This window comes from Streptomyces sp. NPDC001848, assembly GCF_042891915.1.
Taxonomy (GTDB): Bacteria; Actinomycetota; Actinomycetes; order Streptomycetales; family Streptomycetaceae; genus Streptomyces.
This window is the reverse complement of the sequence record NZ_JBIATP010000007.1, coordinates 241204-298874: the sequence shown is the minus strand read 5'-3', so window position 1 is coordinate 298874 and position 57671 is coordinate 241204. Positions and strand designations below refer to the sequence as shown.

The following is a 57671-nucleotide window of genomic DNA, read 5'->3' as shown; positions in this document are numbered from 1 at the left end:
CAATGGCCTGGAGGTCGGCACCCCGGATACGAAACAGGCGGCCATGGGGTGTTTTCCGAAGCTGGAGGACGTCCCGGAGATGGTGGTGGACTTCGTCCGGCGGGCGGTGGAGCTGCCCGAGGGCACCTTGCCGCTATACCGAGCGGTGAAGACGGCCAAGAACCACCGGGGGCTGGTGCGGCAGCGGGTGGGTGTGGTCTACGACCAGGCGGAGGCCCGGCGGGACTCACCGGGCCACCGGAACACGAAACTCCCGTTGTTCACGGCCCCTCAAGCCGAGCCGTACCCGCACATGTCGCTCGCTCTCCTGTGAGCGGGGTCAGTTGCGGGTGAGGGTGCGGCTGGCCGCCGCGGCTATGGCGATACCCAGCGTCCAGCCGAGCACTGTGAGCGCGGCGGTGACGACCGCGGGCGTACCGTGGTACTGCCAGACGTCCGTCTGCCCGAACCGGATCACCGGGACCAGGTGGTCGGCGGCGTAGAGCACCGGATTGAACACCGAGTGGTCCTCGGTGTTGATCCGCTCGGGCCGCACCGTACTGAAGTACGCACTACTTGCGATCAGCAGACCGAGGACCCAGCCGATCGCGCGCAGCGGCCGGTATCCGTAACCGACCAGCAGGTCGAGCAGGTACGCCGGGACGCGCCCCAGCCAGGGCAGCTCCTGGCGCTGCGCCCGCTGCTTGGCCAGCAGCACGGTCCTGGCCTCGCCGTCGTTGCCGAGCGATCGGTAGTAGTCGGCCAGTTGCTCGTAGGGCTGGGCACGGAAGCCGCCGACCTGGCTGTCATCGGAACGTCGCACCTGGCGGGTCAGCAGCCGCAGCCGTTCGGTGGCCTTGCTGTACTGGCTGAACGGGCCGTATACGAAGCCGTCCAGGTTCAGCCGGGCCGGCCATGCCTCGGGGGAGTCGTTCACCCCTGCGGTGGCGGTGGCGGCGTACAGGGTGAGCAGCGCGTCGGGGCTGTCCATGCCGTGGATGTCCAGGTGGCCGGTGATGCGTGCGCCGGTCAGGCGGATCTCGCCGGCGGTGTGGAAGCCACCGGTGAGGTGGAGGCTGCCCTCGACCGTCATCCCCCGCCCGTGCAGGGCGGGCCGGTTCCCCGCAGCAGTGAGCCGCGCTCCGCCGAGGTCCAGGTCGCCGATGAACTTCGCGCCGAGTAGCCGCACCGAGCCGGTGGACCGGAACGGCCGCGCCTGTCCGGCGCTTACGTCAGGACGGAAGGACGACTCACTGCGTACGGTGAGCGAGTCGCCGTACAGCGCGGCGCGGCCGTTGCCGTCGAGTTCGGCGCCCTCGAGCACCAGGGAGCTGCCGATCTCCGCCCCCGGAATGCGCAATTCGCCCAGGGTACGAAGCCGCCGTCCGAGCAGGCTTCGGCCGACCTGGATGCCGCCGGCGTTCAGTGACACGCCGTTCGGTGCTGGGTTGAGCAGTGCGGCGTCGGTGAAGGTGACCTGGCCGCCGACGTGTGCGTTGATCAGCCAGAAGGAGCCGTTCGCCGAGATCCGGTTGGCGAGCAGGCTGCCCTCGATCCGAATGCCGTCGGCGTGCAGCGCGCGGCTGTCTTCGCCGGTGATGACGGTGTCGCGCAGGTCGAGGGTGCCGCGCACTTGCGCCCCGAGCGCGCTGATCGTGGTCAGTCGGGAATACCGCAGGTCGATGGACTGGGTGCTGGCGTCGTCGAGATCGACCGGGTTGTCGAACCGGCAGCCGCGCAGCTGGAGCAGGGAGCAGACCTCCCCGTGGTCTATGCACAGCTGGCCGGTGATCCGCGCCCCGGTGATCCGGACCGCGGTGACGGCCCCGGGTGCTGCCGGGCAGGCGCCGAGGAGGAGGGCGGCTATCACCTCGCCGCGCACGCTGCGGTCGGTCGGCCACTGCTCGGCGTTGGCAGGGTCGTCCGCCTCGGCGTCGCCGACACCCAGGTCCACCAGTTCGCCGTGCGGGAAGGCCCGCCACACTCGGCGCTCGGCGGGGCTGAGGGAGCCGAGCCACTGAGGGGCGGACGTGCCGGTGCGGAAGGGCCTGCGTCTCATGGCCGTCATCTTGCCGCACGACGGGGGCGGTTGACGCGGCGGAAGGCTTCGGTGCAGGCGTTCTGCAACAACGTTTAGTCGGCGCCGGCATCGACGTCATGATTTGGCAAATGTGCAGCTTAGGCGGGGTCGAGCCCATTCGGGGGCGGCTCCGTCGCTGTATCCGCCGCCGGATCCGTGCTGGAGGTGCTGACGCCCGGTCATCTGTTGTCGTCCCTGCTTGTCCGCACCCTTGCTGGATCGGTGCTGGGATCGAGGTGACGGTGTGTCGGGCGAATAGGTGTGCCTTCGGCTACGGAATCCGTCGCGGACGGGGCGTCGCCTGCCCCCGAGACGCCGAAAGCCCCTTCCGCAGCGGCGCCCCATGTGCAGTGGTCACGGGTGCGCCGCACGCGGGCCCCCGCCGCCGCGTGCTCGTAGGGGGCACGGCCCCTGGCCTCGGATCGGGGGCCTTCACCGGCGTGGTGGTGGCGGCATCGAGGACGGTACGGAACGTGCCGGCGTCGGCGGCAGGCTGCCCTTCGTCCGCCGAGCGCGCATGCCGTGCCGGCCCTGCTGCTGCCGGTCACCGTCAGGCGTACGCGCCGCGGCGGCTCCGCGTCGTGTCGCGGAGCCGCCGCGGGCTCGGTGGGTCACCGATTACGGGATGGTGGCGCCCTCAGCGCTCAGCGCGGCCGTCACCGGCTGGAAGAAGGTCTCGCCGCCGGAGGAGCAGTCACCGCTGCCGCCGGAGGTCAGTCCGATCGCCGCGTCCCCGTCGAAGAGCGCGCCGCCGCTGTCGCCGGGCTCGGCGCAGACGTCGGTGTCGATCAGTCCGGAGACCGAGCCCTCCTGGTAGTTCACGGTGGCGTCCAGCCCGTTGACCGTGCCGCCGTAGACACCCGTGGTGCTGCCGCTGCGCTGGACCTGTTCGCCCACATAGGCGTCCGCGGCGTGGGTGATCTCCTGGGTGCCGCCGTCGTAGAGGTCGACGGCGCTCGGGTGGTCGCTGCCCGTGTCGTCGTACTGGACCAGGGCGTAGTCGGTGCCGGGGAAGTGGGAGTCGACGGTCTGGGCGATCTCGCCGCCGCCCTGCGAGTCGGACCAGCTTGAGGCGGCGTTGCCGCAGTGTCCGGCGGTGAGGAAGTAGGGCGAGCCGTTCACGGAGACGTTGAACCCGAGGGAGCAGCGTACGTCGCTGCCCCAGATGGCGTCGCCGCCCGCGATCAGCGGCTTGAACGCGGAGGCCGCCCGGCGTACGACGACCTTGTCGCCCAGCGTGCGGGTCAGGGCGTCGAGGCGAGCGCGGTTCGCCCCGGTGACGGTCGGGTCGACGGTCACCACGACCTTGTCCTGGCGGGGGTCGATCGCCCAGGCGGTGCCCGCGATCCGGGCCTGCCGGGTCAGGGTGGCCGTCACGGACCGGAGTTCGGCGGTGGAGTGCCGCACGGTTCTGGGGACCGCACCGGTGGCGCGGACCCGGGCGGCGGCGGACGGATCGGTGATGTTGACGACGAAGTGGTGGGCCGCGGTGTCGTAGTAGGAGCCGGCCGCGCGGTCGCCGAGTCGGGCGACGAGGGCGGCGGTGGCCTGGGCACGGGCGGCGGAGGGAGCGGCCGGGTCCGCGGTGGCCGCGCCGGCGGCGGGGAGCAGGAGCGCGCCCGCGGTGAGGGCGAGCACGCTCGCTCCGCTGAGGGCGCAGGTGGCAAGGGCTGTACGACGTCGTGTCATGTGGAGCCTCCAGTGGGGGTTGCCCGTCCGCTGGGGTGGTCGGGGCCGGAGGATGCACGGCAGCACGTCCCCGGGGGAAAGAGACGTGCTCATGCCAAGTGACGACGAGTATGGCGACGCCTTCCGTGCGCAACAAGGAAGGATTCAAGCCGCCTGCCCGGTACGGCAGGTGGCTGTCCTGCCAAGCCGCCGGCGCGCGTCCCCGCTCGTCAGGCGGGGGAGTCTCCCGCAGTGCCACGCATGGTGGGCATCGACGGGTCCGCCGCCCACGCTTCGTGCACGCGCGCGTGACCGACACACGACGTTGCCGTCCGGTATCCGGATCCGCCATCGCTGATTTAGAGCGTTCTTGGCCAACAGATGACCGGACGTGGGGCGCCGGGCTCAGTGGGGGCGTCCATCCGTTGGGTGCCGATGACCGACAGCAGCCGCTGTGCCTCCTCGGAGGACGTGCCGGGGACGGCGGTGTAGATCACGACCTGCTGGTCGCGGTCGGTGAGGTCGAGGGCGTCGCAGTTGACGGTGACCGGGCCGGCCATCGGATGGCGGAACGTCTTGCGGAGCGTGGGGGCCGTCTCCCCGTCGTGCGAGTCCCCACAGCCGGGAGAACTCCGCGCTGCCGGAGCGCCGTCAGCTTGTGCCACCGGGCTCGCCCTGTCGGCCGTGGCCCTGTTGCCGTCCCTCGCCGGTCAGGCCCGCCGCGACTTCCGCGGTCACCTGGCCCAGCGCATGCTCCTCGGCGTGTACGCCCCACTCGCCCTGGTGCCGGGCGCGCCGGTCACCCTCCTGCTGCGCGCCCTTCCGGCGCCCCGGGCCCGCCTCCTCACCGTGCTCCTGCACAGCCGCCCGGCGTGTCTCCCGGCCCATCCGGTCACGGCGTTGCTGCTGTCCACGGGCAGTCTGGCGGTCTTGTACTTTCGCCGCTCTGCACCACGGCCGTGGCCCAGCCGGCCGGGCACTGGCTGCTGCACGCGCACTTCCTGCTGCCGGGGTGCCTGTTCGCGTACGCCATCGCGGGCCCGGAGCCCGCTTCGACCCGCCTCGGGGGACGAGCCCGGCTGGTGTCCCTCGGCTGCGCCATCACCGTGCACGGGGTCAGCGATCGGTGAAGGGCGTCAGCAGGCTGCGCGATCACAGCCGCCGCACGCGGACCGCGCTCCCCTCCACCGTCACCAGGAAGATCAGTGCGCCCGGGTAGAGCCGGGCCGGCAGGCCGAGGACGACGCCGCACGTGGACGTGCGCGGCCCGGATGACGTGGAATCGTGTCATGACGGGGCGGGTCCGTGGTGGTAGACCGCACCGGCGCGCAGGCCGCCGGAGGTGGCGAACATCTGGGGGACGGTGACGAGCTCGTAGCCGCGGGCCCTCAGCGCGGCGATCAGGTGGGGGACGGCCGGCGGGGTGGTCGCGTACCGGTCATGCAGGACGACGATCGCGCCCGGCCGCACCCGGGCGAGGACGGCGCGGTCGATGTAGGCCGCGTTGTGGTGCTTCCAGTCCTGGGGGCTGAGGTTCCACAACACCACCGCCATCCCGGCGGCACCGGCCGCCTCGCGGACATGTGCGTCCATCGCCCCGAACGGCGGCCGGAAGAGCGTCGGCCGGTGGCCGGTGACGGAGGCGATCTGCCGTGCCGCGGTCTCTGTCTCGTGGCCGACTCGGGCCCGGGACAGCACGGTGAGGTGGGGGTGGGTGACGGTGTGGTCACCGATCGCGTCGCCGTCGCGGTATTCCCTGAGCACGTCCGCGCGGTACTGCAGTGCGTGCGGCCCGATGAGGAAGAACGTGCCGACGGCGTGCATGTGCTCGAGAGTGTCGAGGACGGCGTTCGTGTACTGCGTCGGGCCGTCGTCGAAGGTCAGGGCCACGCATCGACTGGTCCGGCAGTCGACCGAGTGCGGGTGCGGCGCGGCGGCTGTGGTCGTCGCCACGGTGCCGGGTGTGGACGCGGTGAGCGAGAGCGCGGTGGCGACGACAGCCACTGCCCTGCGGTGCCCCCGGTGCCACCTGGCAGTCATCGTGGTACCTCGCCGGACACGGCCGCGCGCGTGCAGGCGGCCTGACCCTTTCCATTCTGATCGGTCGCACGGTCCTGCGCGCGTCGGCGAACGGCTGGAAACGAGAAGAGGTGCAAGCGGTGCCCGCGGCCCCGGGGGACCGGCCGACCACTACGCGGTTCTGGCGACGATCGAGCGGTTGTGGCACCTCGGCCGCTTGGAGAACACGTGCTCATGCAGGACTTCCGGCTCGCTGGAGGACTACTTCGCCAACTGACGCCCCGTCTCGCCCCGCGCCTCGACCGGGGTGCAGGGCACGGACGATGCGAGCCGCCGGCCTCGTGTGCGGAGGGGGGCCACGTGTCGAGCAACCGGTTCTCGAAGTCTGACAGCGCAGCCATTCCGCATCCCGTCGTCCGGCGCAACGCCCCATTGCTGGATCCATGCCGGATCGGGCGCCGCAGTTGACGATCACCACAGGTGACAGCCGAGTCGTCGATGTTCCGCTTCAACGTGCGCATTCCGCTACGTCGCCGACCTGGTGAAACAGCAGTCAGGCGCGACCTCCGCGATCTGTGAACGCCGAGGTCAGAGGGGTTTGGCGCCGTCGGCGATCAGTCCTCTCCTCGCTACCGCGCCGACTTGGTGCCGACCGAGGCGTAGGCTGCGCGTTTGGCCGGGGCCGTCAGCAACGCCTTCCGTCGGGGTCGGCGGCGCGCTCGGCCCGGCCGTCCTCGGCGCCCTGCTGTCCCCCCGGCGCCATCCACACGCTGCCCCGCCCCCTCGTCGACGCCGACGTGATCGGTGCCCAGGCCCACGCCATCGTGTCCACGTGGAGGACGGGAACCTGGGCGCGGTTGCCGGAATGATCCTCGCCGCCACGGCCCGCCGGGTCCACGGCGGCCCGAGGGGCCCTCGTCGTGGCGGCGGTGTCGGCGCTGCCGGATGTGCTGATGAAACCGGTGGCTCACTCTTCAACGTCTAGGGGATGACACGGAGTTGCGCCCTCGGCAAGGTGGCGAATCCAACCTGGCCGAGTACTGAACCATCCGGTGTGATCCGTATTACAGTGAGTCTGTGCCGGTGAAGATTTTTCGGGGGCCCGGTGCAACACGGCCTTCTCCCCCGGGCGCCGCCGCGAGCAGGCCGGTCTCTCGCCGACGGTTGGATGGGACGCGACCGGTGCGGGAGGGCGAGCGTGGACGCGGATTTCATCCAGTCGGTGGCCCGGGTCGGAGACTTCATCGAGATCATCCTGATCACCGGGGACCGCTTCGAGGGCGTTCTCGAGGGGCTGACACTCGCACGGCTGAATTTGCGTAAGCCGGACGGGCAAGCTGTCGCCGTGGCACTGCAGACGGTCGCACTGGTGCAGCCGAAAGTCACCGCGCAGACAGTCTCTTCCGTGGTCGGCGCCTCCGAGTCGGGAGCCGAGACACTTCACGAGCAGGAGCCACCGGCTCAGGCCGAAACCGCTCCGGCGAATCGCGTCGCGGCGGCGCCGCGCGGACCGCAGTCCCCGGCGACCGCGGCCTTACGCAGGAACTCGGTGTCGCGCGCCGAGGCGCTGGCTGCCATCGCCCAACTGCCGGTCGCTCCGGTCGACATGGAGATCTACGTCAGTCCGGAGAACCGCAAGGACCTGCAGCGGATCCGGAACTCCTACGACAACGCCGAGAGGATCGGCGAACTCGACCCGCGCTTCGGTCGTATCGCTCGGTTGTATGCCAGTGCGAGACAGCTGTGGAACGTCGAACGGGCCAATCCCGAAATCACGCGCCTGGTCGGCGCCTTGGCGCTTCTCAAGGGTGACGCCGAGGCAGCGCACCTCTTCCTCACCCAGGCTGAGGCAGAGGATGTGCCGGCGCGACGGTTGATGGCGATCAGCGCGGCCCACCAGGAGGACGCAGAGACCGCCCGGTTCGGGCTGCTGCGCTACTTCCACGAGGTGGCCCCGGACGATGACCCCCAGGCCTGGGCAGCTCTGCTCGGCCTCCTCGACGCCTTCGGCGATCGCCAGTATCTGGGGGAACTCATCGACTCTGCCGGGCACGACGACAACGCGCGCGAGATGGTGCGTGCCGCGCTCGGTGGTGCCCCGCCGACGGCACAACCGGCCCCCCGGCCACCGGGTGCCGTACCCGCCCTGGCAGCGAGGCGTGCGGCGCCCGTGGAGCCCGTACAGCCAAGGCCCAAGGCACGCCACCTGACCGGCGACACACGGGGCAGAGCCGAGTCGGCGACGGTGCGCTCGGGCGGGCAACGGCGCTGGGAGAACCCCTACCAGCGCGCCAAGTACCTTGAGCACCATGAGAAGAACTTCGAGGCCGCAAAGGCCGCCTACCGTCAGGCGATCAAGCAGAACGTGAAACGGGAGAGCGCGGCCAAGGACTTGGCATGGCTGACTCGCCGGGTTGACGGTGCCGAAGCCGCCCTCCGCGTCATCGAGCAGGAATGCCAGGGCGTGATTCAGCCCGGTCACGCCCTCGACAACATCCTCATCGACTTCTACATCGGGGCCAAGCGCTACGCCGAGGCACTCGAGGTACTCGACCGCCAGTTCCAGCGCACCGACTTGACCAGCAGCAGGCGCTACCACCTCTGTCACCAGATCGCGTACGTGAAACTCGCCCATGGCCAGGACTCCACGGCCGAATGGGAGCAGCTGCTGAAACTGTCCCCGGACAACCCGAACGCACAGCGAGGCATGGCACTGGCACTCGTGCAGCGCGGCACGCCGGAGGATCTGGAGGAAGCCGAGAAACTGATCGGCTACCACACGGATGAGAAGTCCGTACGGATCCTGCGTCAGATCGCTTCCCTCCGGCAGAGCGGGGGCATCGGCACCGATTCCGGCTGGGTGGAGCGGCTGCTTGAGGAGGTTCCGCGGTTCGTCGATTCGACGCCCCCGCTCGTGACCTTCGTGATGCAGAACTACTCGGAGCTCGCCGCGCGGACGAAGGAAGAACGGGAACGGACCCAGCGGCCGGTCACCAAGAGCGACCTGAACGTCATCGCTGAGACGGCGCGTCAGATGAGCGGCAAGCAGCCGGTCAACAGCGCCCAGGCGTACATCTCGGCCGCGGTGCTCGCCAAGGAGCTGGGCGAGGAAGATGCCCAGCGGTATCTGTACCTGGGGCTGACCACGCTGGCCGGCATCGTCCTCGACCAGCAGGAGTACGAGTCGGCACAGGACCTTTACTGTGCGGCGCTGGCTGTGGCGGACGAGCGGGACGACGGTGAGCTCACCCCCGACGTCCGGTCGGCGCTGATCGGATACCTGCGTTCCCCGAACGGCCGCCGCGCCGCGCCGACCCGGCACCGGGAGCGCGAGGAGGCCACGTCTCTGCGCGACGAGGTCGCCCGCGTGCTGTGGGAGGGGATTCGCCAACACGAACCCAAGGTGATCTTCTCGCTGATTCCTCCCCTGTTCGCGGACACCAGCGTGGCCCGGGATCTGGTGCTGGACGCCATGTGCGCGAAGCCCGAACTGCTTGCCGCGGCGGCCAGACATCTGGGCCTGGCCGAGGGTCATGAGCGTTCCCGGCCGGACCAGCATGCGGTGCGTGAGGCGTGGCAGCTGGCGGGCGACAAGTGGACGCGGGATCGCCGACGACTCGAGCACAACCTGGTCGAACTGCAGCAGCTGTCGATGTCGGACAACGATCTGGAGTCGGCACTCGACCGCCTCGGGGACCGGGACGCACTGATGTCACCGTCCTTGAGCGAGGCCCTGGGACGGATCGAGGAGGCCCTGTCCGAGCTCAGGAGGTTCATCAACGAACGCTCCTTCGAGGAACGGGAGAACTGCCTGCGGCTCGCCGACCAGAAGGCCCGGGCGCTCAGCGCGGACATCCGACGGGGCCCGACCAGTCTGGCCGTCGGGCTCGTCGAGCCGGTCGCGGCGCGTATCAGGGCGCTCGTCGCCGAGACGCAGCGGAACCTGCTCGCCACGCAGCCGCCCCAACCCGAACTGAGCCTGGCGCTGGAGGAGAGCAGCGGGGGCCAGAACGGTGTGGTCACGGTGCAGATCAAGGTGGCGAACGCGCTGGGCATGGCACCGCTGGAGTCTCCGGAGCTGACCATCGGCGCCGACCGCGATCTGTTCCTCGTGGGCGAGCCGAAGGTGCAACTTCCGACCGCCGTCCGAGGCGGCGACCACCGGATCGAGCAGGTCAAGCTGCGCGTCACCGAGAAGGGCTTCGCTGCGGGCGCCTTCTCGCTGCCGGTGACGCTTCGGTACAGGCGGCGTTCCAGCGACGACTTCGCGACGTTCGAGGCCACTTTGCCGGTCCGGCTCGCACGCGAGGAGGAGTTCGAGCGGATCTTCGATCCGTTCCAGGACGGTGCCACCGGACGCCCGGTGATCGACCCGAAGATGTTCTTCGGTCGCGACGACCTGATCGAGCGAATCCGCACCCGGCTGCGGGAGGTGTCTTCACCCGGGGTGGGAGTGGCGATCTACGGCCAGAAGCGGGCCGGGAAGTCCTCCATCGCCCACCACCTGGCGCAGCGGCTGAAAGAAGACGGACTCCCGATCGTCAACGTGGGCAACATCGGAGACCTCTCCCCGGAGTCCGACGACCTGACCGGAACTCGTCTGCTGGCCCTGTTGATGTGGCGCATCCTGGAGGGCGCCCACGATGCGCTCGCACGGTTCGACGTGCCGGTCGGCGCCGCGGCGCCCTTGATTCCCGAGGGACTGACCCGCAAGGAGTTCCTCACCAGCGAGGAACCCGTGCATGACTGCGCCAAGTACATCGAGCGGCATCGCGAGGGGATCCAGGGCACTCCACCGCCCCTGATCGTACTGATCGACGAGTTCCAGTACATCGACCGGTGGATCCGGATGGGGCTGCTCTCACCGTCCTTCATGCAGGCGTTCAAGGCACTCATCGAGCGGCGCCTTTTCCATCTGGTGATCGTCGGCCAGGACGCGCTCGATCGCCTGATCCAGCAGGACCCCAACGTCTTTGGGGTGTTCCACAAGGAACGCGTGACGTACCTCGCCGAGCCCGACGCGCGTGCGCTGATCGAGAACCCGATCCGCATCGAGGAGGGGGACCGGACGACCAGCAGGTACCGCGAGCACGCGGTCAGCCAGATCATCGGCCTGACCGGCGGAAGCGCCTTCTACATTCAGCGTTTTTGTTCGCACCTGGTCGAGTACATGAACGCCGAGCGGGCGCCGGTGGTGACGGAGGCGGATGTCGAGCGGGTCCGCGACGAGTTCCTCGGCAGATTGACTCGCGAAGACTTCGACAACCTCGAGTCACCCGGCTACACCGACCCGGACGCCTTTACGAGCGAGCAGTACCAGCCCGTCCTGCTGGCCGTGGCCCGCGCCTCCCGCAACCAGCCGGCCACACTGCAGGCGATCCGGGAGGAGTACCGGGGTGAGCAGCTGGAGGAACTGCTCGACGACCTGGTCCTGCGCGACGTGGTACGCCGTGAGTCCGGCGCCTACCGGATCGTGGTCCGCCTCTACCAGGAATGGCTGCTCAAGTACCTCGGAGCCAGCTCGAAGGCAGGGACCCCGTGACGATGTCCGAGGCCGATGAGGCTCTTCAGGCCAATCCCTACCGCCAGGTCGGCCGGGTGGCCGAGGGCGACCGCTTCGTCGGCCGAGGCCGGCTGGTCCGCCTGATACAGAGCGCCTGGCAGGAGCCCGGCCGTCCGTCGAACGTGCGGGTGCTCGGATATCACCGCACGGGCAAGACCAGCCTGGTGCGGCGGGCGCTGCAGACGTCCTCCGTCCGGCGTGGTGACCTGATCACCGTGTGGCTCGACGTCGGCACTCACGATTCCGGGGCGGACCTGTTCCGGTCGATGACCCAGCGGGTGATGGACGAGTTCCGCGAGCGGGGCCGGCACGGCGGGACGGAGCTGACGGAGCAGCTGGCGGCGATCAACAGTGCAGTCCAGCGGGACGGGGAGTGGGGCGATCTGCGGGAAGCTGTGCGGGCCTTCTTCAAGGCGCTGTGCAGAGACGGGTACCACGTCCTCGCGGTGCTGGATGAGTTCGACCGGGCCACGACGACGTTCACCCGGCTGGCGGAGTTCCAGCTGCTGCGCATCCTGGCGAGCGATCCCATGTTCTCCTTGGGGCTGATCACCATCTCGCGACGGGACATCGAGTCCATCGAACACGACGCCGCCGGGGGTTCGATCCTGGGCGGCGTGGTGGCGACGCGCCGCTACGTCGGCATGTTCAACGATGAGGAGGCCGATCTGATGCTTGCCCGCGCCGCGGTCGTCGGCATCGGACTGGCCTCCGTACGCGAGGAGATCATCGCCCGTACCGGCCTTCACCCGTTCCTGCTGGAATTGCTGTGCAACCGGCTCGTCGACCTTCACCAAACCGTCGGTGAGCTGGATGTCAAGGCGGCCTACGAGCAGGAAGCTCCGACCTTCGACAGACAGTTCGCCCAGCTGTGGCAGAACATCGAGGCAGACAGCAAAGGGCGAGCCACGGCACTGCTGAGCAGGCTTGCCCTCGGCCGTGCCTTGGAGTCCGAGTCCGTGGAGTTGAGCCAGCTGAAGCAGATGGGTGTCGTGTCGTCCGGACCGGGATCACCCATCTTGTTCTCACGGGAGTTCGCCCGGTACATCCAGATGTGTGCGGTGGACCATTGAGGCTGCCCGGACATGTCCGCGCCGACACGGCCTAAGACATCCGGTGGTGGCCCTGCCGCAGCCACCGCAGCACCTCCTGCGCCGCCTCGCTGGTGGGTGCCGCTTCCAGCCGGGCGGCGGGCTGGTAATGCCCCTCGCGCTGAAGTTGGGTCACCACCTCCCGGACCGCTTCCATGTCTCCGGCTTCGGCCAGCCGCAGCCGCAGGTCCTGCGCCTCCTCGTAGCGGCCGGCGCGCAGCAGTTCGCGGATGCGCGGGCGGACGTGCTCACCGCACAACGCGGGCGGCCGCACGACGGCCGGTGCAGGTTGTGTCCTGATCACCGGCGTTTCGGTGTGCTCTTGCCAGCCCCTGTTCCGCGCCAGCACGAGATCCGAGCCGGATCCCGAGGTGGCCAGCTGCGGACGGGGACGGTTCTCGCTCCCGAGTCGATGGTTCAGGCTCTGGAAGAGGGTGCGGATGTCGAGTTCACGCGGCCCCCCGGGAAGGCCCTCACGCAGGATCTGCGTCAGAGCTCCGGTGAACGCGGTGCAGTCCTCACCGGCGGGAGAGAGAGCCTTGGCGGTAGCCGCGCAGGCGGCGAGTACGGCCGTGCCGTTGACCGCTGCGACCGCCGCGAGGTCGTCGGTTCCCATGGTGCCCTTCAAGGCCCTGCCGCTCCAGCAACAGTCCAGGATCACCACCTTCTGCGGCACTGCTGCGGCGCGCAGCAACTCGGCCCGTACGTGTTCATAGCGCAGAGCGAGGTGGGTACCAGCCGGTTCGCGACTCCTGGGCAGTGCCAGGTAGAGCTCGTCACCGCCGGTGAGAGGGTCGATGAGCCCGTGGCCGGCGTAGTAGAAGACCAGCGACGCCGTCGCTTCCTTGGCTGCCGTTTGCAGCGCACTGATGACAGCATCGGCGTCGTCGGGCTGGTGCAGGACCACGCAGTGCTCGGGAGGCAGGCCCCAGATCAGCGGTTCGCGGAGGAGATCCGCCAGCCGGCGCAGATTGTTCTCCACCGCCGGCAACTGCCTGTCCTCGGGCATCTTGTGATATCGGGACACGCCGACGAGCACGGCGCGGGATGCCGTGGCGTCCGGCAGTCGTAAGGCTGTCACGAGCTGGTGGGCGCCGTCCCGGAGGACGCTTCCGAGGATCCGGCCGTTCGGGTGAGCTGCCGCACGGCCTCGGTGCCGTCGCCCTCTACGACGATGACGACGCCTCCGTGGCCAACGCTCACGCTCGGCGTTGTTCCCGTGCTCTGTCGGACCTGTTGGCGATAGGTCGCGATCGAGACGACGAGGCTGCTGAGGGCGATGACATTCGGGATCACGAGGTTGAGGACGTCGAAACCGATTCCCATCTCGCCGCCGCCCGGATCCGTGGCCGCAGGGGTGGCCTCGGCCGCGTAGACACGAGCCTCAGGGTCCTCCAGAAGCCAGCGGTAGAGATCAGTGCCGACGCCGTGATCCGTCCTGATGGTCAGTTCCATGTCGCCCCCGACGGTGGTCAATTGCGCAGAGATCCACGCACTGCGCCAGAGTCTAGTGGTTCTCGGGTCGCACGAGTCCTGCGGAAATGAGATCTGGCGCGACGTCCTTGACGGGGGAGAAACGACCCGGTCGGAGGGGACCACTGCCTCCGGCGGTGGACTCGGCTCACTGTCCGCTTCCGGTTGGCCGGTACGTCTACCGGTGCGCTCGGGGCCGGCGAGCAGGGGACCGGCACTGCGAGCCGTGGCTGGGGCACCGCGGCTCATCGACCGACGTGCGGCAGTCACCGGTCCGGGCGGGGCCCGACGACCGGTGGTGCTGCTCGGTCGGCCCGCCCTCCCACCGTCAGTTCTCGGCGACGCGGATGATCGTGCGACCGGGGACGCGCTGTCGTGGGGAGAAGGCGGCGAGCGCCTCGGCCAGCGGCCGGACCGCGCCGACCCGTACCCGGAGCCGGCCGTCCCGCAGGCGCTGGGCGAGGTCGGCGAGGCGTGCGCGGTCGGGTTCCACGACGAAGAAGAGGGCCCGCCCGTCGTCGGGGCGCACGGTGGGCGGATGGGCGATGGTGACGAGCGTGCCGCCGGGGCGCACGAGCGCGGCCGAGCGGTCGAGAATGTCGCCGCCGATCACGTCGAACACGACGTCGACCTGGTCGGCGTCCTCCAGCCGGTCGGCCTCCAGGTCGAGGAACGCGTGCGCGCCCAGGTCGAGGATGGTGTTCCGGTCGGCGGAGCGGCCCGTGCCGACCACACGGGCTCCCGCTTCGTGAGCGAGTTGGACGGCCATCGAGCCGACCGCGCCGGCGGCGCCGTGGATCAGGACGGTCCGGCCGGCGGTGAGACGGGCGTGGTCGAACAGGCCCTGCCAGGCGGTCAGGCCGGAGATCGGCAGCGCGGCTGCCACCGTGTGGTCGACGTCGGCGGGAAGCGGCGCGAGGTTGCGGGCTTCCACGGCGACGTACTCGGCGAGCGAACCGTTGCGGGTCCAGTCGGTCAGCCCGAAGACGCGCTGGCCGACGGTGAGGCCGGTCGTTCCGTAGCCGAGTTCCGTCACCACCCCCGAGACCTCGTGCCCGGGCACGCTCGGGGTGCGGTCGCGACCGGCGCGGTCGGTCCAGGTTGCGGGCCAGTCGAGTTCGCCTCGGGTGAAGCCCGCGGCGTGCACGCGCACGATGACGTCGTTCTCGGCGGCGTGGGGATGGGGAAGGTCCTCGAGGGCCAGCCCCGTGACCCCGGCCTCGCGATCCCGGACAGTGATGGCTCGCACGAACATTCCTTTCATGGTGTGGGGTGGCAGATGCCGGACGCAGACACGTCAGATCTTCGGCGGGGAGCCGTCGCCGCCCGAGGATGAGCGACAGTTGCCGGCCGTCCTCGTCACTGCGGCCAGGGAGCGTCGAGGACGCGCTCGACCATGGACGTACGGCGGAATCCGGGAACGAAGTGTTCCAGGACGTCAGCATTGACCGTCCCGTAGGTGGTGTCCGGTCGGTCTTTGAGGCCGTCGACGAATTCCTGCAGGAACTCCTTCTTGAAATCACCGCGCGGATGAGCGGCGACGATCTCGTCCAGCTGGTCGCCGTCCAGTCCGTCCAGCCCCCAGCCGACCGCGTCGGTCAGCACGCCGTAGCTCGTGGCGGCGGTCTCCGGACCCATTCGACCGGGAATCCCCGGCGTCGTGTGCAGGGCGATCGCCGTCCAGACCTTGTCGGCGGCGGTCTTGGAGAACCCGCGGTCGAGCAGGAACTTCCGCGCGTGGTCGGCGCCGTCCAGCTCGAATCGCTGCGTGTGCGAGAACGGGATCAAAAGGCCGACGTCATGGAACATCGCCGAGATGTAGAGCAACTCGGGATCGGGCTGGAGGCCCAGCTCACGCGCGTGCAGGGAACCGAAGAGAAATACACGCCGGGAGTGGTGGAAGATCAGGGGTTTCGTTCTCTTGCGAAGAAAGTCCGTGGCCTCCGCGACAGCCGAGGTCTCGGGTATTTCCACCCCTGCGATGATGTCGGTCATGGTGTCCGCGCTTTCCGGTGCGATGTGTTACGAGTGGACCGTGCGTCCGTTCTCCACGGTGCCGACCATGCGGCCCCCGGCGCCGCCTCGGTCCGGCCATGAACCACTCGAATCCAGTCACCTCAGGATGGATCTGTGAGCTCCGACACGCATCGGGTAGCGATCCTCGTCTACGACGGGGTCAAACTGCTGGACGTCGCCGGCCCCGCCGAAGTGTTCGGGGAAGCGAATCTGCTCGGTGCCGACTACCGGATCGCCCTGGTGTCGACGACGGGTGCCGACGTGGCCTCCTCGATCGGGATGCGGATCGCCGTCGACGGCAGCGCCGCCACGCAGCCGGACCCCGACACGTTCCTGCTGCCGGGCGGAGACATCTATCCGAGAACCCCCGTCACGCGCGATCTGGTCGAAGGCGCCAGGGACCTTGCAGCCCGCTCCGGCCGGGTCGCCTCCGTGTGCTCCGGTGCGTTCGTCCTGGGCGCGACCGGCCTTCTGGACGGCAAACGGGTGACCACCCACTGGAAGATCGCGAGCGAACTCGCCGCCCGGCACCCGAAGACCCGCGTCGAACCCGACGCCATCTACGTGCGCGACGGCACCACGTACACCTCGGCGGGTGTCACCGCGGGCATCGACCTCGCGCTGGCTCTTGTCGAGGAGGACCACGGTCCCGACGTCAGCCGGGATGTGGCCCGCTCCCTGGTGGTCTACCTGCAGCGTGCGGGCGGCCAGTCACAGTTCTCCGCTCCCCTGCAGGGTCCGCCGCCCCGGTCGCCCGCCCTGCGCAGGGTCGTCGGCCTGGTCACGGCGGATCCCGCCGGCACCTACTCCGTGGCCGAACTGGCCGCGCGTCTCAACGTCAGTACGCGCCACCTCACGAGGCTGTTCCGGGAGGAACTGGGCACCACGCCGGCCCGGTACGTCGAGTCGATCCGGTTCGACATCGCGAAGTCGCTGCTCGACCAGGGCTGCACCGCGACGCAGGCGGCGTCCTTGGCCGGCTTCCCGAGTTACGAGAGTCTTCGCCGGGTCTTCGCGCGGGAGCTGTCCATCAGCCCTGCCGCCTTTCAGCGCAGGTTCGCCACCGCCCGCGGCGCCGAGTAGCGGCCCTGCGCCGGCCCGCGGGCGGCGGCGCCACCTCACCTCGGCGGTCGAGCGCGTCAGTGACATCCTCTGGGGCCGCGAACTCGGCGGGGGCCCGCTCCAGGTGAACTCAGTTGAACGGGTCGAGGGTCAGGTACGCCTGCTGCGGACTGCCGTCGTGGACGAGTGACTCCTGGTTGCCTACGTCGTCGAAAGCGAACGCGTAGGCCTTGCCGTCGGCCATCCGGGCGTGGATCTCGCGGGCGTAGTGGTTGGTCACGGTGTCCCGGTAGAAGTCCGCCGGGTTGGTGTCCGGCTGGTTGGGGCTGATCAGGAGGGTGGAGCGGTTGAAGCCGGCGCACAGGGTGCGCGAGATGGGCCCGCGGACCTGGTCGTTGGGTGCGTCGAGCAGCTTGTGGCAGTTGAAGATGCTGTCGGCGTCCGGCTTCTGGAAGGTGGTGACGACCGCGCCGGAGGCGTCCGTGAAGTTCATGACGTTGCCCGACACGCGGCCGTAGTACCTGGTGTTCGGCTGGTCGGCGAACGGCGTGACCGTGAGGCTCGTGGTCGCGTACTTCTGCCAGACGCGATTGACGTAGTCGTCCATCACGGAGGCCGGCACCGCGCCGGTCTCCAGGCCGTGCCCGGGGGACAGGGCACGCAGCACGGTGCCGTCGGAGCGGGTCTGGATGAGGTTGGCCCAGCCGCCCGGCTGCCCGCGCAAGGCGGTGAAGAAGCCGTTGTAGCCGCCGGGCTTGAGGTGCCCGGTGCCGGCCGTGGTGCCGTCGGCGCGCTTGACCCCGACCGCGTAGGGGGCGGAGAACATATCCACTTGTGTGCTGTTGATCCACAGGCCGGAGTCGTTCAGCGTGTACTCGGACCAGTTGAACAGGATGTCGTGGTTCGGGTCGCTCGGGTTCTGCACGGCCGGCTGGACCAGGCCGCCCGTGGCCAGCTTGAAGACCAACTTCTGGCCGTAGGAGAAGTAGATGCGGCCGGAGAACTTCGGGATCCGGATCGTCGTCGACTGCCCGGCGGCCGGTCCGGGGATGGACGCGTCGGGTGCGTCGACGGGGGGAGTGGCGCCGGCGGGCCAGGCGTGGAAGGTGCCGTTCGCGTCCGCCCAGCCCTGCTGCCCGGTGGACAGCTGGGTGCCGAGGTCGTAGAGGTACACCGGCCCGCTGCGGCCGGAGTTGTTGGTCACCTTCAGGGGGATGGTGTCGGGGACCGCCGCGGCGGCGGTCGAGGGCGCCTGGACCGAGAAGACCGCGGCGAGCAGTGCTGCCGCCGCGGCCGGGGCCAGGAGTCGGTGAACGAGCCTGCTGAGCACGCTCCACCTCCGTGGGGGGTTTGCCCGGGGAACCGAGATTGGTCCGTACCTTTTCTGAGAGCGCTCTCAACGTGGCATCAGGACGCGCCCATGTCAATAAGTTGAACCCGTGGCGTTCGCGCTTCCAGAAGCCGGCGGCCGCCTGAGCCGCCGAGCGATCCGGAGCACCGGCTCGGGAGCGAGGTTCGCCGGGCGAGCGCAGGGGCTACTGGTCGTCGGCTGGAGTGGCCCCGGCCACGGTGTTCGCCTTCTGGGTCGCGGCCCAGGAGGCGAGGAGTTGCAGGGCGTCGCGCCCGGGTGTGCCGGGGGCGGTGCTGTAGGCGGTGAGGGTCAGGCCGGGCTGGGTGGGCAGTTCCATGGCGTCGAAGCCGAGGGTGAGGACGCCGACGGCCGGGTGGTGGAAGGACTTGCGGCCGGTGTGGTGCAGGCACACATTGTGCTTGGCCCAGGCGGTCGGCGGGTACTGATGCCAGGACCGGCGGATGCAGCCGCACCGCGCCGTCCACGACGAGGCGTTCCAGGACCGCCTCCTGCGGGCGCCGGCCGAGGAGACGGGCACCGCACTCTGAGCGGTGCGGACAGTTGACCGCCGATCTCATGCACGACGTGCATCTCATGGACGACGTGCGGATCGGGCCCGGGAGGACCGTCCTCTCTCCCCGGTCGGGCGGGGCCCGCCGCTCCGTCAGCCTTTGTGATCCGTCTGTCCGGGTTTGTCGTCGGCGGACTTGCCGTGCGGCTTGTCACTCGGCTTGCCGGCGTGGCCGGTCTCCGCCGGCGACAACTGGGCGGCACACCAAGCAGCGACGTGGTCCTCGCCGCCGGCGGCTGTGAGGAACCGCTGCCAGGACGTCGAGTCGAGAGCCTTGCCCCGGCCCTTCACCGACGCGTACGCGCGGCAGTGGGCCTGGATGTCCTTGGCCGTGGGCGGACGGTCCGGCGGGGCGGATACGGCAGGCATGGTGGGGCCCGCCGTCTCCGGTGCGGGCCTTGAGGGTCGGGAAGCCGTCGGCGAGGGACGCCGTTGCGCGGGCGCCTCGTCCCGCGGACTGGTGGCGGAGTCGGGCGAGCCGATCGCCGCGATCGCCACACCGCCCAGGGTGAAGGTGGCGACGAACAGAGCGACGGTGGCTTTCACCCAACGGCCGGAAGGGCTGCGCCGCGCACGCCAGTCGTCCCGCCTCCGGGACCGCGCCGCCTGGTGAGCCCCCGCGTCGCGAGCAGTGCGGAAAGCGGCCACAGCTCGCCGCTCGGCAGCCGTGTCGCGGGCGTCGGCACGCAACGCGTGGCCGAGCGCCGCTTCCAGATCCGTGAGGCCGGCCGTGCTGTCCCCGTGGACCACTGGGCCGTCCGAGCCGGCGCGTCGGCGGGCGCATGCTCCGCCGTCGCCGTGTCGGTCGCCCATGCCTGTGTCCGTCCTCGCGTGATCGTCGCTCGCTTGTTGTACGCGTCCGGCGCCGTCGCTGCTCATTCCGACTGCCTCAGCGTATGGGGCCCCTTCCCCGTCACATCCGACGCGCCGAGTTGGCGGGCCAGCCGTTTCAGCCCGCGGTGCGCTGCCGTGCGCACCGCGCCGGGCCGCTTGCCGAGGACACGTGCGGCGGCCGGACCGTCCAGGCCGACGACGACGCGCAACAGCACCGCCTCGGCCTGATCACGGGGCAGGCTGCGCACCAGTTCCAGTGCGCGTTCGGTCGAGAGAGCCTCCAGCGCCTGGTCATGGGCGTTGTCCGGCCCGGGCAACTCGACCAGATCCAGCTCGAGCGCGGCAAAAACGGGGCGGCTACGGCGGCGGCGCAAGTGGTCCAGGGCCCGGTGGCGGGCGATGGTCGCGCTCCAGCCACGGAAGCCCGCGCCGTCGCCCTTGAACCGGCCCAGGTCGCGGGCGATCTCCAGCCAGGCCTCGGACGCCACGTCCTCGGCGTCCTCCATGACGAGCCCACGCAGGTAGCCCAGCAGTCTGGGCTGCACGATCCGGTACACGACCGCGAAGGCGGCCTCGTCGCCGTCCTGGGCCCGCGCGACGGCGGCACCCAACTCCGTGTCCCGCGGCTGCCCGCTGTCCGGCTCCGCTCGCTGGCCCACAACCTGTCCTAGTCCGCCCGTCGGTCGAGCACGCGACGGTGGACCCGGGTCGCGGTGCCGCGCCTCTGCCCACCCCTACATGATCATCAGCGCCATGTCGCACAGGAATGTCACAGCGGCCCGGATGACAACGGACGACATCGACGGTGCGGATCGGCAGTGCCGACCGTCCCGGGCGCGCGGCGACTTCGAAGTGATCTGCATCACTCCGGCCTGTTTCACTGTGATGTTCGTCGGCCCCGATGCGCTGGGGGGAGGGGTTGCCCGTGTGGCCGGTGTGCCTTCCCTGGCTTTCTTCCTGGCTTTCTTCCGTGGCCTTTCCGGGCCCTCTGGGGGTGGATACGTCGTGAGTCGTCGTACGTCGCGTGCGTACAGACCGCTGAGTCTCAAGCATCGGGCGTGGCTGACGCTCGGTGCCGTGGTCCTGGGCGGTGGGGGCGTGGTGACCTATGCCGTCGCCAGCCCCTCCGACCAGGGCGCTGCCGTCCGGGCCAAGCGGCCGCTGAAGGTCTACGACCTCGCGCTGAAAGGCACCGAGGCGGGCAAGCGGGAGCTTCCGCGCACGGACACCCAGCAGTTCTCGATGGTCGGCGTCTCGTGGACGGGTGCGGCCAAGCGGCTCGACGGCACGGCGCAGGTGCGTACCCGCAGCCGTGAAAGCGGCGCGTGGAGCTCCTGGCAGGACCTCGAACTGAACGTCGACCCGCTGGAGAAGCCCGGTCCCCGCGTGCGCGGCGCGTCCGAGCCCCTCTGGGTCGGCGCCTCCGACGGCGTCCAGGTACAGGTCGTCCGCAAGAACGGCACCACCGGCCCGCTGCCCAAGGGACTCGAGGTCAACCTGGTCGACCCGGGCGTGGTGACCGACGCGGAGACCAGCTCCACCACCAGTGGGCCGGTCGCCTTCGTCGCCGACACGAGTCCCGGCGCCACGCCCACCGACTCGACCACGCCCACCGACTCCGCCGCACCCACCGACGGCACCACCGTCACGCCGACCGACGGTCAGACCACCACGTCCCCGGCACCGACCGACACCACGCCCACGCCCACGGCCACCCCCACCGACTCGGTGTCCGCCTCGCCCACGGCGAGCCCGTCGGCCACCACGCCGTCCGCACCGCCGTCCACCGGGCCCGAACCGCCGATCGTCGCCCGCGCCGACTGGGGCGCCGACGAGTCGATGAGCCCTGAGGCGCCGGAGTACAACGCCGACGTGAAGGCCGTGTTCGTCCACCACACCGACGGGGCCAACGACTACTCCTGTGCCGACTCGGCGTCGATCGTGCGCAGCATCTACGCGTACCACGTGCAGGTCTGTCCTGGCTCTGTCCTGACCCTGTCCTGGCTCTTTCCTGCCGCTGTCAGTGCATCGCGACCGGGAGCGACCGCCGATCGAGTGCGTCCGCCGGGGCGGCGTTCACCCCGGCCGACCGCAGGGCCGGGGAACCGGTGGCCGGACCGCACAGGGCCTTGGCCACGAACGAGTTGATGGCGTCGTCGATCGGGCTCGGGGTCACCGTGCCGTCCGGTGCCAGCTTGTCGTACTTCGACAGGTTGTAGGCGAGGGCCATCTGCCGACGGCCGTCCGGGCTGGAGATCGCCCAGGTCTCGGCGCCGAACACCGCGCCGCTGTGGCCCCAGAACGTACCGCATCCCCAGTCGAAGCGGATGAGGCCCAGACCGTAGTGCCCGATGACGTTGCCCTGGGCATCGGTCATCGGGACCGTCCTCTGCATCTGGGCGAGTTCGGCGGCGGGGAGCAGCCGGCCGGTGAGCAGCTCCCGGTAGAAGCGGTCGAGATCCGCCATGGTGGAGACGACCGCGCCGGCGGTTCGGATCCAGGACATGTCGTAGACGCTGTAGTCGCGCGGTGGGTCGATCAGTCCGTAGAAGGACTCGTACAACTTCGGGTGCGGGCCGGTCATGCGCGGTCCGGTGGGGAAGTAGGTGTGCCGCAGACCGGCCCGGCGGATGACGTTGCGCGTGATGTACCGCTCGGGGTTCTCACCGGTGAGCTTGCGGAGCAGCAGCCCCGCGATGACGTAGTTCGTGTTGGAGTACGACCACTTCTCGCCGGGAGCGCCGGTCGGCGGAGCCTGTACTCCCATCCGGACCAGCTCCCGCGGGTCGAAGTGCCGGAAGCGGTTGTCGTCCAGGCTGCTCGTGGACAGCTTCTGCAACGACGGGAAGGCGTAGCGGACGTAGTCGCCGATACCGCTGGTGTGGTTCAGCAGCATCCGCACGGTGATCCGGTCACCGCGCTCACCGGGGATGAGGCCGGGGAGGTACCGGGAGACGGGAGTGTCCAGGTCGAGGCGGCCCGCGGCGACCTGCTGGAGCAGGGCGACGGCGGTCATCGACTTGGAGATGCTGCCGATCCGCTGCTCCATGTCCGGTGTCACCGGACGGCCGGTGTCCCGGTCCGCGACACCGGCGGCACCGCGCCATGTGGTGGCACCGTCCCGCACGGCCGCGTAGGCGCCGTACATGCCGGCGGTGTGGATGGCCTTGAGCGCCTCCTTCAGGGCCGCGCGGTCCGTGGCCGGCCGGTGGGCAGCGGCGGCGGAGGTGGCCGGGCGGGTGGCCGCCTGCGCCTGGGGGAGCGCGGCAGCCGGGGTGACGAGGGCCGCGGCACAGGTGAGGGCAACGGCCCAGTGCCGTCTCGTCGGAGCCGGGCGTCCCTGGGATCGGCGTACTAAGGGCATGGTTTCGGAGCAGCCTCTCTGCGTGCGGGAACCGGGAAAAGATCGTCCCGGCGATCTTCGCCGGGGCGGTGTCGCGGAGCATCGTGCACGCGGAGGAGCAGGGGGTACTACCGGCGGACGAGCGGATTTCGGTCAGGGCCGGGCGCGGAGGGGCGATCTCGATGGCGGAGAGACCGGTCGGCGGGACCGGCGGCGACCGTGCGGCGCTTGAGCATGCGCATTCCGCCCCGTAAACGATAGAAAGGGGATATGACTGGAGCATCCGGTCGGTCTGCGCGCCGCCCGCGCTTCCCGCTGAGCGTGCGCAGTCTCGCCGGGCAGGTCTTTCTCCTGCAGTTCGCCGTCGTGGTGCTGCTCGTCGCCGCCACGCTGGTGGCTCTCGTGGTGCAGGCCCGGCGGGACAGCACGGCGGACGCCCGGAACCGCACCCTCGCCGCCGCCCAGACGTTCGCCAACTCGCCGGGGATCGTGGCCGCGCTGAACAGCCCGGATCCCAGCGCGGTGCTGCAGCCCCATGCCGAGGCGGCCCGTAAGGCCGCGGGTGTCGACGCCATCATCGTGTACCGGCTGGACGGGATCACCCTCACCCACAGCGATCCGCACCAGATCGGCAAGCATGTCATCGGCCCCTACGCGCAGGCCGCGGCCGGCAAGCCGTTCACCAGGACCTTCCAGGGGTCCCTGGGTCTCTCGGTGGTCTCGGCGGTACCGGTCCGGGCCCCCGACGGCTCGGTCGTCGCCATCGTCGCCGTTCCCGTGAGGGTGGAGAAGGTGCAGGGCAGGGTGGACCGGCAGCTGCCGGTGCTGTTCGGCGGTGCCGCCGGGGCGCTGGTCATCGCCGTGAGCGGGTCGGCTCTGGTGAGCCGCCGGCTGCGGCGGCAGACCCATGGCCTGGGCCCGGCCGAGATGACCCGGATGTACGAGCACCACGACGCGGTCCTGCACGCCGTACGGGAAGGCGTGCTGATCATCGGCGCCGACGGAGGGCTGTTGCTGGCCAACGACGAGGCACGGCGGCTGCTGGACCTGCCGGCGGACGCCGAGGGGCGCCATGCCGGCGATCTGGGCGTCGAGGAGGACCTGGCCGGGCTGCTGGCCTCCGACCGACCGGCCACCGACGAGGTGTACCTCACGGCCGACCGGCTCCTGGCGGTCAACAAGCGACCCACCGCACCCCACGGACCGGTCGGCAGTGTGGTGACGCTCCGGGACACCACCGAGCTGCGCGCACTGTCCGGCCGGGCGGAGGTGGCGCGCGAACGCCTGAAACTGCTCTACGACGCCGGGGGCCGGATCGGTACCACCCTGGACGTGAAGCGCACCGCCGAGGAACTGGCGGAGGTCGCGGTGCCCAGGTTCGCCGACGTGGTCACCGTCGAGCTGCTGGACCCGGTCCTGGCCGGCGGGGAGCCCTCCGCGGTGAACCCCGAGGTGCGCCGGGTCGCGGTCGCGGGCATGGAAGAGGAACACCTGCTCTACCCCGTCGGCGAGCTGATCCGGTTCGTCCCCACCCACCCCGTCTCCCAAAGCATGCTCGGCGGACGGGCGGTCCTGGTCAGGGATCTGAGCGGGGACGACGGCTGGGTGGCCCAGGACCCGGAACGATCCCGGCGCATCCTCGACCAAGGCATCCACTCCCTGCTGGCGGTCCCGCTGCGGGCCCGCGGGGTGGTGCTGGGCGCGGCCGACTTCTGGCGGGGGCGCTCCTCCCCGCCCTTCGACGAGGAGGACGTGTCCTTCGCCGAGGAGCTGGTCGCCCGGGCCGCGGTGAGCGTCGACAACGCCCGCCGCTTCACCCGCGAGCACACCATGGCCGTCACCCTGCAGCACAGCATGCTGCCCCGCGAGCTCCCCGAGCAGTCCGCCCTGGACGTGGCCTGCCGCTACCTGCCCGCGCAGGCCGGAGTGGGCGGCGACTGGTTCGACGTCATCCCGCTGTCCGGTGCCCGGGTGGCCCTGGTGGTCGGCGACGTCGTCGGCCACGGCCTGCACGCCGCGGCGACCATGGGCCGGCTGCGGACCGCCGTGCACAACTTCTCCGGCCTGGACATGCCCGCGGACGAACTGCTCGGGCGACTGGACGAGCTGGTGGCCCAGATCGACGCCGACGAGGTCACCGCCGGCGAGGACGGGCAGGGCATCACCGGGGCGAGCTGCCAGTACGCCGTCTACGATCCCGTCTCCGGGCAGCTGGCCATCGCCACCATGGGCCACCCCGGACCGGCGCTCGTCCGTCCCGACGGAACCGTGGAATTCCCTCCGGTGCCCGTCTCGCCGCCCCTCGGCCTGTGCGCCGGTCTGCCCGTCGAGAGCACCGAGCTGACCGTGCCCGAGGGCTCGCGGCTGGTGCTCTTCACCGACGGCCTCATCGAGGACCGCGACCGCGACCTGGACACCGGCCTCGCGGCCCTGCGCGCCGCCCTGACCGGACCGGACCGCACCCCGGAGGCCACCTGCGCGACGGTGATGGACGCGCTGCTGCCCGAGCGGCCCACGGACGACATCGCGCTGCTGGTGGCCCGCACCCACTGTCTCGGCCCCGACCGGGTCGCCGAGTGGCAGGTCCCCCGCGACCCCGCGGCGGTGGGCCCGGTGCGCACCGCCTGCGCCCGCCGGCTGACGGAGTGGGGCCTGGAGGAGAACGTCTTCACCGCCGAGCTCATCCTCAGCGAGCTGATCACCAACGCCATCCGCTACGGCGGCGAACCCATCTCCGTACGACTGCTGCGCGACCGTGCCCTGATCTTCGAGGTGGCGGACGGCAGCAGTACCTCACCCCGGCTGCGCCGGGCGAAGGCCACCGACGAGGGGGGCCGCGGACTGTTCCTGGTCGCCCAGTTCGCCGAGCGCTGGGGCACCCGCTACACGGGCACCGGCAAGGTCATCTGGGCCGAACAGTCCCTCCACGGCGGCGCCGCGGAGGGCGCGGGCGTCGAGGGGCTCGGCGAGATCCTGCTCGGCCAGTGGGAGGACTCTGCGCTGTGAGGACGCCACGCACACCGTCCGACCTGCGCGATCGCCCGGCATGGGTACGCTGGCCTGGATGACCGAAGGGCCGACGCCCCACCCTCCTGGAGCCGTCGTGACCGCACCCCGTGCCCGTGCAGCGGCCGCCCTCGGCTGCCTCGCCCTCCTCACGACACTGTGCCTGAACGCCTGCGGCGGCACCCCGACCACCCGGCTCGAGAAGCCAGCGACGGCGACGTCCGCGCAGGACGTGGGCGGCATGCACGCCCTGGTCGCCGCGGCGAAGAAGGAGGGCAGGCTCACGGCGATCGCGCTTCCGCGTGACTGGGCGGACTACGGCGGCCTGATCGACGGATTCGAGAAGAAGTACGGGATCAAGGTGACCGTCGAGAACCCGCTGGGGCACAGCCAGGACGAGGTCAACGCCCTCAGGAACAGCGGAAAGCGGCCGACCGCCCCCGACGTGATCGACGCGGGAGACACCTTCGCGCGGGCCGCGGCGCGGCAGAACCTGCTCGCGCCGTACAAGGTCGCGGCATTCGACGCGATCCCCGGCAACCAGAAGGACCCGCAGGGCCACTGGTCCAACAACTACGGCGGCTACATGTCGATCGGCTGCGACGCCCGGCGCGTCCAGCCCTGCCCCCAGACCTTCACCGATCTGCTGAAGCCCGCCTACCGGGGCATGGTCGCCCTCGACGGCGACCCGACCCGGTCGGAAACCGCCTTCTCGAGCGTCTACGCGGCCGCGCTGGCGAACAACGGGTCGTTCGACGACATCCGGCCCGGCATCGACTTCTTCGCCAAGCTCAAGAAGAGCGGGAACCTCAACCCCCTGCCCGGCACCTCCGCGAACGTCCGGGACGGCCGGACACCGATCACCATCAACTGGGACTACATCAACCTCCACACCGCCGACCAACTCCGCGGCAAGGGCGTGGACTGGCAGGTCGCGATCCCGTTCGACGGCAGCTTCGCCCAGTACTACGCGCTGGCGGTCAACAGGAACGCCCCGCACCCGGCGGCCGCCCGCCTCTGGCAGGAGTACCTCTTCAGCACGGAGGGCCAGAACCTCCGGCTCCGCGGCTATGCCCGCCCGGTCCTCATGGACGTCATGCGCAAGGACGGCACCCTCGACAGGACCGCCGCCGCCCGGCTGCCGACGGTGGAGGGAACGCCGCAGTTCCCGACCGACGCGCAACTGGACAAGGCGAGGCGGACCGTGGAGCGCGACTGGGCGGCGGTCGTCTCCGGCTGACGTTCGGAGTTCTTACGGGGAACCGGTGGGCGGCAGCGGCTGCTCGGTCCAGATGGTCTTGCCCGTGGGGGTGTACCGCGTCCCCCACTGCTGGGTGATCTGGGCGATGATGTACAGGCCCCGGCCGCCCTCGTCGTCGCTCGCGGCGTGACGCAGGTTCGGGGCGGTGTGCCCGGTGTCGGACACCTCGCAGATCAGGGTGCCCGCGGCGAAGGCGCTGATCGGCTCCGTGCGGATCAGGCGCACCTGGATCGGGCCGCCGACGTATCGGATCGCGTTGGTGACCAGTTCGGTCACGATCAGCTCCGTGGTGAACGCGAGGTCGTCGAGATCCCAGTCGCCGAGCTGCTTGCCGACGGTGGTGCGGACGGAGGCCACCGCCGCCGGGTCCGCCGCCAGCTCCCACTGCGCGAACCGGTTGCGGTCCAGCAGGTGGGTGCGGACCAGCAGCAGTGTCGCGTCCTCGTCCACCGGCCCGGGCAGCAGCGTGGCCACAGCCCGGTCGCACAGCTCCTCCAGCGGCGCCCGGTGATCGGCGAGCGCCCGGGCGAGCAGGCCGCGCCCGGCCTCGGTGCCGTCCGCCGCCTGGAAGAGGCCTTCGGTGAAGAAGGCGAGCAGGCTGCCGGGCGCAAGGTGCAGTTCGGTGGACTCGTAGGGCGGGCCGGTGTCGCCGAGCGGCGGGCCGGGCGGGAGTTCCGGGTAGTCGGCGGCGCCCGTGTCCGGTGCGACGACCGCCAGGGGCGACCGGCCCGCCCGCGCCAGGCTGCACCGTCCCGAGATCGGGTCGTACACCGCGTACAGGCAGGTCACCCCGTGTGCCCCCGCGGCCTGCCGGCCGCGCCCGCGAGTATGGCCGGCCGGGCGCTCGTGCGCGGTCTGCTCGACCAGGTCGGCCAGCCGGGAGAGCAACTCGTCGGGGGCCAGGTCCAGCCGGGCCAGCACGCGTACGCCCGTACGCAGGCGCCCCATGGTGGCGGCGGCCCGCAGCCCGTGACCGACCACGTCCCCGACGACCAGACCGACCCGGGTGCCCGACAGCGGGATGACGTCGAACCAGTCGCCGCCCACCCCGGAGCCGTTGTCGGCGGGCAGATAGCGGCTCGCGGCCTGCACGGCCGTCTGCCGCGGCAGGCGGTGCGGGAGCAGGCTCCGCTGCAGCTTGAGGGCCGCGGTGTGCTCGCGGGTGATCACCAGCATCAGTACGAAGCCCAGCAGCAGGGCGCCCAGGCCCACCACCGTGACCCCGCCCGTCGGGCCGAACACCGGCAGGTCGACCACCGTCGCGCCGTAGTGGGGGTCCGCGTAGACGCCGAAGGCCGCGTAGAGGAACAGGGCGAGCATCACCAGACCGCCGAGCCCCGGCAGCACGCCCTTGAACAGCAGGTCACCGATGCTGCGGGTGAGGACCCTGCGGTGGTACCACAGGCAGGCGAAGCCGGTCAGCCCGTAGTAGAACGCGATGGCGAGGCCGACCGATTCGACCGAGTCGGCCAGGAAGTTCCGGCTGAACGAACTCAGCAGGAGCAGAACGGCGATGGAGACCGCCCCCATGCCGACGGTCGACCAGGTCGGGGTGAGGAACCTGCGGTGGACGCGGGCGAACCGGGCGGGGACCGCCTTGTGGACCGCCATGGAGAACACGGTCCGGGCCAGCGGCAGGATGGTCGTCTGGGTGGAGGCCAGCGCCGAGGTCAGCACCATCAGGATCAGCAGCCGGGAGAACATCAGTCCCGGGCCGTGACTGCCGAAGACGGCGTCGCCCAGTCCGGAGAGCACATCGCCCGCGTTGCCGGTGTTGCCCAGCCCGATGCCGGAGCTGCCGACCCCGGCGAACGCCTGCGCGGACGTCGACACCAGCGCGTAGGTGACCAGGAGCAGCACGGTGGAGACCACCGCGGCGCGCCCGGGGATGCGGGTGCTGTCGACGGTCTCCTCGTTGACCGAGACGGCGGTGTCCCAGCCCCAGTAGATGAAGACCGCCACGAGGACGCCCGAGGTCAGCGCCTTCGCCGAGGGCACCTGGAACGGGTCGAACCAGGAGGCGGAGACGTGGATCGCCGTCGGGGGAGCGCTGGTGTAGACCCTGACCAGCGCGGTCACGGCGAACAGGACCAGCACCACCACCTCGATGCACAGCAGCCAGCGCTGGAGGGCGGCCGAGATCTCGATGCCGATGTAGCAGACGGCGGTCAGCACGGCGATCCAGACGATGCCCGCCACGGTGGTCCACAGCCGGTTCCCCGCCAGGGCCTCCAGGCCCACCAGCCTGAAGCCGTAGATACCGGCGATCTCGGCCAGGTTGGCCAGGACGAGGATGTCCGCCACGATCAGGCCCCAGCCGCCCATCCAGCCGGTGCGCGGGCCGAAGGCACGGGTCGCCCAGGTGAAGGCGGTCCCGCAGTCGGCGTTGGAGGCGTTCAGCTCCCGGTAGGCGTACGCGATCAGCAGCATCGGGACGAACGCCAGCATGGTGACGATCGGGGCCTGCAGTCCGACACCCGTCACGATGAGGCCCAGCGTGGCCGCCAGGCTGTACGCCGGGGCGGCCGAGGCCATGCCGATGACGACCGAGGAGAACATGCCCAGGGCGCCGCTCCTGAGCCCTTTCCGGCCGGACCCCGTGCCGGGAGCGGGGCGGCCGGCGGGACGAGTGGAAAGTGCGGCCCTGTCACCCACCTTGCCCATTATGTGGAGTATCGTCAGGGAGCGCCTTCTTTGTCACCGCGCGGGGCGCTCAGCCCGGGAGACCGTCCGGGGCCGGTGACCTCAGGAGCCGGCCAGCCCCGTCTTCAGGCCCGCACCGCACAGCGGCACCACCGCGCTGCGGGATCCGAGGACGCCCTCCCGTACGGCCGCCCAGCACGCCACGCCCGTCGACTCCACGTACAGGCCCCGGGACGCCAGGTCGAGCTGGGCGTGGCGGATCTGGTCGTCGGTCACCGTGAGGAACGTGCCGCCCGAGTCGCGCACCGCGCGCAGGATCTGGCGGGCCCGGGGCGGCCGTGGGATGGCGATCCCCTCGGCCGACGTGGGCCCCACGGGAGTGACGTCCACCAGGTCCTCGGCGCCCTCCTGCCACGCGCGGGCCAGCGGGGCGACCGCCGCCGCCTGCACCGCGTACAGCGCAGGGCGGCGGTCGAGCAGCCCCGCCCCGTACAGTTCCGCGATCGCGAGGGCGGCGCCCAGCAGCAGCGTGCCGTTGCCGACGGGGAGCACGAGCACGTCGGGGAGCCGCCCTCCGAGGTCCTCCCACAGCTCGTGGACGTACGTCTTCGTGCCGTGCAGGAAGTAGGGGTTGAAGACGTGCGACGCGTAGAACACCTCCGGCTCGTCCGCCTCCTCGCGCGCCGCCCGCGCCGCGGCCTCACGGCCGCCCTCGACCTGCCGCACCCGCGCCCCGTGCGCCCCGATCTGCTCCAGCTTCTTGGGTGAGGTGCCCTCGGGGACGTACACCGTGCACGGCAGCGCGGCCCGGGCGTAGTAGGCGGCGATCGCCGTGCCCGCGTTGCCGCTGCTGTCGGCGATCACCAGGCGGGGCTTCAGGCGCAGCGCGAGTTCGGCGAGCAGCACCGCGCCGCGGTCCTTGAAGGACAGGGTCGGCATCAGGAAGTCCAGCTTCGCCGAGATGCCCTCCGTCAGCTCCACGAGTGGCGTACGGCCTTCGCCGAGACTGACCGAGGGCCCGGCCAGCGGCAGCGTCTCCGCATAGCGCCACAGCGAGTTCACCCGGCCGCCGAGGGACTTCAGCGGGGCGGGTGTCGGTGCGAAGTCCAGGTCCAGCGGGCCGCAGCAGACGGGGCAGCACCAGGCGAGCGACTCCGCGGCCACGCGGGTGCCGTCCGCCGGGCAGTAACAGTCCGGCAATGGTGTCATGCGAGAAGGCTAGTTGCCGGTGTTCCTGACTCTCCGTCATGAGCACTGTGCGGCTTCCGTGTTCGCGGAGGTGTGACGGCGTCCATAGCGGGGAGAAAGTGCCTGGGTAAAGCCCTCGGCCAGGAGAAGTCATCACATCGGGTGATTCTTTGGCCCGTGCTTGCGTGGTGGAACCGACGGTTGCCAGGCTGTTGCTGTCTGTACAACCTGATGGGAGCGGCCAGTGACTTTCGGTGAGCAGCCGGCGTATCTGCGTGTCGCGGGTGATCTCCGCAAGAAGATCGTCGACGGTCTGCTGCCACCGCACACCCGGCTCCCCTCCCAGGCCCGCATCCGCGAGGAATACGGCGTCTCGGACACGGTCGCGCTGGAAGCGCGCAAGGTGCTGATGGCCGAGGGGCTGGTGGAGGGCCGCTCCGGGTCCGGCACATACGTCCGCGAGCGGCCGGTGCCGCGGCGCGTCGCCCGCTCCGGGTTCCGGCCCGACAGCGGCGCGACCCCGTTCCGTCAGGAGCAGGCGGACGCCTCCGCGCGTGGGACCTGGGAGTCGCACAGCGAGCAGACGGAGGCGAGCGGCGCGATCGCCGAGCGGCTCGCCATCCGGCCGGGTGACCGGGTGATGTGCACGAAGTACGTGTTCCGGGACGCGGGCGAGGCGATGATGCTCTCCACCTCGTGGGAGCCGCTCGCCCTGACCGGGCGCAGCCCCGTGATGCTGCCCGAGGAGGGCCCGCTAGGCGGCATGGGAGTCGTGGAGCGGATGGCGGCCATCGACGTGGTCGTGGACAACGTCACGGAGGAGGTCGGCGCCCGCCCCGGCCTCGCGGAGGAACTGCTGGCCCTGGGCGGCGTCCCCGGCCATGTGGTCCTGGTCATCCAGCGGACGTTCTACGCCTCGGGCCGCCCGGTGGAGACGGCGGACGTGGTGGTACCCGCGGACAGGTACCGGGTGGCGTACCACCTGCCGGTGAAGTAGCCCACGGGCGGCCACCTGCCGGTGAAGTAGCCCACGGGCGGCCACCTGCCGGTGAAGTAGCCCACGGGCGGCCACCTGCCGGTGAAGCCCGCGGGCGGCCACCTGCCGGTGAAGTAGCCCACGGGCGGCCACGGGCCCGCTGCCGGTGCGCGACCCGCCTCCACGCGCCCACCGCGACGGCGCCTCACCCGACACCGACGCCTCGCCCAGTCGCCTCACCCAACACCGACACCGACATCGACGCCTCGGCCAAGTCGCCTTCCCCGTCCAGCGGTTGCCCCCCGTTCGGGCTCTTCGCCGCCGTTGTGATCCGGTCGTTTCTCACCGCCCGGGCCCCGGCGCTTCGAGCTGCTCTGCGGGGGCCAGGGGCGTGTTAGGGGGCGCATGTGACGGCGCGCACCCCCTCTGTCATGGCTGGTTGCGTACCTCTTTGTGAAAAGTCGGATTCGCTGCGTGAAGGTAAGGCGTAGGCTCGGGCATATGCGCAGTGCGGTTTCCTTGGTGGGCGGGGTGCGGCGGAAGCCGAGGACGGGACTCGGGCGGGCAGGGGCGGGAAGGAGCGGTGGGGCGCGATGAGCGACAGCACGGTCACTCTCCCCTGGCTCGTCATACGGCAGGACGACAACGGCAACCGCTACCGCGTGGGCAGGTACGCCACCCGCGCCGAGGCGCAGAAGATCGTGGACAGCCTGGGCCGCCGCGGCCACAAACAGCTCTACTGGGTGGAGCGCATCGGGCAGAACGGAGGCGCATGAGGCGTATCCGTCCCCGGCGCGTGACGTCTTGAGGCCTCCCGTAGGCTCCGGCGCATGACGCAACCGATCGTCGTGGTCGGCGCCGCCGTACTGGACGGCGGCCGCCTGCTGGCCGCCCGCCGCAGCGCACCCCCGGAACTCGCCGGCCGCTGGGAACTCCCCGGCGGCAAGGTCGAACCCGGTGAGATCCCCGAACACGCCCTCGTACGCGAGCTGCGCGAGGAACTCGGCGTGACGGCGGAGCCGGTCGCGCGCGTCCCGGGGGAGTGGCCCCTGAAGCCCGGGTACGTCCTGCGCGTGTGGACCGCCCGGCTCCTCGTCGGCACCCCCGAGCCCCTCGAGGACCACGACGAACTGCGCTGGCTGACCCCCGACCAGGTCTGGGACGTCGACTGGCTCCCCCAGGACGTCGCGGCCGTCGAAGCCGTACGGGCCGCGTGGCAGCCGCACCACGGCGCGCCGTAGGCCGACCCTCTGCCGCCGAACTCCCGCCCGCCGAGGGCGCGACGGGAGGTCGACGGCCGGCCCGGGTCGTGTGAACTCGGGCTCCGATGCATGGATACGGTAAAACCTGTGTCTGGTCTGTGAGCGGCCCCCGTGGCCGCGCAGGCCGGAATGCCGCGGTCCTCACCTGCGAAAAAGCCGCAAGTCGCACGCCGGGGCGGGGGTGTCCCGGTCCCTTGGCAGCTGGTGGTGCTGGGGCTGCTGTTGCTCCAGGGGCTGGCGCCCCATACGCCGTTCGTGCCACAGTGCGCCCCAGTGCGCGGTAAGGCGCCATTGATATCGGGTATGTGCCCATTAACCCCACGAAACCGGACATGGGTGGGCTTCTGGCCTGGGAAGTGATCGGCGTGCTCGACACCCAAGGCGACAGCGCCGAGTGGACGTTCCCCGCAGACCCCGGTGCGGTCCGCACCGCTCGCGCCGTAGTCCGGGGCCAGCTGCGCACCTGGGGTCTCGACGAGCTGGGCGATGTCGCCGCGCTGCTGGTCAGCGAGCTGGTCACCAACTCGATGCGGCACGCCAGGGGCCCCATCGGCGTCCGCCTCGTCCGGGCCGTCGGCCCCGTGCCCACCCTGCTCGTCGAGGTCTCCGACCCCCTCCCCGACTTCCCCCGCGAGCGCAGGGCGCGCTCCGACGAGGAGGACGGCCGCGGCCTGCAGCTGGTCGCCCACTCCTCGCGGCGCTGGGGGACCCGGCCGGCGGACACCGGGAAGACGGTCTGGTTCGAGCTCGCGGTTCCCCGCTGACCCTGCTCGCCCGGTGCACGGCAGTGCGCCACCCGCGCGGCCCGCAGGGCGCGCACCGACCGATCGGATCGAGCCAGCAGCGCGAGTCGCGTTCTTTGGTTGGAGCGGGCACCACCTGGTTAGAAGACTGGGAGTATGGCCCGGCCGGTCCAAAAACCATCGGGACCGTGCTGTGATCGTGAACACCGTGTTGTGCGGCACCGTAGTGCTGGATACTGCGGGCAGCCGCCCCCGGTGACCGGTGCCGGACGCGGTGAGCTGGAGGGGACGGTTCGCGTGAGCGAGATACCAGCGCAGGCCACGGAGTCCGAGGACCCGTCGGACGGCCCGAGGGACGGGGCCGCGAGCCATGCCGCCGCGGCCGTCGAACCGCGTGACCCGGCGGGTGGGCCCCTGTGGCAGAGCAGTCCGCCCGGCTCCATCTACGACTACATCAAGGTCGCCTCGTTCTCCCTCGGCCCCGACGGGCTCGTCGAGCAATGGAGCATGAGGGCCGAGCATCTCTTCGGCATCCCCGCCGAGCGGGCCGTGGGGATGGACCCCATCGAGGCGTTCGTCGCCCCGGACCTGCGTGAGCGCGGTCAGCGCAAGATGGCCGAGATCCTGGACGGCCGCGAGTGGACGGGCGTCATCCCCTTCCGGCTGCCCGACGCGGAGCGGACCGAGGGGCTCGCCGAGGTCTATGTGATGCCCACCACGACCGAGGTCGGCGAACAGGGCGCCGTGTGCATCATCGTCGACGCCCGCACCCTCCGCAGCATCGAGACCGACCTCGCCGCCTCGCAGGCGATATTCGGCCAATCTCCTTTCGGTTTCCTGCTGATCGACACCGACCTGCGGGTACGCCGCGCCAACGAGCGGTTCGCCTCGACGTTCGGTGGCACGCCCGCCGACCACCGGGGCCGTACGGTCCACGACTACCTGCACTCCCCGGAGGCCGAGCGCGTCACCGCCACGCTGCGCCGGGTCCTGGAGACCGGCCAGTCCATCACGGACATGCACATCACGGGGTTCGTCCCCGGCTCCGACGAGCGCAAGCACTGGTCCGTCAACCTCTACCGGGTGCACAGCGGCAGCGGCCGGCCCATCGGGATCGCCTGGCTCGGAACCGACATCACCGCGCGCCGCGCCGCCGCCCGCGAGGCCGCCGCCGCCCGCCGGAACCTCGCCCTGCTGAACGAGGCGGGCGCCCGCATCGGCAACTCCCTCGACCTGGAGACCACCGCCCGGGAACTCCTCGACGTCGTCGTGCCCGGCTTCTGCGACCTCGCCACCGTCGACCTCTACCAGGGGCTGCTGGCCGGCGACGAGACCCCTCCGGGCCTGGCCGACGGCAGCGCCGAGCTGCGCCGCGTCGCGTTCGCCAGCGCCGTCTCGGACGCGCCCCTGCCCGGCGGGCCCGCGCCGGTCGAGGTCGGCGCCGTGCACCACTTCCCCTTCAACTCCGAGTGCGCCGACGCCCTGCGCACCGCGCGCCCCCGGCACGTCTCCGCCGAGGACGGTGGCCTGATCCAGTCCACCCTCGCGGTCCCGATGGTCGCCCACGACACCGTGGTCGGCCTCGCCCAGTTCTCCCGTACGAAGGGCAGCGAGCCGTTCGGGGAACGTGACCGCGCGCTCGCCGTGGAGCTCGCCGCGCGCGCCGCGGTCTGCATCGACAACGCGCGCCTGTACCGCCGCGAGCACGAACGGGCGCTGATACTGCAGCGCTCCCTGCTGCCGCCGGGCGATCCCGAGGCCTCCGGCCTGGACATCGCCTGCCGGTATCTGCCGGGCAACGCGGCCACCGGGCGGCCCAGCGAGGTTGGCGGCGACTGGTTCGACGTCATCGAACTCCCCGGCCACCGCACCGCGTTGGTCGTCGGCGACGTCATGGGCCGGGGCCTGCGCGCCGCCGTCGCCATGGGCGAACTCCGCACCGCCGTACGCACCCTGGCGCAACTCGACCTCGAACCGGCCGAAGTCCTCGCCCAGTTGGACGAGATCGCACGCGGCCTCGGCGCACCCGGAGGCGTCCAGCAGGCCACCCGCGCCGCCCGCCGCCCCCGCGAGGCCGACCTGTCCGAGGTCTACCTCGCGACCTGTGTGTACGCGGTCTACGACTCGGTGACGCGCCGCTGCACCTTCGCCAACGCGGGCCATCTCCCGCCCGTGCTGGTCGAGCCGGGCGAGCCCGCGCTCATGCTGGACGTGCCGCCCGGGATGCCCCTCGGTGTGGGCGGTGAGCCGTTCGAGGAGGTCGAGGTCGAACTCCCGGAGGGTGCGCTCCTCGCGCTCTACACGGACGGCCTGGTCGAGTCCCGCGACCACCCGCTGGACGAGGGACTGCAGGCGTTCGTCGGCGCCCTCACCGACCCTTCCCAGCCGCTGGAGGACGTCTGCGACCACGTCCTCAACACCCTGGACACCCATCACGGCGAGGACGACATCGCGTTGCTGATGGCACGTGTACAGGGACTGCCGGCCGACTCCGTCGGCGACTGGACGCTGCCCCGCGAGCCGCGCAGCGTCGGCCGGGCCCGGGAGTACGCACGCGCCCAGCTGATCGGCTGGGACCTCGAACCGCTGGTCGACACCACCGAACTCCTCGTCAGCGAGCTGGTCACCAACGCGTTGCGCTACGGCGAGGGCGAGATCAGGCTCCGGCTGCTGCTCGACCGGACGCTGGTGTGCGAGGTGTGGGACTCGGGTCTCGTCCAGCCGCGCCGCCGCCGTGCCCGGGACACCGACGAGGGCGGCCGTGGGCTGCAACTGGTCGGCATGCTCTCCGCGGCCTGGGGTTCGCGCCGGACGCCGCGCGGCAAGACGGTGTGGTTCGAACTCCCGCTGCCGGGCGGCGAGGGCAGGGTCACGGACCCGGCGGAGGCTCTGCTGAGTCTGTTCTAGGCGCCGGGGCCGTTCCGGGCGACGGCCGGGCCGCGGTCGGCGCCGTCCGGAACAACTCGCCGGCGTCCCTGCGCCCCCGGGTGGCCGGCCCGCCGAAGCTCGCGGGGCCGCCGTGGCCGCCCGGGCGGTGCGGTGCCTGGAGCAGGATGCCGCCGAGCACGGCGCCTTTCGTCCACAGGCCCTCGCCGTACGGCGTCCCGTACGCCCGTACGTCCCGCTCCGCGAGCCGGCGGGCCTCGCGGGCGAGCGCGTCGGCCTCACGGGCGTCGGCGAGCGCGTCGGCCGAAGCGGCGACGGGCGGCACAGCGGTGTTCACCGCCGCGCCGAGCCGCCGCTCGGCCTCCGCGAGCCGCGTCCGCGCCTCCCAGCCGACGGCCCCGCGGTGCGTGGTCACCTGGTCGACGGCCGCCCCGACGGTACTGCGGGCGACGAGCACGGCTCGGTCGAGTCGCCCCAGCGCACCGGACCCCCGCGTCACCCGGTGCAGGGCCCGGTCCAGCGCCACGGCCACCTGCTCGACGCGCCGCAGCGCGCCCACGGGGTCGAAGGGCCCCTCCCCGTCGCTCTCCTCCCGCACCCGCGCCACCACCGACTCCCCGTGGGCGATCGCCCGGGCGGTGTCCGTGCCCAGCAGCCCGCGGGCCTGCGCCAGGTCGGCCTCCAGGTCGGTCAGGGCCGCGGGCAGGCGGTCCGCCGCCGCCGTCAGCTCCGCGGCGAGCCGGACCACACCGCCCAGGAGGACCGCCGTCTGGTCGGTCGCGGCCTCGGCGGCGCGCAGCAGGGCCACCGCGTCGTCCGTCGCGCCGGCCCGCATCGCCTGCCGCGCCCGATCGAGGACGGTCGAGGCGAAGTGCAGCCGGTCCTTCGCCTGTTCGTCATGGCCCGCCACCGGCAGACAGGCCGACAGCGCGTACCGCGCGCGTGCCCCGGTGAGCGTCTGCTCCGCGTCGGGGAGCCGTGCCGCCACCTCACGCAGCCGTGCCTCGGCACGCTCCAGCGCCTCGCCCGCGGTCCGCTCCAGCGCGCGGATCCGGTCGAACTCGGGCGCCTGGGCGTCCAGCCGCCGCCCGGCCGCCTCGCACCGCTCGACGATCTCCGCCAGCAGCGCCCGCGCCTGGCTCTCCCCGTCGTCGATCCGCTGCCGCAGCCGGAACGCCTGTGCCAGCTGAGCCGCGGCGAACTCCACCGCCTCGGCGCACTCCCGTACCGCCTCGTCACCGAACGCCTCGGCAGCGCGCCCGAGTTCCTCCCGGCTGGTGCGTACGCAGTCGTCCGTCTCGACGAGCAACCGGCGGGCCCGCCGGTCGAGTTCGTCCAGCGGTACGACGGTGGGCAGCACCCCGCCGGGCGTCGTACGGGTGGCCGCGCGCAGCCGGCGCCGCACGGACGCGTACGCGGCCACGGCGACGGCGGCGACCGCGGCGACCAGCGGCAGCACGAGGTCCCCGGTGGAGGTGTGGCCCGGCACCAGCACCACCGCGAACACGACGGGCACCCTCCGCACGGCTCGGAACACGGCGGCCAGGCGCGGCCGGCGTCGATGGTGGGGCGGCGTCACATTTCGGAGCGTATGGCTGAACACCCGGCACCGCGACCGGGGTGCGGCGCCTGATGCACGGGGGGCGGATCTGGTCCTCCCCGGCGGTTGGTGCCATGATCGGGACAACGAACTGCGGGGGCTCGATGCTGCACATCACCTCACTGATCGCCGTGTACGTGGTCGTGGTGCTCTACGCCCTCGCGGGCGTCCTCGTCCTCACGACCGGACGAGCCCTGCCGTGGCGGCGCAGGGACGTCCTGCGGCCGCGCTGGTGGGGCTGCGGAGCGCTGCTCTTCGCCGCGGGCATGGGGTTGTGCCGATACGCCTCCGACGTGCGCGACCGCACCGTCCTCGACATCCTCTTCGGCGTCGGCCTGCCCCTGATGCTCGGCGGCGGGGTGCTGCAGGTGCTGGGCCAACGCGTCGGCCGCGGGCCCGCATGACGTTCGCACGGCCCTCCCTCACCCGCGACGACCTGGCGCCCTTGGCCCGCGAGGCCCTGGGGCCCACCCGCCGCCTGGACACCGTCACCCGGCTGCGTGGCGGCTCGAAGAAGGGCGTCTACCGGCTCACCCTCGACGACGGTTCCACCGCGATCGCCTACGTCTGGTCACCCGACGAGGACTACTGGGACGCCCCGCCCGCCGATTCCCGCGACCCCTTCTCGCACGCCTCGGGCCTCGACCTGTTCCGGGCGTCGCACGACCGCCTCACGGCCCTCGGCATCCGCACCCCGCGCCTGCTGTTGGCCGACTCCGGCCACACGCACCTGCGGGCGGACGCCGCGATCGTCGAGGACCTGCCCGGCGGCACCCTGGAGGAGCTGCTGCGGCGCGACCCGCACGCGGCGGCGCCCGCGCTGCAGGACCTCGCCGCCATCCTGACCGCGATGCGCGACCGCACCGCCCCCCGCTTCGGCAAGATCGCCGTCGTCGACGACGGGGGATCCGCGCACGGCACCTCGTGCGAAGCCGTCGTACGGGACCGCGCGCTGCGGGACACCGAGGAGGCCGCGGCCCGCGAGCCCCGTCTCGCGGCCGTACGCGACCGGCTGGTCCACCGCCTCGACGAGCTCTTCATGGCGGTGCGCCCTCGCCCCCACCACACCCTCGTCCACGGCGAACTGGGCCCCGACCATGTCCTGCTGGACACCGACGGCCGGCCGGCACTGATCGACATCGAGGGACTGATGTACTTCGACGCCGAGTGGGAGCACGTCTTCCTCCGGCTCCGCTTCGGCCCCCACTACGACGCCCTGCGCACCGACGGCCTCGACGAGGACCGGCTGCGCCTGTACCGCCTCGCCCTGCACCTGTCCCTGGTGGCGGGTCCCCTCCGGCTCCTGGACGGCGACTACCCGGAACCCGGGCCGATGCGGGGCATCGCGGAACACAACCTTGAGTGCGCACTGGAGTTCGTACGAGGCCGACCGGCACGCGCCGACGTCACGTGGAACGCCTCCTGATCTTCGATCCCAGCCACACCAGGGGGTCGTACTTGCGGTCGACCGCCCGCTCCTTCAGCGGGATGAGGGCGTTGTCCGTGATCCTGATGCCCTCGGGGCAGACCTCCGTGCAGCACTTGGTGATGTTGCAGTAGCCGAGGCCGTGTTCGTCCTGGGCCGTGCGCTTGCGGTCCAGGCCCCGCTCGGCCGCCGCGTCCAGCGGATGCATGTCCAGTTCCGCGATCCGCATCAGGTAGCGCGGGCCCGCGAACGCCTGCTTGTTCTCCTCGTGGTCGCGCACCACATGGCAGGTGTTCTGGCACAGGAAGCACTCGATGCACTTGCGGAACTCCTGGGAGCGGTCCACGTCCTCCTGCATCATGCGGTACTCGCCCGGGCCGAGCCCCGCGGGCGGCACGAAGGCCGGGACCTCGCGCGCCTTGACGTAGTTGAAGCCGACGTCCGTCACCAGGTCGCGGATCACCGGGAAGGTGCGCAGGGGAGTGACGGTGATCGTCTCCTCCCGGTCGAACACCGACATCCGCGTCATGCACATCAGCCGCGGCCGCCCGTTGATCTCCGCCGAGCAGGAACCGCACTTGCCGGCCTTGCAGTTCCAGCGGACGGCGAGATCCGGGGCCTGGGTGGCCTGCAGACGGTGGATGATGTCCAGCACCACCTCGCCGTCGTTGACCTCGACCTTGAAGTCCTCCAGGCCGCCGCCGCCCGCGTCGCCCCGCCACACCTTGAAGCGGGCTTCGTAGCTGCTCATTCGTAGAGCTCCTCTTCGGCGAGGTACTTCACCAGCTCCTCCTTCTCGAAGAGGGCGAGCAGGTCGGGACGGATGGGTTCGGTGGTCTCCCGGGTGAGGGTGATCTGGCCCCGGACCGGGTCCGTCGCCGCCAGGCCCTCCGTGGGGTCGGTGAGCCGGCACAGCAGGTTGACGCGCCGCCACGCCCGGTCCATCGACGGGAAGTCCTCGCGGGTGTGACCGCCGCGCGACTCCGTGCGCTCCAGCGCGGCCCGTGCCACGCACTCGCTGACCAGCAGCATGTTCCGCAGGTCCAGCGCCAGATGCCAGCCCGGGTTGTACTGCCGGTGCCCCTCGACGCCCGCCCGGCGCGCCCGCACCCGCAGTTCCCCCAGCTTCTTCAGCGCCTGCTGCATCTCCGACTCGCGGCGGATGATGCCGACCAGGTCGTTCATGGTCTGTTGGAGCTCCTGGTGCAGGGTGTACGGGTTCTCCGGCGGACGGCCCTCCTCCCGGACCTCCTCACCGGGCACCGGACCCTCCGCCGAGAACGGGCGCAGCGCCTCGGCCGCCGCCGTGTCCACCTGCACCTCGTCCACACGGGGCCGCTCCGCCAGCCCCATGGCGTACTGCGCCGCGTGCAGACCGGCCCGGCGCCCGAACACCAGCAGGTCGGAGAGCGAGTTTCCGCCCAGCCGGTTGGAGCCGTGCATCCCGCCGGCCACCTCCCCGGCCGCGTACAGGCCCGTGACCCCGCGGGCCGCCGCCGTGTCCGAGTCGACCGCGACGCCGCCCATCACGTAGTGGCAGGTCGGCCCGACCTCCATCGCCTCGGCGGTGATGTCGACATCCGCCAGCTCCTTGAACTGGTGGTACATCGACGGCAGCCGGCGCCGGACCACCTCGGCGGGCATGCGCGTCGAGACGTCCAGGAAGACACCGCCGTGCGGGGAGCCCCGGCCCGCCTTCACCTCGGCGTTGATGGCGCGCGCCACCTCGTCCCGGGGCAGCAGCTCCGGCGGGCGGCGGTTGTGGTCCGGGTCGTCGTACCAGCGGTCGGCCTCCGCCTCCGTCTCCGCGTACTTCTCCTTGAAGACGTCGGGGATGTAGTCGAACATGAACCGCTTGCCGCCCGCGTTCATCAGCACGCCGCCGTCGCCGCGCACCGACTCGGTGACGAGGATGCCCTTCACCGAAGGCGGCCAGACCATGCCGGTCGGGTGGAACTGCACGAACTCCATGTTCAGCAGCGGCGCCCCGGCGAGCAGCGCCAGCGCGTGCCCGTCGCCGGTGTACTCCCAGGAGTTCGACGTCACCTTGAAGGACTTGCCGATGCCGCCCGTCGCGATCACGACCGCCGGGGCTTCGAGGACGAAGAAACGGCCCGACTCGCGCTCGTAGGCGAAGACACCCGACACCCTCTGCCCATCCTTGAGGATCCGGGTGACCGTGCACTCCTGGAACACCTTCAGCCGGGACTCGTAGTCGCCGGTCTCCTCCTTGTCCTCCTGCTGCAGCGCGACCACCTTCTGCTGGAGCGTGCGGATCAGCTCCAGCCCCGTGCGGTCGCCGACGTGCGCCAGGCGCGGGTACTCGTGGCCGCCGAAGTTGCGCTGGGAGATCTTCCCGTCCTGCGTACGGTCGAACAGGGCGCCCCAGGTCTCCAGCTCCCAGACGCGGTCGGGCGCCTCGCGCGCGTGCAGCTCGGCCATCCGCCACTGGTTGAGGAACTTCCCGCCGCGCATGGTGTCGCGGAAGTGCACCTGCCAGTTGTCGTGCGGGTTGGCGTTGCCCATCGCCGCCGCGATGCCGCCCTCCGCCATCACCGTGTGCGCCTTGCCGAACAGCGACTTGCAGATCACGGCGGTGCGGGCGCCGCGCTCGCGGGCCTCGATGGCGGCGCGCAGCCCGGCGCCGCCGGCCCCGACCACGACCACGTCCCACTCCTGCCGGTCGACCACGGTCATCACAAGGCCTCACTCATCGGAACTCGTCAGAAGAAGCGCGGATCGGCGAAGGCGCCGGACGCGACCAGGTACACGTAGAAGTCGGCGAGGGCCACGCTGACCAGCGACGCCCACGCCAGCAGCATGTGCCGGGCGTTGAGCCGGCTGATGAACACCCACGCCCGGTACCGGAGCGGGTGCTTGGAGAAGTGTTTGAGCTTGCCGCCGACGATGTGCCGGCAGGAGTGGCAGGAGAGCGTGTACGCCCAGATCAGCGCGATGTTCACCAGGAAGACCAGGGTGCCGAGCCCCATGTGGCCCCAGCGGTAGTGCTGGTCGCGGAAGGCGAGCACGGTGTCGTAGGTGAGGACACCCGCCACCAGGAGCGCCGCGTAGAAGAAGTACCGGTGGAGGTTCTGCAGGACCAGCGGGAAGCGGGTCTCGCCGGTGTACTTCTGGTGCGGCTCCGCCACCGCGCAGGCCGGGGGCGACGCCCAGAAGCCGCGGTAGTAGGCCTTTCGGTAGTAGTAGCAGGTCAGGCGGAAGCCCAGCGGGAAGATCAGGATGATGATCGCCGGGGAGATCGCCCACCAGCTGCCGAAGAGGTCCGCGTTGGGCCCCGCGTGCATGGTCCGGCACCGCTCCGCCAGGCACGGCGAGTAGAACGGCGAGACGTACGGCGCCGCGTAGTAGTGCGCGTCGGCGAAGGCGCGCCAGGTCGAGTACACGACGAAGGCCAGCAGTCCGGCGACGGTGCCGGCCGGGGCCAGCCACCAGCGGTCGGTGCGCAGGTGGCGCCCCGGGATCGCGGCGCGCCTGCCGGTCCGCTCGTCGCCGGGCGCGGGGACTTCGGTGTCGGGGGATTCCGTGCCAGTGGCCAACTTGGGACGCACCTTCTTCGTCAGGGGGCGTGCCGGTCTCGGGCGCCGAGACCCTCGTCGTCCGAGTCCGTCCACAGGGTGGTGTCGTACGGGGTGTCGGGGATGGCGACGAGATCGGGCCGCCGCGAGGCGCCTTGGGCACTTGCCGCCTCGCACAGCAGCGCCACGCTCTCGCGCAGGTGGTCGGCGTCGGTGCGGACACGGCGGATGTCGAGCCCGCCGCTGCCGATCTGCCGCTCCAGCCGCCCCACCGACCGGCACAGGTCGTCGAGGCAGCGCTGGACCGATGTCAGTTCCTCGTGCACGGACATGACGTGACCTCGCTTCCACGGGTCCCTCGTACCGGGCCGGCAACGCTCATGCGCCTGCGAGTGTTGCGCCTCACACCAACCGGAGGGAAGGGACATGCACCGATTGGCCGACGCACGCCGGTGTGTGCGGGTGAGTTTTCGAATCTCCCGCCACTTCGGGGCAGAGGGAGCGGCCGAGTGAGCGGGGGTTCGGAGGCGTGGCCGACTGCGCCACATGGGTGAGCTTCCGCGGCCCGGTCGCCGTGTCGCCCCATCTCGGTGGCCCCTTTCCTCTTCAGTGGGCACATACATCTGATCAGCTCCAAATACCCCCAATACTCCCAAAACGGATCATAACGCCCTAAGCCCGCTCAACCGCGGAGCGGCCCCTCGGAGGTAGACGTGATGTCCCACGACGGCGTCGGACCGCGCGCGGTACTGCGCTCGGTCGCATTCCTCACCGCGGGAGCCCTCGCGGCCTCGGCGCTCGCCGCCTGCAGCGCCGACGACGAGCAGAAGAGCGAGCCGGTCGCCGCGCAGGACATCGCTCCCGCCGCCCGCACCCTCGTCGCCGACGGAGGCACCCTGCGCTGGGCCGTCGACGCCGTGCCCGAGACCCTGAACTCCTTCCAGGCCGACGCCGGCGCCGCGACCACCCGGATCGCGGGCGCCGTCCTGCCCTCGTTGTTCCGACTGGACGCGCACGGCCGTCCGCAGCGCGATCCGGACTTCCTGCAGTCCGCCGAGGTGGTGTCGACCGAGCCCAAGCAGGTCGTCGTCTACCGCCTCAACCAGCAGGCCGTCTGGAGCGACGGCCGGGAGATCGGCGCCGACGACTTCGCCGCCCAGTGGCGCGCCCTGGCCGGCAAGGACAACGCCTACTGGACCGCCCGCAACGCCGGCTACGACCGCATCGAGAAGGTGGAGCGCGGCGCGAACAACCTCGAGGTCAAGGTCACCTTCGCCAAGCCGTACGCGGACTGGCGGTCGCTGTTCTCCCCGCTGTACCCGAAGGACGTCACGGGCACCCCGGACAGCTTCAACGACTCGGCGAGACGCGGCCTGAAGGTCACCGCCGGGCCTTTCTCCCTCGCCAAGGTGGACCAAAAGGGCGGCGAGGTCACCCTGGCCCGCAATCCGCGCTGGTGGGGGCGGCCCGCCAAGCTCTCCCAGATCGTGTTCGTGGCCGTGCCGCTCGACCAGCGGGCCGCCGCGCTCGCCGACGGCAAGGTCGACATGGCGGAGGTCGAACCGGAGGAGGCCGAGCGGATCACGCTCGCCGCCCGCGACAAGGGCAGCAAGCCCCTTCAGGGCCCCTCCGCCGCCCCCAGCGACGCCACGGCGGCACCCGGCCCAGAGCAGCAGCAGTCCCTGCGTGGCTTCGTGATCCGCAAGTCCCTGGAACCCGCCTACACCCAGCTCGCCCTCAACGGCTCCCGGGGCCCCCTCGCCGACGAGCGGGTGCGGCGGGCGGTGGCCCGCGCCCTGGACCGCGCCGAGCTGGCCGGGCTGGTCCTCAAGCCGCTCGGGCTGCCCGCCGTGCCGGTCGGCAGCCACCTCGCGCTCGCCGGACAGGACGCCTACCAGGACAACAGCGGCTCGCTCGGCAAACAGGACACCGCCCAGGCCCAGGCACTGCTGACCGAGGCGGGCTGGGTGCCCGGCGGCCCGGTCAAGGCAGAGCCGAAAAAGAAGGAGGGGGCGGCCGGATCCGAGGCCCACAAGGCGGGGCCCGGGGAGGGCACGGGCACCGACGGCGCCTACATCGTCGGCCAGGACAACAAGCCGCCCGCCCAGCACGACCCCCGCGACCACGCGAACAAGCCCGCCGACGAACAGGCGGGCCGGCACATCGACGGCGAACTCCAGCAGGAGCACCGCAGGCGTCCGGGCGGGGCGCCGGGGGCGTACGCGCCCAAGGGCACGGCCGCTCCGGGCGGCGCCGCCTCCGGGGTGCTCGCCAAGGACGGCAAGGCGCTGCAGCTGCGGTTCGTGCTGCCCTCCGGACCGGGATCGAAGGCCCTGCGGACCGTCGGCGACCGCATCGCCCGCATGCTTCAGAAGGTCGGCATCCGCACGGAGATCACCACCGTCCCGGACGACAGCTACTTCAAGGACCACATCGCCTCCGGGGACTACGACCTGGCGCTGTACTCCTGGCCCGCGACCGCCTTCCCCGCGACCGACGCCCGGCCGATCTTCGCCAAGCCGGTCCCGGCGGCGGACGGCTCGCTGAGCGTCGAACAGAACTACACGCGGGTCGGCACCGACCAGGTGGACCAGCTCTTCGACCAGGCGATCACCACGCTGGACGAGGACGAGGAACGGGACCTGGTCCGCAAGGCCGACGCCCGCATCTGGGCCACGGCAGCCTCGATCCCGCTCTACCAGCGCCCCCAGCTGACAGCCACCCGAACCACCCTGGCCAACGCCGGCTCGTGGGGCTTCGAGACGCCGGTGTACGAGGACATGGGCTACCTGAAGAAGGGGGCGAAACCGTCGCCGAGCCCGTCGTCGTAGCCGCCCTCGCTACGGTCGGTCGTGCCGCTGATACCGCTTCCGGCTTCCGCCCTCGCTGCGGGCAGTCGTGCCGCTGATACCGCTTCCGGCTTCCGCCCTCGCTGCGGGCAGTCGTGCCGCTGGGGCGGCACGGGTGCGCGCAGCGGCGCCCCGTGGCGCCGGGTCGCGCGCCCAGCCCCCGCCCAGCCGCAACACCGGGCGCCCCGCAACCACCCTGACCTGCACCGACGTAACCCGGCATCCCCAAGCGGCAGCACCCCCGTACCATGGGGTGAGGCCGTGGCACGTTCAGCCCGGCAGGGCGCGCGTACCGAGGACGTACGCGCAGCCGTCCTCACACTCCGGGAGAACGCCTCAATATGGCTGTGACTGCAACGCGTCACGACATCCGCAACGTCGCCATCGTCGCGCACGTCGACCACGGCAAGACGACCATCGTCGACGCCATGCTGAAGCAGGCCGGCGCCTTCGCCGCGCACCAGCTCGAGCAGGTCGACGACCGTGTCATGGACTCGAACGACCTGGAGCGTGAGAAGGGCATCACGATCCTCGCCAAGAACACGGCGGTGAAGTACCACCCCAAGGACGGCGGGGAGCCCATCACCATCAACATCATCGACACCCCCGGCCACGCCGACTTCGGCGGCGAGGTCGAGCGTGGCCTGTCGATGGTCGACGGTGTCGTCCTGCTCGTCGACGCCTCCGAGGGCCCGCTGCCGCAGACCCGCTTCGTGCTGCGCAAGGCGCTCCAGGCCCGGCTGCCCGTCATCCTGTGCATCAACAAGACGGACCGCCCCGACGCCCGAATCGACGAGGTCGTCAACGAGACCTACGACCTCTTCCTCGACCTGGACGCCGACGAGGACCAGATCGAGTTCCCGATCGTCTACGCCTGCGGCCGTGACGGCATCGCGTCGCTGACCAAGCCGGCGGACGGCACGGTCCCGGCGGACTCCACCAGCCTGGAGCCGTTCTTCTCCACGATCCTGGAGCACATCCCGGCCCCGACCTACGACGAGTCCGCCCCGCTCCAGGCCCACGTCACCAACCTGGACGCCGACAACTTCCTCGGCCGTATCGCGCTGCTCCGCGTCGAGCAGGGCGAGCTGCGCAAGGGCCAGACCGTCGCCTGGATCAGGCGCGACGGGACCATCAGCAACGTCCGCATCAGCGAGCTGATGATGACCGAGGCCCTCACCCGCAAGCCCGCCGAGAAGGCCGGCCCGGGTGACATCTGCGCCGTCGCCGGCATCCCCGAGATCATGATCGGTGAGACCCTGGCCGACCCGGAGAACCCGGTCGCGCTGCCGCTGATCACGGTCGACGAGCCGGCGATCTCCATGGTGATCGGTACGAACACCTCGCCGCTGGTCGGCAAGGGCGGTACCGGCAAGGGCGCCAACGCCAAGGCCACGGTCAAGGATCGCAAGGTCACCGCCCGCCAGGTCAAGGACCGCCTCGACCGTGAGCTGATCGGCAACGTCAGCCTCCGGGTGCTGGACACCGATCGCCCGGACGCCTGGGAGGTGCAGGGCCGCGGCGAGCTGGCGCTGGCCATCCTGGTGGAGACCATGCGCCGCGAGGGCTACGAGCTGACGGTCGGCAAGCCGCAGGTCGTCACCAAGCAGATCGACGGCAAGACGTACGAGCCGTTCGAGCGCATGACGATCGATGTGCCCGAGGAGCACATGGGTGCGGTCACGCAGCTCATGGGCGTCCGCAAGGGCCGTATGGACAACATGTCGAACCACGGCTCCGGCTGGGTCCGCATGGAGTTCGTGGTGCCCTCCCGCGGCCTCATCGGCTTCCGCACCGAGTTCCTGACCAGCACCCGCGGCACGGGCATCGGCCACTCCATCCACGAGGGCTTCGAGCCGTGGGCGGGCCCGCTGCAGACCCGTAACAACGGCTCGCTGGTGGCCGACCGCTCCGGCACGGTCACCGCGTTCGCGATGACGAACCTCCAGGAGCGCGGCACGCTGTTCGTGGAGCCGGGCACCGAGGTGTACGAGGGCATGATCGTCGGTGAGAACTCCCGCGCCGACGACATGGACGTCAACATCACCAAGGAGAAGAAGCTCACCAACATCCGGTCCGCCACGGCCGACATCGCCGAGTCGATCGTGCCGCCGCGCAAGCTGTCGCTCGAGCAGTCCCTGGAGTTCTGCCGCGACGACGAGTGCGTCGAGGTGACGCCGGAGGCGGTCCGTATCCGCAAGGTCGTCCTCGACCAGCGCGAGCGGGCCCGCGCCGCGAGCCGCGCCAAGCACAGCTGATCCAGGCCACCTGCGTCAGGGCCGGACGCTCCGCGAGACGGGGTGCCCGGCCCTGTCGTGCACATAGGGGGATAGGGAAAACCCTTCACTTCCTTTTGGGAGCCGCACAGTCCGGGGGATGCGCACTACCCTGCTGCGGAGGTGCATTCCGGCCATGCCAGGCGGATCGCCGGCGAAACGGGCTTCGCGTGACGGCGGTTCACCGGGACATGTTCCCCGGAACCGGACGGCGCGTGCACGGTGCGCATCGTTGTGTGCGTACGGCAACGAGCCCCTGCACACCTCCACGGTAGGTCGCAACCGGATTTTTCCTGCTGAGTGTCCGGAATGCGGACACTCAGCCCCGGTAGATGTGTAACAAGTCCGTTTCGCAGGGATCTTTCGGCAAACCGTTTGTCCGGATTTTGGAAGATGTACGCGCCAGGTGTGATGGAACCGAGACCTTAGGGGAGTGGTTCGTCCCTGGTTGATGGCAGATAGTTAGGCGCGTAGAGCTCGGATCAAAGGGTCACGCCGCCGGCGGCGCCGACTCACGAGCGCGGGGGCACCTGACCATTTCAGGCACCGGTGACGGTGATGCGTCTTGTGCCCCTCCATGCGGTGAACCAATGGACTCATGAGGAGGAGCCCCATGCGTGGTGCCAAGAGCGCCAAGTGGGTTGCGATAGCCGCGGTTGTGGCGCTGGGCGCGACGGCCTGCGGCGGCGGCGGTGGCAAGGGCAGCGACAGCAAGGCCGCGATCGACCCGAACGGCAAGTTCTCCATCGAGGTGGGCGAGCCGCAGAACCCGCTGCAGCCGGCCAACACCATGGAGTCCAACGGCAGCATCGTCACGCGGGCCATCTTCACCGGTCTGGTCGACTACGACTCCACCGGCAAGATCGTCTACATGAACGCCCAGTCGGTGGACAGCAAGGACAGCAAGACCTACACGGTCAAGCTGAAGCCGGGCTGGAAGTTCCACGACGGCACCCCGGTGACCGCCGAGTCCTACGTCAAGGCCTGGAACTGGGCCGCGAACCCGAAGAACAAGCAGACCAACAGCGCCTGGTTCGCCGACATCCAGGGCTACGACGACGTCGCCCCGGCCAAGGGCTCCCCGAAGGCCGACACGATGTCCGGCCTGAAGGTCGTCGACGACAACACCTTCACCATCACCCTGAGCAAGCCGATCCCGTACTTCATCTACAAGCTCGGTTACGAGGTCTTCGACCCGCTGCCGGAGTCCTTCTACAAGGACCCGAAGGCCGCGGGCCAGCACCCGATCGGCAACGGCCCCTACAAGTTCGTCAGCTGGCAGCACAACAAGCAGATCGAGGTCGCCCGCTACGACGACTACCAGGGTCCGAACAAGGCCAAGAACGGCGGTGTGATCTTCAAGAACTACACCAGCCTCGAGACGGCCTACGAGGACCTGAAGTCCGGCAACGTCGACGTGCTGCGCCAGATCGCGCCCAAGGACCTGCCCGTCTACAAGCAGGACCTCGGCGACCGCGCCGTGGACCAGGCCTACTCCGCGATCCAGACGATCGCGCCGGCCTTCTACACCAAGCAGTGGAAGAACATCAACCCGAAGGTCCTGCAGGGCCTGTCGATGGCGATCGACCGGGACACCATCACCAAGACGGTGCTCCAGGGCACCCGTGAGCCCGCCACCGGCTGGGTCGCCAAGGGCGTCCTCGGCTACCAGCCGGACGCCGCCGGCGACGTCGTCAAGTACGACCCGGCCAAGGCCAAGCAGCTCATCAAGGACGGCGGCGGCGTTCCGGGCAACGCCATCACCATCCAGTACAACGCGGACGGCGGCCACAAGGAGTGGGTGGAGGCGGTCTGCAACTCCATCACCAAGGCCGTGGGCGTGAAGTGCGCCGGCGACTCGAAGCCCGACTTCCAGGCGGACCTGAACGCGCGTGACGCGCACCAGGTCAAGTCCATGTACCGCTCGGGCTGGGTGCTGGACTACCCGTTCAACGCCAACTTCCTCCGCGACCTGTTCGGCTCCAAGTCGGACGGCAACCAGAGCGGCTTCGCCAACGCGAACATCGACAAGGAGATCGCCGCGGCCGACAGCGCCAAGACGCTCGACGACTCGATGAAGCAGTACCAGGCGATCGAGAAGGAGCTCGTCAACTACATGCCGAGCATTCCGCTCTGGTACTACAAGGTCAACGCGGGCTTCTCGGAGAAGGTCACCGGCGTCAAGTACGCCCAGAACGGCGACCCGATCCTGACCGGCGTTCAGGTCAAGAAGTAACCACAAACAGCCCGTTTGTCCCGGGGGTGAGGCTTGTGCCTCACCCCCGGGGGACGGCAGTGGCCGGGGGGCCCTTTCCATGTGTATCGCCCGGAGCGGTGCGCGGGGGAAGGGCCCGTCGGCTGCCGCTGTGACTGACATGGAGGCACGATGGGGCGCTACGTCGCACGACGACTGCTCCAGATGATCCCGGTGTTCATCGGGACAACCCTGCTGATCTTTCTCATGGTCTACGCCCTGCCCGGTGACCCCGTACGAGGGCTTTTCGGCGACAAGGGCACCAGCCCGCAGGTGATTGCCGCGCTGAGACATGAGTACGGCCTGGACCAGCCGATCCTGGTGCAGTACTGGCACTACATGCGGGAGATGATCCTGCACGCGAACTTCGGTACGCAGATCGCCAGCGGACGGCCGGTCACGGACGTACTGGCCGGAGCGTTCCCCGTCACCCTCCGCCTCGCCTCGCTGGCGTTCGCCATCGAAGTCGTCCTGGGTATCGCGCTCGGCGTCCTGGCGGGCATGCGGGCCGGGCGGCTCACGGACAACGTCATCCTTCTGGTGTCCCTGCTGCTGATCTCCGTTCCGGTCTTCGTCCTCGGCTACATCCTCAAGGTGGTCTTCGCCTTCCAGCTGAACTGGCTTCCGCCGAACGTCAACGACTCCACGAACTACAACGAGTTGCTGATGCCGGCCTTCGTCCTGGCGACCGCCTCACTGGCCTATGTGACACGACTCACCCGTACGTCGATCGCTGAGAACCTGCGCGCCGACTACATCCGCACGGCCATCGCCAAAGGTCTGCCGAAGCGACGTGTGGTGGGCATCCACCTCATGCGCAACTCGCTGATCCCCGTGGTCACCTACCTGGGCACGGACATCGGCGCCCTGATGGGCGGCGCCGTCGTCACCGAGGGCCTGTTCAACATCCAGGGCGTCGGTCTGACGATCTACCAGTCGATCATCCGCCGCGAAGGAACGACCCTGGTCGGTCTGGTGACGATCCTGGTGCTCATCTACCTCCTCGCCAGCCTGCTCGTCGACCTGCTCTACGCGGTCCTGGACCCGAGGATTCGCTATGCCTGACGTGATCAAGACCGCTCCCGAGAGCGCCGCGGAGGAGGCGGCCGTCGCCGCGGCCGGAGGGCCACTGCCCGAACCCAGGGCGGAGAGGTCCCGGAGCCTGTGGGGTGACGCCTGGGCCGACCTGCGCCGCGATTGGATCTTCATCGTCTCGGCCGTGCTGATCCTCCTGCTGCTGACGATCACCTTCTTCCCGGGGTGGTTCACCAGCGTCGACCCGAGCTCGGGCGACCTGGCCAAGCACTACCTCCAGAAGCCCAAGCTGGGCAACGTCTTCTCGCCGGACTGGCTCGGCTACGACCAGCAGGGCCGCAGCGTGTACGCCCGTGTCATCTACGGCACCCGGGCCTCCGTCGCCGTCGGTTTCGGGACGACCCTCCTCGTGACGCTGGTGGGCGGCCTCATGGGCATGATCGCCGGCTACTTCGGCGGCATCGTCGACTCGGTGCTCTCGCGGCTGACGGACGTGTTCTTCGGCATCCCGTTCCTGCTCGGAACCATGGTCGTCCTGAACTCCTTCCCGGACCGCTCGGCCTGGGTCGTCATCGGCGCGCTGGGCCTGTTCGGCTGGACCCAGATCGCCCGCGTGATGCGCGGCGCGGTGATCAGCACCAAGCAGTCGGACTACGTGCATGCGGCGAAGGCCCTCGGCGCGGGCACCGGGCGGATCATGTTCCGGCACATCCTGCCCAACACCCTCGCCCCGGTGATCGTCGTCGCGACCATCTCGCTCGGCATCTACATCGCGGCCGAGGCGACGCTGTCCTTCCTGGGGCTCGGGCTCAACGGTGTCTCGTGGGGCAACGACATCTCGGACGGCGGCAACCAGATCCGCGTGGCGCAGTGGATCATGCTCTACCCGTCGATCATGCTCAGCATCACGGTGCTGGCGTTCATCATGCTCGGTGAGGCGGTCCGCAACGCCCTCGACCCGAAGATGCGCTGAGGGAGGCGTACGTGACCACCATGGAAGAAGTCGTGCCCGTGCCGTCGCCCCGCGACGGCGGGGCGGACGGTGCCCCGCTGCTCGAAGTGCGTGACCTGCACGTCGAGTTCCACACCCGGGAGGGCGTCGCCAAGGCCGTCAACGGCGTCAACTACAGCGTCGACGCGGGCGAGACACTCGCCGTGCTCGGTGAGTCGGGCTCCGGCAAGTCCGTCACGGCGCAGGCCATCATGGGCATCCTCGACATGCCCCCGGCGCGGATCCCCCACGGCGAGATCCTCTTCCGCGGCCAGGACATGCTCAAGATGTCGGCCGAGGAGCGCCGCAAGATCCGTGGCCAGAAGATCGCCATGATCTTCCAGGACGCGCTCAGCTCGTTGAACCCGGTGCTGACCGTCGGCTACCAGCTCGGCGAGATGTTCCGGGTCCACCAGGGCATGTCCAAGAAGGACGCCAAGGCCAAGGCGATCGAGCTGATGGACCGGGTGAAGATCCCGGCCGCGGCGGCTCGCGTGAACGACTACCCGCACCAGTTCTCGGGGGGTATGCGCCAGCGCATCATGATCGCCATGGCGCTTGCCCTGGAGCCGGACCTGATCATCGCCGACGAGCCGACCACAGCCCTCGACGTGACGGTCCAGGCGCAGGTCATGGACCTGCTCGCGGAGCTGCAACGCGAGTACAACATGGGCCTGATCCTCATCACCCACGACCTGGGTGTGGTCGCCGACGTGGCGGACAAGATCGCGGTGATGTACGCGGGCCGGATCGTGGAGCGTGCCCCGGTCCACGAGCTGTACAAGCGTCCGGCGCACCCGTACACGCGGGGTCTGCTGGACTCCATCCCGCGCCTGGACCAGAAGGGCCAGGAGCTGTACGCCATCAAGGGCCTGCCGCCCAACCTGCTGCGCATTCCGACCGGTTGTGCCTTCAACCCGCGCTGCCCCAAGGCCCAGGACATCTGCCGCGAGCAGATCCCGGACCTGCTGCCGGTCACCGAGCAGGACGGCAGCGACCTGGTGGGCCGCGCCTCGGCGTGCCACTTCTGGAAGGAGACGATCCATGGCTGAGCTCAGCAAGAACGACGAGCAGCAGGACGCCACGCCGAACGTCTCCGAGGTGGACGTCGTGGACGTCCACACCGAGGAGGAAGCGGTCAGCGCCATCGAGGCGCCCGTCGAGCGCGGCGAGCCGATCCTGCAGGTGCGCAACCTGGTGAAGCACTTCCCGCTCACCCAGGGCATCCTGCTGAAGAGGCAGGTCGGCGCGGTCAAGGCCGTCGACGGCGTCTCCTTCGACCTCTACCAGGGCGAGACGCTGGGCATCGTGGGCGAGTCCGGCTGCGGCAAGTCCACCGTGGCCAAGCTCCTGATGCACCTGGAGCGGGCCACCGCCGGCCAGATCTTCTACAAGGGCCAGGACATCACCAAACTGTCCGGGCGCGCCCTGAAGGCGGTGCGGCGGAACATCCAGATGGTGTTCCAGGACCCGTACACGTCGCTCAACCCCCGTATGACGGTGGGCGACATCATCGGCGAGCCCTTCGACATCCACCCCGAGGTGGCACCCAAGGGGGACCGGCGCCGCAAGGTGCAGGAACTCCTGGACGTCGTGGGTCTCAACCCCGAGTACATCAACCGCTACCCGCACCAGTTCTCCGGCGGCCAGCGGCAGCGCATCGGCATCGCCCGCGGCCTGGCGCTCAACCCCGAGATCATCATCTGCGACGAGCCGGTCTCCGCCCTGGACGTGTCGGTCCAGGCGCAGGTCATCAACCTGATGGAGCGACTGCAGGACGAGTTCAACCTCTCCTACATCTTCATCGCGCACGACCTGTCGATCGTCCGGCACATCTCGGACCGAGTGGGCGTGATGTACCTCGGCAAGATCGCCGAGATCGGCACGGACGAGCAGATCTACGACCACCCGACGCACCCCTACACCCAGGCGCTGCTGTCGGCGGTCCCCGTGCCGGACCCGGAGGCCCGTGAGCACCGCGAGCGGATCATCCTCACCGGCGACGTGCCGTCCCCGGCCAACCCGCCGTCGGGCTGCAGCTTCCGCACCCGCTGCTGGAAGGCCACGGACAAGTGCGCCCAGGAAGCGCCGCTGCTGGCGATCCCGGAGCGCTTCAAGGACGCGGACTCCCCCGCGGCCCACGAGTCGGCCTGCCACTTCGCCGAGGAGAAGGACGTCGTGCACGCGGCCTGACGTCTCCCTGGCTCCGTTCGGTTCCCGGTACCTCGCGAGGTGCCGGGAACCGGCTCTTCCGGGCCGCTGCTTCCGGCCGTTCGATCGACCGGCTCAGAGGAACTCGAACGGCGGGATGATCCGGGTGATCGCGATGAGACGCAGCCGGGGCACCGGCAGCGCATAGAACCAGCCATCAGAGAGCAGCGGGATTCGGCGTACCCCGCCGGGAACGCCCCGTCGCGGTTCCTCGCCGACGTCCGTCACATCGACGCCCGCCTCGGCGAGGGCGACCAACTCCGCCCTGCCCGCGCCCAGTGGCACGCCACCTGCCCGACGTCACCCCCGCCCAGCACCTCCAGGTCCCGGGTCCGGCACGCGTCCGCGACGCCCGCCCGTTCCGCCTCCCCGCCTGCCAGGACCTGGCAGCGGGGGTGGAAGCGGCAGCCCGTGGGGATGCGGGAGGGGTCCGGGGGCTCGCCGGACAGGACGACGGGGGCACCCGGGGCTTCGGGGAGGACCGAGAGCAGCGCCCGGGTGTAGGGGTGCCGTGGGGCCGTCAGGATCTGTTCGACGTCGCCCGTCTCGACGATCCGGCCCAGGTACATCACCGCCACCCGGTCCGCGATGTTCCACGCCAGGCCCAGATCGTGCGTCACCACCAGTGCGGACAGGCCCAGTTCGGTGCGCAGGCGCAGCAGCAGCGCCAGGATCTCACCGCGCACCGAGGCGTCGAGGGAGGCCACCGGCTCGTCCGCGACGATCAGTTCCGGGTCCAGGACGAGCGCGCCCGCGATCACCACGCGCTGGCGCTGGCCTCCCGACAGCTCGTGCGGATGGCGCAGGAAGAAGCGCTCCGGTGGGCGCAGTCCCGCGCGGGACAGGGCCCCCGCCACCGCCGTCCGCTCGTCTCCGTCGTACCCGTGGATCCGCAGCCCCTCCGCGACCGCCTCGTACACCGTGTGCCGGGGGTTCAGCGATCCGCTCGGGTCCTGCAGCACCAGCTGGACGCGTCTGCGGTACGCCCTCAGGGCCCGGGCGGAGTGGTCGAGCGGCCGTCCGGCGAAACGGACGCTTCCCGACGTCGGCCGCACCAGGCCGAGCAGCGCGCGGGCCAGCGTCGTCTTGCCGCAGCCCGACTCGCCGACCAGCGCCACGATCTCCCCGGGGCGGATGTCGAGGTCCACCCCGTCCACCGCCCGGGACGGCGCTCCGCCGTGACGCCCGGGGAAGGTCACGCCCAGTCCCTCGGCGCTCAGCAGCGGTGCTGTCGTCGGTGATGCCGTCATGGGGTGCTCCTCGCGTCCTCCGTGGCCGCCGTCGGACCGGGGGCCGGCCCTGGCGGCACATGCACGCAGGCCGCCCGGCGCCCCGGGCCGGCCTCCCGCAGCTCCTGGTCCTGGGTGGCGCATTCGTCCAGGGCCACCGGGCAGCGCGGGTGGAAGGCGCAGCCGGACGGCAGGGCGGAGGGGTCCGGGGGATCGCCCGCCAGGCCGCGCGGGGCGTAGCGGGAGGCCGGGTCGCCGATGCGGGGGAAGGCGGCGGACAGGGCGGCGGCGTACGGATGCCGGGCGTCGTCGTGGAGCTGCCGGGCCGGGCCCTCCTCGACCACCCGGCCCGCGTACATCACCGCCAGCCGATCGCAGGTCTCGGCGAGGACGGCCAGATCGTGGCTGATCATGATCAGGCCCAGGTGCTGCTCGGCGACGAGCTGCCCGATCAGCCGCAGGATCTGCGCCTGGATCATCACGTCCAGGGCCGTCGTCGGCTCGTCGGCGATGACCAGGCGCGGGTCGCAGGCCAGCGCCATGGCGATCATCACCCGCTGGCGCTGGCCGCCGGACAGCTCGTGGGGGAATGCCGACGCCCGTGCGGCCGGCAGGCCCACGTGCTCCAGCAGCTCGCCGGTCCTGCGCCTCGCCTCGGCCGTGGTCGCCTTCCGGTGCAGCAGCATCGGCTCGGCGATCTGGGCGCCGATCCGGTGCACCGGGTTGAGGGAGTGCATCGCTCCCTGGAAGACGATCGAGGCGCCGGCCCAGCGCACCGCCCGGACCCGCCCCCACCGCATGGTCAGCACGTCCTCGCCGTCCAGCAGGACCTGCCCGCCGACCCGGGTGCCCGGTGGCAGCAGCCGGAGCAGGGCCAGCGCCAGCGTTGACTTTCCGCAGCCCGACTCGCCCGCGATGCCGAGCTTCTGTCCCGCCTCCAGCACCAGGTCGACGCCCCGCACTGCGTCGGCCCCGCCGGCGTAGGTGACCTCCAGGTTCCGTACGTCCAGCAGCGTCAACGCGTCACCCCCAGCCGGGGGTCGAGGACCGACTCGACCGCGCGCCCGCACAGCGTGAACGCGAGGGCGACGACGGCGATGGCGATGCCCGGCGGCACCAGGTACCACCAGTCGCCGGAGCTGACCGCACCTGCTTCGCGGGCGTCCTGGAGCAGGCCGCCCCACGACACGACCGTCGGATCGCCCATTCCCAGGAAGGCCAGCGTCGCCTCGGCGAGGATGGACGAGGA

At 70.7% G+C, this 57671-nt stretch carries 42 protein-coding genes and 4 pseudogenes (2 of these 46 only partly in view); 22 read left to right on the top strand and 24 right to left on the bottom strand.

The window, feature by feature from the left end; genetic code table 11:
* On the top strand, positions 1-313 hold the 3' portion of the coding sequence (locus tag ACFYZJ_RS16795) for a hypothetical protein (RefSeq protein ID WP_388568254.1). It extends 41 nt beyond the left edge of the window; the window shows 313 of its 354 coding nt (coding positions 42-354); the start codon falls outside the window, past its left edge; its stop codon occupies positions 311-313.
* A gap of 6 nt (positions 314-319) precedes the next feature.
* Here the strand turns inward: ACFYZJ_RS16795 and ACFYZJ_RS16790 are convergent, their stop codons facing one another.
* From ACFYZJ_RS16790 to ACFYZJ_RS16780, 3 genes and pseudogenes are all read right to left on the bottom strand, one after another.
* A complete protein-coding gene (locus ACFYZJ_RS16790; protein ID WP_388568251.1) occupies positions 320-2038 on the bottom strand; it encodes a hypothetical protein in 1719 nt (572 codons plus the stop codon).
* 639 nt (positions 2039-2677) lie between these two features.
* Positions 2678-3748 (bottom strand): S1 family peptidase, encoded by a 1071-nt coding sequence (locus ACFYZJ_RS16785; protein WP_388568249.1) that lies wholly within the window; start codon positions 3746-3748, stop codon positions 2678-2680.
* 338 nt (positions 3749-4086) lie between these two features.
* Positions 4087-4369 (bottom strand): annotated as a pseudogene (locus ACFYZJ_RS16780) (hypothetical protein); the annotation flags it as partial.
* Between the two features lie 42 nt (positions 4370-4411).
* On the opposite strand from ACFYZJ_RS16780, the pseudogene ACFYZJ_RS16775 reads away from it, so the two are divergent.
* Positions 4412-4857, top strand: a pseudogene (locus ACFYZJ_RS16775) (cytochrome c oxidase assembly protein).
* Positions 4858-5014: 157 nt separating this feature from the next.
* Here ACFYZJ_RS16775 and ACFYZJ_RS16770 read toward each other — a convergent pair.
* Positions 5015-5767, bottom strand: a complete 753-nt coding sequence (locus ACFYZJ_RS16770; protein WP_388568247.1) for a polysaccharide deacetylase family protein — start codon at positions 5765-5767, stop codon at positions 5015-5017.
* A 1177-nt stretch (positions 5768-6944) separates the two neighbouring features.
* Between ACFYZJ_RS16770 and ACFYZJ_RS16765 the strand changes: the two genes are divergently transcribed.
* Both ACFYZJ_RS16765 and ACFYZJ_RS16760 read left to right on the top strand, forming a co-directional pair.
* Entirely contained in the window at positions 6945-11288 is a 4344-nt protein-coding gene (locus tag ACFYZJ_RS16765; RefSeq protein WP_388568244.1) for an AAA family ATPase, read from the top strand.
* Positions 11289-11290: 2 nt separating this feature from the next.
* Entirely contained in the window at positions 11291-12382 is a 1092-nt protein-coding gene (locus ACFYZJ_RS16760) for an ATP-binding protein (protein WP_388568241.1), read from the top strand.
* A 31-nt stretch (positions 12383-12413) separates the two neighbouring features.
* Here ACFYZJ_RS16760 and ACFYZJ_RS16755 read toward each other — a convergent pair whose 3' ends face one another.
* The 4 genes from ACFYZJ_RS16755 to ACFYZJ_RS16740 form a co-directional block, all read right to left on the bottom strand.
* A complete protein-coding gene (locus ACFYZJ_RS16755; protein ID WP_388568238.1) occupies positions 12414-13439 on the bottom strand; it encodes a caspase family protein in 1026 nt (341 codons plus the stop codon).
* 38 nt (positions 13440-13477) lie between these two features.
* A complete protein-coding gene (locus ACFYZJ_RS16750; RefSeq protein WP_388568236.1) occupies positions 13478-13876 on the bottom strand; it encodes a hypothetical protein in 399 nt (132 codons plus the stop codon).
* A 325-nt stretch (positions 13877-14201) separates the two neighbouring features.
* Positions 14202-15122, bottom strand: a complete 921-nt coding sequence (locus ACFYZJ_RS16745; RefSeq protein WP_388568234.1) for an NADP-dependent oxidoreductase — start codon at positions 15120-15122, stop codon at positions 14202-14204.
* 110 nt (positions 15123-15232) lie between these two features.
* Positions 15233-15868 (bottom strand): HD domain-containing protein, encoded by a 636-nt coding sequence (locus ACFYZJ_RS16740; protein WP_388568232.1) that lies wholly within the window; start codon positions 15866-15868, stop codon positions 15233-15235.
* A 135-nt stretch (positions 15869-16003) separates the two neighbouring features.
* On the opposite strand from ACFYZJ_RS16740, the gene ACFYZJ_RS16735 reads away from it, so the two are divergent.
* Positions 16004-16972: a GlxA family transcriptional regulator gene (locus ACFYZJ_RS16735; protein ID WP_388568230.1), complete on the top strand. Its 969-nt coding sequence runs from the start codon at positions 16004-16006 to the stop codon at positions 16970-16972.
* A gap of 109 nt (positions 16973-17081) precedes the next feature.
* Here the strand turns inward: ACFYZJ_RS16735 and ACFYZJ_RS16730 are convergent, their stop codons facing one another.
* The 4 genes and pseudogenes from ACFYZJ_RS16730 to ACFYZJ_RS16715 form a co-directional block, all read right to left on the bottom strand.
* On the bottom strand, positions 17082-18254 hold the full coding sequence (locus ACFYZJ_RS16730) for a glycoside hydrolase family 64 protein (protein ID WP_388568603.1): 1173 nt from the start codon (positions 18252-18254) through the stop codon (positions 17082-17084).
* Positions 18255-18486: 232 nt separating this feature from the next.
* Positions 18487-18735: pseudogene (locus ACFYZJ_RS16725) on the bottom strand (transcriptional regulator); the annotation flags it as partial.
* A gap of 231 nt (positions 18736-18966) precedes the next feature.
* Positions 18967-19419 carry a hypothetical protein gene (locus ACFYZJ_RS16720; protein ID WP_388568227.1) on the bottom strand — a complete coding sequence of 151 codons (453 nt, stop codon included), beginning with the start codon at positions 19417-19419 and terminating at the stop codon, positions 18967-18969.
* A gap of 329 nt (positions 19420-19748) precedes the next feature.
* A complete protein-coding gene (locus ACFYZJ_RS16715) occupies positions 19749-20366 on the bottom strand; it encodes an RNA polymerase sigma factor (protein WP_388568224.1) in 618 nt (205 codons plus the stop codon).
* A 418-nt stretch (positions 20367-20784) separates the two neighbouring features.
* On the opposite strand from ACFYZJ_RS16715, the pseudogene ACFYZJ_RS16710 reads away from it, so the two are divergent.
* Positions 20785-21681: pseudogene (locus tag ACFYZJ_RS16710) on the top strand (N-acetylmuramoyl-L-alanine amidase); the annotation flags it as partial.
* 46 nt (positions 21682-21727) lie between these two features.
* Here ACFYZJ_RS16710 and ACFYZJ_RS16705 read toward each other — a convergent pair.
* On the bottom strand, positions 21728-23071 hold the full coding sequence (locus tag ACFYZJ_RS16705) for a serine hydrolase domain-containing protein (RefSeq protein WP_388568221.1): 1344 nt from the start codon (positions 23069-23071) through the stop codon (positions 21728-21730).
* Between the two features lie 249 nt (positions 23072-23320).
* Here ACFYZJ_RS16705 and ACFYZJ_RS16700 point away from each other — a divergent pair, with 249 nt between their 5' ends.
* Together ACFYZJ_RS16700 and ACFYZJ_RS16695 are read left to right on the top strand one after the other, a co-directional pair.
* Positions 23321-26056 (top strand): SpoIIE family protein phosphatase, encoded by a 2736-nt coding sequence (locus ACFYZJ_RS16700; RefSeq protein WP_388568218.1) that lies wholly within the window; start codon positions 23321-23323, stop codon positions 26054-26056.
* Between the two features lie 97 nt (positions 26057-26153).
* Positions 26154-27296 (top strand): ABC transporter substrate-binding protein, encoded by a 1143-nt coding sequence (locus ACFYZJ_RS16695; RefSeq protein ID WP_388568216.1) that lies wholly within the window; start codon positions 26154-26156, stop codon positions 27294-27296.
* Between the two features lie 12 nt (positions 27297-27308).
* On the opposite strand, the gene ACFYZJ_RS16690 is transcribed toward ACFYZJ_RS16695, so the two are convergent.
* Complete coding sequence (locus ACFYZJ_RS16690; protein WP_388568213.1) at positions 27309-29876, bottom strand: SpoIIE family protein phosphatase; 2568 nt, start codon at positions 29874-29876, stop codon at positions 27309-27311.
* Between the two features lie 186 nt (positions 29877-30062).
* Positions 30063-31169, bottom strand: coding sequence for a pyridoxal-phosphate dependent enzyme (locus ACFYZJ_RS16685; protein ID WP_388568211.1), 1107 nt, complete (start codon positions 31167-31169; stop codon positions 30063-30065).
* Between the two features lie 223 nt (positions 31170-31392).
* Here ACFYZJ_RS16685 and ACFYZJ_RS16680 point away from each other — a divergent pair, with 223 nt between their 5' ends.
* The 5 genes from ACFYZJ_RS16680 to ACFYZJ_RS16660 all read left to right on the top strand — a co-directional run bounded on the left by ACFYZJ_RS16680 (position 31393) and on the right by ACFYZJ_RS16660 (position 37036).
* On the top strand, positions 31393-32145 hold the full coding sequence (locus ACFYZJ_RS16680; RefSeq protein ID WP_388568209.1) for a GntR family transcriptional regulator: 753 nt from the start codon (positions 31393-31395) through the stop codon (positions 32143-32145).
* A gap of 572 nt (positions 32146-32717) precedes the next feature.
* Positions 32718-32900, top strand: a complete 183-nt coding sequence (locus ACFYZJ_RS16675; RefSeq protein ID WP_388568206.1) for an SPOR domain-containing protein — start codon at positions 32718-32720, stop codon at positions 32898-32900.
* 54 nt (positions 32901-32954) lie between these two features.
* Positions 32955-33365 carry a (deoxy)nucleoside triphosphate pyrophosphohydrolase gene (locus ACFYZJ_RS16670; RefSeq protein WP_388568204.1) on the top strand — a complete coding sequence of 137 codons (411 nt, stop codon included), beginning with the start codon at positions 32955-32957 and terminating at the stop codon, positions 33363-33365.
* A gap of 353 nt (positions 33366-33718) precedes the next feature.
* Entirely contained in the window at positions 33719-34150 is a 432-nt protein-coding gene (locus ACFYZJ_RS16665) for an ATP-binding protein (RefSeq protein ID WP_388568201.1), read from the top strand.
* Between the two features lie 276 nt (positions 34151-34426).
* Positions 34427-37036, top strand: coding sequence for a SpoIIE family protein phosphatase (locus ACFYZJ_RS16660; protein ID WP_388568199.1), 2610 nt, complete (start codon positions 34427-34429; stop codon positions 37034-37036).
* Here ACFYZJ_RS16660 and ACFYZJ_RS16655 read toward each other — a convergent pair.
* Entirely contained in the window at positions 36999-38594 is a 1596-nt protein-coding gene (locus tag ACFYZJ_RS16655; protein ID WP_388568197.1) for a TPM domain-containing protein, read from the bottom strand. The genes ACFYZJ_RS16660 and ACFYZJ_RS16655 overlap by 38 nt on opposite strands.
* Positions 38595-38689: 95 nt before the next feature.
* Between ACFYZJ_RS16655 and ACFYZJ_RS16650 the strand changes: the two genes are divergently transcribed.
* The gene (locus ACFYZJ_RS16650) at positions 38690-39019 is read left to right on the top strand and encodes a hypothetical protein (RefSeq protein ID WP_388568195.1); all 330 of its coding nucleotides are present in this window, start codon (positions 38690-38692) and stop codon (positions 39017-39019) included.
* Positions 39016-40041, top strand: a complete 1026-nt coding sequence (locus ACFYZJ_RS16645; RefSeq protein WP_388568193.1) for a phosphotransferase family protein — start codon at positions 39016-39018, stop codon at positions 40039-40041. The genes ACFYZJ_RS16650 and ACFYZJ_RS16645 overlap by 4 nt, the downstream gene beginning before the upstream one ends.
* Here ACFYZJ_RS16645 and ACFYZJ_RS16640 read toward each other — a convergent pair.
* From ACFYZJ_RS16640 to ACFYZJ_RS16625, 4 genes are read right to left on the bottom strand one after another with little or no spacing between them, the layout of a single operon-like run.
* Positions 40022-40792, bottom strand: a complete 771-nt coding sequence (locus tag ACFYZJ_RS16640; protein WP_388568191.1) for a succinate dehydrogenase/fumarate reductase iron-sulfur subunit — start codon at positions 40790-40792, stop codon at positions 40022-40024. The two genes, ACFYZJ_RS16645 and ACFYZJ_RS16640, sit on opposite strands and share 20 nt — an antisense overlap.
* The gene (locus tag ACFYZJ_RS16635) at positions 40789-42738 is read right to left on the bottom strand and encodes a fumarate reductase/succinate dehydrogenase flavoprotein subunit (protein WP_388568188.1); all 1950 of its coding nucleotides are present in this window, start codon (positions 42736-42738) and stop codon (positions 40789-40791) included. The genes ACFYZJ_RS16640 and ACFYZJ_RS16635 overlap by 4 nt, the downstream gene beginning before the upstream one ends.
* Before the next feature lie 26 nt (positions 42739-42764).
* On the bottom strand, positions 42765-43598 hold the full coding sequence (locus ACFYZJ_RS16630) for a hypothetical protein (RefSeq protein ID WP_388568185.1): 834 nt from the start codon (positions 43596-43598) through the stop codon (positions 42765-42767).
* Between the two features lie 20 nt (positions 43599-43618).
* Positions 43619-43909 (bottom strand): hypothetical protein, encoded by a 291-nt coding sequence (locus ACFYZJ_RS16625; RefSeq protein ID WP_388568182.1) that lies wholly within the window; start codon positions 43907-43909, stop codon positions 43619-43621.
* A 384-nt stretch (positions 43910-44293) separates the two neighbouring features.
* On the opposite strand from ACFYZJ_RS16625, the gene ACFYZJ_RS16620 reads away from it, so the two are divergent.
* From ACFYZJ_RS16620 to ACFYZJ_RS16590, 7 genes are all read left to right on the top strand, one after another.
* A complete protein-coding gene (locus ACFYZJ_RS16620; protein ID WP_388568180.1) occupies positions 44294-46408 on the top strand; it encodes an ABC transporter family substrate-binding protein in 2115 nt (704 codons plus the stop codon).
* A gap of 359 nt (positions 46409-46767) precedes the next feature.
* On the top strand, positions 46768-48684 hold the full coding sequence (typA, locus tag ACFYZJ_RS16615) for a translational GTPase TypA (protein ID WP_388568177.1): 1917 nt from the start codon (positions 46768-46770) through the stop codon (positions 48682-48684).
* A gap of 631 nt (positions 48685-49315) precedes the next feature.
* Positions 49316-50938, top strand: a complete 1623-nt coding sequence (locus ACFYZJ_RS16610) for an ABC transporter substrate-binding protein (RefSeq protein ID WP_388568174.1) — start codon at positions 49316-49318, stop codon at positions 50936-50938.
* Between the two features lie 150 nt (positions 50939-51088).
* Entirely contained in the window at positions 51089-52021 is a 933-nt protein-coding gene (locus ACFYZJ_RS16605) for an ABC transporter permease (RefSeq protein WP_388568172.1), read from the top strand.
* Entirely contained in the window at positions 52014-52964 is a 951-nt protein-coding gene (locus ACFYZJ_RS16600; RefSeq protein WP_388568169.1) for an ABC transporter permease, read from the top strand. The genes ACFYZJ_RS16605 and ACFYZJ_RS16600 overlap by 8 nt, the downstream gene beginning before the upstream one ends.
* A 20-nt stretch (positions 52965-52984) precedes the next feature.
* Positions 52985-54034 (top strand): ABC transporter ATP-binding protein, encoded by a 1050-nt coding sequence (locus ACFYZJ_RS16595; protein ID WP_388568600.1) that lies wholly within the window; start codon positions 52985-52987, stop codon positions 54032-54034.
* Positions 54027-55175 carry an ABC transporter ATP-binding protein gene (locus ACFYZJ_RS16590; RefSeq protein ID WP_388568166.1) on the top strand — a complete coding sequence of 383 codons (1149 nt, stop codon included), beginning with the start codon at positions 54027-54029 and terminating at the stop codon, positions 55173-55175. Before ACFYZJ_RS16595 ends, ACFYZJ_RS16590 begins: the two co-directional genes overlap by 8 nt.
* A 93-nt stretch (positions 55176-55268) precedes the next feature.
* Here ACFYZJ_RS16590 and ACFYZJ_RS16585 read toward each other — a convergent pair whose 3' ends face one another.
* The 4 genes in view from ACFYZJ_RS16585 to ACFYZJ_RS16570 are tightly spaced (each overlapping or abutting the next) and all read right to left on the bottom strand, a layout consistent with a single transcriptional unit that may run on beyond the window.
* Positions 55269-55421 carry a hypothetical protein gene (locus ACFYZJ_RS16585; protein WP_388568163.1) on the bottom strand — a complete coding sequence of 51 codons (153 nt, stop codon included), beginning with the start codon at positions 55419-55421 and terminating at the stop codon, positions 55269-55271.
* The gene (locus ACFYZJ_RS16580; protein WP_388568160.1) at positions 55418-56443 is read right to left on the bottom strand and encodes an ABC transporter ATP-binding protein; all 1026 of its coding nucleotides are present in this window, start codon (positions 56441-56443) and stop codon (positions 55418-55420) included. Before ACFYZJ_RS16580 ends, ACFYZJ_RS16585 begins: the two co-directional genes overlap by 4 nt.
* A complete protein-coding gene (locus tag ACFYZJ_RS16575) occupies positions 56440-57441 on the bottom strand; it encodes an ABC transporter ATP-binding protein (RefSeq protein ID WP_388568156.1) in 1002 nt (333 codons plus the stop codon). The genes ACFYZJ_RS16580 and ACFYZJ_RS16575 overlap by 4 nt, the downstream gene beginning before the upstream one ends.
* Positions 57438-57671, bottom strand: the 3' end of a protein-coding gene (locus ACFYZJ_RS16570) for an ABC transporter permease (RefSeq protein WP_388568153.1). The gene runs 723 nt beyond the window's last position; only the last 234 of its 957 coding nucleotides appear in the window; its start codon lies off the right edge, out of view; the stop codon is at positions 57438-57440. The genes ACFYZJ_RS16575 and ACFYZJ_RS16570 overlap by 4 nt, the downstream gene beginning before the upstream one ends.

What these genes read in the sequence shown, in the direction of transcription:
- ACFYZJ_RS16790 (WP_388568251.1), bottom strand. Translation starts at nt 2,038, where the DNA reads ATGAGACGCAGGCCCTTCCGCACCGGCACGTCCGCCCCTCAGTGGCTC.
- ACFYZJ_RS16785 (WP_388568249.1), bottom strand. Translation starts at nt 3,748, where the DNA reads ATGACACGACGTCGTACAGCCCTTGCCACCTGCGCCCTCAGCGGAGCG.
- ACFYZJ_RS16770 (WP_388568247.1), bottom strand. Translation starts at nt 5,767, where the DNA reads ATGACTGCCAGGTGGCACCGGGGGCACCGCAGGGCAGTGGCTGTCGTC.
- ACFYZJ_RS16760 (WP_388568241.1), top strand. Translation starts at nt 11,291, where the DNA reads ATGTCCGAGGCCGATGAGGCTCTTCAGGCCAATCCCTACCGCCAGGTC.
- ACFYZJ_RS16740 (WP_388568232.1), bottom strand. Translation starts at nt 15,868, where the DNA reads ATGACCGACATCATCGCAGGGGTGGAAATACCCGAGACCTCGGCTGTC.
- ACFYZJ_RS16705 (WP_388568221.1), bottom strand. Translation starts at nt 23,071, where the DNA reads ATGCCCTTAGTACGCCGATCCCAGGGACGCCCGGCTCCGACGAGACGG.
- ACFYZJ_RS16700 (WP_388568218.1), top strand. Translation starts at nt 23,321, where the DNA reads ATGACTGGAGCATCCGGTCGGTCTGCGCGCCGCCCGCGCTTCCCGCTG.
- ACFYZJ_RS16690 (WP_388568213.1), bottom strand. Translation starts at nt 29,876, where the DNA reads ATGTTCTCCTCGGTCGTCATCGGCATGGCCTCGGCCGCCCCGGCGTAC.
- ACFYZJ_RS16685 (WP_388568211.1), bottom strand. Translation starts at nt 31,169, where the DNA reads ATGACACCATTGCCGGACTGTTACTGCCCGGCGGACGGCACCCGCGTG.
- ACFYZJ_RS16675 (WP_388568206.1), top strand. Translation starts at nt 32,718, where the DNA reads ATGAGCGACAGCACGGTCACTCTCCCCTGGCTCGTCATACGGCAGGAC.
- ACFYZJ_RS16670 (WP_388568204.1), top strand. Translation starts at nt 32,955, where the DNA reads ATGACGCAACCGATCGTCGTGGTCGGCGCCGCCGTACTGGACGGCGGC.
- ACFYZJ_RS16665 (WP_388568201.1), top strand. Translation starts at nt 33,719, where the DNA reads ATGGGTGGGCTTCTGGCCTGGGAAGTGATCGGCGTGCTCGACACCCAA.
- ACFYZJ_RS16650 (WP_388568195.1), top strand. Translation starts at nt 38,690, where the DNA reads ATGATCGGGACAACGAACTGCGGGGGCTCGATGCTGCACATCACCTCA.
- ACFYZJ_RS16645 (WP_388568193.1), top strand. Translation starts at nt 39,016, where the DNA reads ATGACGTTCGCACGGCCCTCCCTCACCCGCGACGACCTGGCGCCCTTG.
- ACFYZJ_RS16640 (WP_388568191.1), bottom strand. Translation starts at nt 40,792, where the DNA reads ATGAGCAGCTACGAAGCCCGCTTCAAGGTGTGGCGGGGCGACGCGGGC.
- ACFYZJ_RS16635 (WP_388568188.1), bottom strand. Translation starts at nt 42,738, where the DNA reads ATGACCGTGGTCGACCGGCAGGAGTGGGACGTGGTCGTGGTCGGGGCC.
- ACFYZJ_RS16625 (WP_388568182.1), bottom strand. Translation starts at nt 43,909, where the DNA reads ATGTCCGTGCACGAGGAACTGACATCGGTCCAGCGCTGCCTCGACGAC.
- ACFYZJ_RS16620 (WP_388568180.1), top strand. Translation starts at nt 44,294, where the DNA reads ATGTCCCACGACGGCGTCGGACCGCGCGCGGTACTGCGCTCGGTCGCA.
- typA (WP_388568177.1), top strand. Translation starts at nt 46,768, where the DNA reads ATGGCTGTGACTGCAACGCGTCACGACATCCGCAACGTCGCCATCGTC.
- ACFYZJ_RS16610 (WP_388568174.1), top strand. Translation starts at nt 49,316, where the DNA reads ATGCGTGGTGCCAAGAGCGCCAAGTGGGTTGCGATAGCCGCGGTTGTG.
- ACFYZJ_RS16605 (WP_388568172.1), top strand. Translation starts at nt 51,089, where the DNA reads ATGGGGCGCTACGTCGCACGACGACTGCTCCAGATGATCCCGGTGTTC.
- ACFYZJ_RS16600 (WP_388568169.1), top strand. Translation starts at nt 52,014, where the DNA reads ATGCCTGACGTGATCAAGACCGCTCCCGAGAGCGCCGCGGAGGAGGCG.
- ACFYZJ_RS16595 (WP_388568600.1), top strand. Translation starts at nt 52,985, where the DNA reads ATGGAAGAAGTCGTGCCCGTGCCGTCGCCCCGCGACGGCGGGGCGGAC.
- ACFYZJ_RS16590 (WP_388568166.1), top strand. Translation starts at nt 54,027, where the DNA reads ATGGCTGAGCTCAGCAAGAACGACGAGCAGCAGGACGCCACGCCGAAC.
- ACFYZJ_RS16580 (WP_388568160.1), bottom strand. Translation starts at nt 56,443, where the DNA reads ATGACGGCATCACCGACGACAGCACCGCTGCTGAGCGCCGAGGGACTG.